This window comes from Mesorhizobium sp. M0894 (genome assembly GCF_040319725.1).
In the GTDB taxonomy this organism is placed as follows: Bacteria; Pseudomonadota; Alphaproteobacteria; order Rhizobiales; family Rhizobiaceae; genus Mesorhizobium.
On record NZ_JAMYOG010000001.1, the window covers coordinates 217,721 to 274,334 of the forward strand.

General features: G+C 60.8%; 54 protein-coding genes and 3 pseudogenes (2 of these 57 cut by a window edge). 33 read left to right on the forward strand and 24 right to left on the reverse strand.

Translation table 11 applies throughout. The features are described from left to right. From NKH91_RS01175 to NKH91_RS01185, 3 genes are all read right to left on the reverse strand, one after another. Window positions 1-732, reverse strand: partial view of an acyl-CoA dehydrogenase family protein gene (locus NKH91_RS01175; protein ID WP_352565037.1) — the 5' portion only. 444 nt of this gene lie to the left of the window's left edge; only the first 732 of its 1,176 coding nucleotides appear in the window; the start codon lies at window positions 730-732; its stop codon lies off the left edge, out of view. A gap of 22 nt (window positions 733-754) precedes the next feature. Continuing rightward, the gene (locus tag NKH91_RS01180; RefSeq protein WP_352845668.1) at window positions 755-2,194 is read right to left on the reverse strand and encodes an NAD(P)-binding domain-containing protein; all 1,440 of its coding nucleotides are present in this window, start codon (window positions 2,192-2,194) and stop codon (window positions 755-757) included. 343 nt (window positions 2,195-2,537) lie between these two features. Beyond that, a complete protein-coding gene (locus tag NKH91_RS01185; RefSeq protein WP_352565033.1) occupies window positions 2,538-3,308 on the reverse strand; it encodes an aspartate/glutamate racemase family protein in 771 nt (256 codons plus the stop codon). Between the two features lie 258 nt (window positions 3,309-3,566). Between NKH91_RS01185 and NKH91_RS01190 the strand changes: the two genes are divergently transcribed. The 12 genes from NKH91_RS01190 to NKH91_RS01245 all read left to right on the forward strand — a co-directional run bounded on the left by NKH91_RS01190 (window position 3,567) and on the right by NKH91_RS01245 (window position 13,595). Further along, a complete protein-coding gene (locus NKH91_RS01190; RefSeq protein ID WP_352845666.1) occupies window positions 3,567-4,730 on the forward strand; it encodes an NAD(P)/FAD-dependent oxidoreductase in 1,164 nt (387 codons plus the stop codon). After that, entirely contained in the window at window positions 4,727-4,996 is a 270-nt protein-coding gene (locus NKH91_RS01195) for a 2Fe-2S iron-sulfur cluster-binding protein (RefSeq protein WP_352565029.1), read from the forward strand. The genes NKH91_RS01190 and NKH91_RS01195 overlap by 4 nt, the downstream gene beginning before the upstream one ends. Next, window positions 4,989-6,302 (forward strand): FAD-dependent oxidoreductase, encoded by a 1,314-nt coding sequence (locus NKH91_RS01200; RefSeq protein WP_352565027.1) that lies wholly within the window; start codon window positions 4,989-4,991, stop codon window positions 6,300-6,302. The genes NKH91_RS01195 and NKH91_RS01200 overlap by 8 nt, the downstream gene beginning before the upstream one ends. A gap of 184 nt (window positions 6,303-6,486) precedes the next feature. Further along, window positions 6,487-6,711 carry an aldehyde dehydrogenase family protein gene (locus NKH91_RS01205; RefSeq protein ID WP_352950950.1) on the forward strand — a complete coding sequence of 75 codons (225 nt, stop codon included), beginning with the start codon at window positions 6,487-6,489 and terminating at the stop codon, window positions 6,709-6,711. Beyond that, complete coding sequence (locus NKH91_RS01210) at window positions 6,648-7,205, forward strand: aldehyde dehydrogenase family protein (protein WP_352845664.1); 558 nt, start codon at window positions 6,648-6,650, stop codon at window positions 7,203-7,205. The genes NKH91_RS01205 and NKH91_RS01210 overlap by 64 nt, the downstream gene beginning before the upstream one ends. Before the next feature lie 30 nt (window positions 7,206-7,235). Further along, window positions 7,236-8,009, forward strand: coding sequence for an aspartate/glutamate racemase family protein (locus tag NKH91_RS01215; RefSeq protein WP_352565024.1), 774 nt, complete (start codon window positions 7,236-7,238; stop codon window positions 8,007-8,009). Continuing rightward, complete coding sequence (locus tag NKH91_RS01220) at window positions 7,996-8,652, forward strand: SDR family oxidoreductase (RefSeq protein ID WP_352884434.1); 657 nt, start codon at window positions 7,996-7,998, stop codon at window positions 8,650-8,652. Before NKH91_RS01215 ends, NKH91_RS01220 begins: the two co-directional genes overlap by 14 nt. A gap of 395 nt (window positions 8,653-9,047) precedes the next feature. After that, window positions 9,048-9,947, forward strand: coding sequence for a transporter substrate-binding domain-containing protein (locus NKH91_RS01225; RefSeq protein ID WP_352845662.1), 900 nt, complete (start codon window positions 9,048-9,050; stop codon window positions 9,945-9,947). A 66-nt stretch (window positions 9,948-10,013) separates the two neighbouring features. Continuing rightward, a complete protein-coding gene (locus tag NKH91_RS01230) occupies window positions 10,014-10,688 on the forward strand; it encodes an amino acid ABC transporter permease (protein ID WP_352565019.1) in 675 nt (224 codons plus the stop codon). Continuing rightward, window positions 10,685-11,347 (forward strand): amino acid ABC transporter permease, encoded by a 663-nt coding sequence (locus tag NKH91_RS01235; RefSeq protein WP_352565017.1) that lies wholly within the window; start codon window positions 10,685-10,687, stop codon window positions 11,345-11,347. Before NKH91_RS01230 ends, NKH91_RS01235 begins: the two co-directional genes overlap by 4 nt. A gap of 87 nt (window positions 11,348-11,434) precedes the next feature. Continuing rightward, window positions 11,435-12,868: an NAD-dependent succinate-semialdehyde dehydrogenase gene (locus NKH91_RS01240; RefSeq protein WP_352565015.1), complete on the forward strand. Its 1,434-nt coding sequence runs from the start codon at window positions 11,435-11,437 to the stop codon at window positions 12,866-12,868. Then, window positions 12,861-13,595 (forward strand): SDR family oxidoreductase, encoded by a 735-nt coding sequence (locus NKH91_RS01245; RefSeq protein ID WP_352565014.1) that lies wholly within the window; start codon window positions 12,861-12,863, stop codon window positions 13,593-13,595. Before NKH91_RS01240 ends, NKH91_RS01245 begins: the two co-directional genes overlap by 8 nt. A gap of 60 nt (window positions 13,596-13,655) precedes the next feature. Here the strand turns inward: NKH91_RS01245 and NKH91_RS01250 are convergent, their stop codons facing one another. Continuing rightward, complete coding sequence (locus tag NKH91_RS01250) at window positions 13,656-14,564, reverse strand: LysR family transcriptional regulator (RefSeq protein WP_352565012.1); 909 nt, start codon at window positions 14,562-14,564, stop codon at window positions 13,656-13,658. A gap of 418 nt (window positions 14,565-14,982) precedes the next feature. Between NKH91_RS01250 and NKH91_RS01255 the strand changes: the two genes are divergently transcribed. The 5 genes from NKH91_RS01255 (at window position 14,983) to NKH91_RS01275 (ending at window position 21,132) form a co-directional block, all read left to right on the forward strand. Next, entirely contained in the window at window positions 14,983-16,707 is a 1,725-nt protein-coding gene (locus NKH91_RS01255; protein ID WP_352565010.1) for a GMC family oxidoreductase, read from the forward strand. 24 nt (window positions 16,708-16,731) lie between these two features. Continuing rightward, entirely contained in the window at window positions 16,732-17,469 is a 738-nt protein-coding gene (locus NKH91_RS01260) for an aspartate/glutamate racemase family protein (protein ID WP_352565008.1), read from the forward strand. A gap of 84 nt (window positions 17,470-17,553) precedes the next feature. Continuing rightward, window positions 17,554-19,296, forward strand: a complete 1,743-nt coding sequence (locus NKH91_RS01265; RefSeq protein WP_352565007.1) for a thiamine pyrophosphate-binding protein — start codon at window positions 17,554-17,556, stop codon at window positions 19,294-19,296. 75 nt (window positions 19,297-19,371) lie between these two features. Continuing rightward, complete coding sequence (locus NKH91_RS01270; protein ID WP_352884431.1) at window positions 19,372-20,331, forward strand: quinone oxidoreductase family protein; 960 nt, start codon at window positions 19,372-19,374, stop codon at window positions 20,329-20,331. Between the two features lie 201 nt (window positions 20,332-20,532). Beyond that, window positions 20,533-21,132: a helix-turn-helix domain-containing protein gene (locus NKH91_RS01275; RefSeq protein WP_352565003.1), complete on the forward strand. Its 600-nt coding sequence runs from the start codon at window positions 20,533-20,535 to the stop codon at window positions 21,130-21,132. Window positions 21,133-21,200: 68 nt separating this feature from the next. On the opposite strand, the gene NKH91_RS01280 is transcribed toward NKH91_RS01275, so the two are convergent. The 4 genes from NKH91_RS01280 to NKH91_RS01295 are packed head-to-tail and all read right to left on the reverse strand — an operon-like array spanning window position 21,201 to window position 25,505. Next, window positions 21,201-22,052 carry an ABC transporter permease gene (locus tag NKH91_RS01280; protein WP_352565002.1) on the reverse strand — a complete coding sequence of 284 codons (852 nt, stop codon included), beginning with the start codon at window positions 22,050-22,052 and terminating at the stop codon, window positions 21,201-21,203. Window positions 22,053-22,060: 8 nt separating this feature from the next. Next, window positions 22,061-23,260, reverse strand: coding sequence for an ABC transporter permease (locus tag NKH91_RS01285; RefSeq protein ID WP_352884429.1), 1,200 nt, complete (start codon window positions 23,258-23,260; stop codon window positions 22,061-22,063). 28 nt (window positions 23,261-23,288) lie between these two features. Beyond that, window positions 23,289-24,371, reverse strand: a complete 1,083-nt coding sequence (locus NKH91_RS01290) for an ABC transporter substrate-binding protein (RefSeq protein WP_352565000.1) — start codon at window positions 24,369-24,371, stop codon at window positions 23,289-23,291. A 39-nt stretch (window positions 24,372-24,410) separates the two neighbouring features. Then, window positions 24,411-25,505 carry an ABC transporter ATP-binding protein gene (locus tag NKH91_RS01295; protein ID WP_352564999.1) on the reverse strand — a complete coding sequence of 365 codons (1,095 nt, stop codon included), beginning with the start codon at window positions 25,503-25,505 and terminating at the stop codon, window positions 24,411-24,413. 237 nt (window positions 25,506-25,742) lie between these two features. On the opposite strand from NKH91_RS01295, the gene NKH91_RS01300 reads away from it, so the two are divergent. Next, window positions 25,743-26,501, forward strand: coding sequence for an aspartate/glutamate racemase family protein (locus tag NKH91_RS01300; RefSeq protein ID WP_352950951.1), 759 nt, complete (start codon window positions 25,743-25,745; stop codon window positions 26,499-26,501). A gap of 27 nt (window positions 26,502-26,528) precedes the next feature. After that, window positions 26,529-27,332 carry a 4-hydroxy-tetrahydrodipicolinate reductase gene (gene dapB, locus NKH91_RS01305; RefSeq protein ID WP_352564995.1) on the forward strand — a complete coding sequence of 268 codons (804 nt, stop codon included), beginning with the start codon at window positions 26,529-26,531 and terminating at the stop codon, window positions 27,330-27,332. Between the two features lie 212 nt (window positions 27,333-27,544). On the opposite strand, the gene NKH91_RS01310 is transcribed toward dapB, so the two are convergent. The 4 genes from NKH91_RS01310 to hglS are packed head-to-tail and all read right to left on the reverse strand — an operon-like array spanning window position 27,545 to window position 33,212. Next, on the reverse strand, window positions 27,545-28,819 hold the full coding sequence (locus NKH91_RS01310) for a pyridoxal phosphate-dependent aminotransferase (protein ID WP_352845650.1): 1,275 nt from the start codon (window positions 28,817-28,819) through the stop codon (window positions 27,545-27,547). A gap of 8 nt (window positions 28,820-28,827) precedes the next feature. Then, the gene (gene amaB, locus NKH91_RS01315) at window positions 28,828-30,360 is read right to left on the reverse strand and encodes an L-piperidine-6-carboxylate dehydrogenase (protein ID WP_352564991.1); all 1,533 of its coding nucleotides are present in this window, start codon (window positions 30,358-30,360) and stop codon (window positions 28,828-28,830) included. A gap of 21 nt (window positions 30,361-30,381) precedes the next feature. Next, complete coding sequence (locus NKH91_RS01320; protein ID WP_352845648.1) at window positions 30,382-31,803, reverse strand: FAD-binding oxidoreductase; 1,422 nt, start codon at window positions 31,801-31,803, stop codon at window positions 30,382-30,384. 8 nt (window positions 31,804-31,811) lie between these two features. Next, entirely contained in the window at window positions 31,812-33,212 is a 1,401-nt protein-coding gene (gene hglS / locus NKH91_RS01325) for a 2-oxoadipate dioxygenase/decarboxylase HglS (protein WP_352845646.1), read from the reverse strand. Between the two features lie 109 nt (window positions 33,213-33,321). Between hglS and NKH91_RS01330 the strand changes: the two genes are divergently transcribed. The 6 genes from NKH91_RS01330 to NKH91_RS01355 all read left to right on the forward strand — a co-directional run bounded on the left by NKH91_RS01330 (window position 33,322) and on the right by NKH91_RS01355 (window position 41,510). Next, the gene (locus NKH91_RS01330; RefSeq protein ID WP_352564986.1) at window positions 33,322-34,260 is read left to right on the forward strand and encodes a LysR family transcriptional regulator; all 939 of its coding nucleotides are present in this window, start codon (window positions 33,322-33,324) and stop codon (window positions 34,258-34,260) included. Window positions 34,261-34,841: 581 nt separating this feature from the next. Continuing rightward, a complete protein-coding gene (locus NKH91_RS01335) occupies window positions 34,842-36,026 on the forward strand; it encodes an ROK family transcriptional regulator (protein ID WP_352564984.1) in 1,185 nt (394 codons plus the stop codon). A 143-nt stretch (window positions 36,027-36,169) separates the two neighbouring features. Next, entirely contained in the window at window positions 36,170-37,447 is a 1,278-nt protein-coding gene (locus tag NKH91_RS01340; RefSeq protein WP_352564982.1) for an ABC transporter substrate-binding protein, read from the forward strand. Window positions 37,448-37,521: 74 nt separating this feature from the next. Beyond that, the gene (locus NKH91_RS01345) at window positions 37,522-38,442 is read left to right on the forward strand and encodes a carbohydrate ABC transporter permease (protein ID WP_352564980.1); all 921 of its coding nucleotides are present in this window, start codon (window positions 37,522-37,524) and stop codon (window positions 38,440-38,442) included. Then, window positions 38,442-39,344, forward strand: a complete 903-nt coding sequence (locus NKH91_RS01350) for a carbohydrate ABC transporter permease (RefSeq protein ID WP_352564978.1) — start codon at window positions 38,442-38,444, stop codon at window positions 39,342-39,344. Before NKH91_RS01345 ends, NKH91_RS01350 begins: the two co-directional genes overlap by 1 nt. Window positions 39,345-39,368: 24 nt before the next feature. Further along, window positions 39,369-41,510 (forward strand): beta-galactosidase, encoded by a 2,142-nt coding sequence (locus tag NKH91_RS01355; protein ID WP_352564976.1) that lies wholly within the window; start codon window positions 39,369-39,371, stop codon window positions 41,508-41,510. A 123-nt stretch (window positions 41,511-41,633) separates the two neighbouring features. Here the strand turns inward: NKH91_RS01355 and NKH91_RS01360 are convergent, their stop codons facing one another. Continuing rightward, window positions 41,634-41,930 carry a substrate-binding domain-containing protein gene (locus NKH91_RS01360; RefSeq protein WP_352950943.1) on the reverse strand — a complete coding sequence of 99 codons (297 nt, stop codon included), beginning with the start codon at window positions 41,928-41,930 and terminating at the stop codon, window positions 41,634-41,636. On the opposite strand from NKH91_RS01360, the pseudogene NKH91_RS01365 reads away from it, so the two are divergent. Continuing rightward, a pseudogene (locus NKH91_RS01365) lies at window positions 41,905-42,006 on the forward strand (carbohydrate ABC transporter permease); the annotation flags it as partial. The gene NKH91_RS01360 and the pseudogene NKH91_RS01365 overlap by 26 nt on opposite strands. 363 nt (window positions 42,007-42,369) lie before the next feature. Here NKH91_RS01365 and NKH91_RS01370 read toward each other — a convergent pair. Then, window positions 42,370-42,888, reverse strand: a complete 519-nt coding sequence (locus NKH91_RS01370) for a hypothetical protein (protein WP_352884425.1) — start codon at window positions 42,886-42,888, stop codon at window positions 42,370-42,372. 1,168 nt (window positions 42,889-44,056) lie between these two features. Between NKH91_RS01370 and NKH91_RS01375 the strand changes: the two genes are divergently transcribed. Beyond that, window positions 44,057-44,407: a TIR domain-containing protein gene (locus NKH91_RS01375; protein WP_352884423.1), complete on the forward strand. Its 351-nt coding sequence runs from the start codon at window positions 44,057-44,059 to the stop codon at window positions 44,405-44,407. A gap of 49 nt (window positions 44,408-44,456) precedes the next feature. Here NKH91_RS01375 and NKH91_RS01380 read toward each other — a convergent pair whose 3' ends face one another. Then, a complete protein-coding gene (locus tag NKH91_RS01380) occupies window positions 44,457-44,726 on the reverse strand; it encodes a hypothetical protein (RefSeq protein ID WP_352884421.1) in 270 nt (89 codons plus the stop codon). Window positions 44,727-44,764: 38 nt separating this feature from the next. Between NKH91_RS01380 and NKH91_RS01385 the strand changes: the two genes are divergently transcribed. Then, window positions 44,765-45,082: a class I SAM-dependent methyltransferase gene (locus tag NKH91_RS01385; protein WP_352884419.1), complete on the forward strand. Its 318-nt coding sequence runs from the start codon at window positions 44,765-44,767 to the stop codon at window positions 45,080-45,082. A gap of 361 nt (window positions 45,083-45,443) precedes the next feature. Here the strand turns inward: NKH91_RS01385 and NKH91_RS01390 are convergent. Both NKH91_RS01390 and NKH91_RS01395 read right to left on the reverse strand, forming a co-directional pair. Further along, window positions 45,444-46,467 (reverse strand): annotated as a pseudogene (locus NKH91_RS01390) (LuxR family transcriptional regulator). A gap of 4 nt (window positions 46,468-46,471) precedes the next feature. Next, on the reverse strand, window positions 46,472-46,654 hold the full coding sequence (locus NKH91_RS01395) for a hypothetical protein (protein WP_352884417.1): 183 nt from the start codon (window positions 46,652-46,654) through the stop codon (window positions 46,472-46,474). Between the two features lie 400 nt (window positions 46,655-47,054). On the opposite strand from NKH91_RS01395, the gene NKH91_RS01400 reads away from it, so the two are divergent. The 4 genes from NKH91_RS01400 (at window position 47,055) to NKH91_RS01415 (ending at window position 52,430) form a co-directional block, all read left to right on the forward strand. Further along, window positions 47,055-47,456, forward strand: a complete 402-nt coding sequence (locus NKH91_RS01400; protein ID WP_352884415.1) for a DUF1194 domain-containing protein — start codon at window positions 47,055-47,057, stop codon at window positions 47,454-47,456. A gap of 341 nt (window positions 47,457-47,797) precedes the next feature. Then, entirely contained in the window at window positions 47,798-48,928 is a 1,131-nt protein-coding gene (locus NKH91_RS01405; RefSeq protein WP_352884526.1) for an efflux RND transporter periplasmic adaptor subunit, read from the forward strand. Beyond that, complete coding sequence (locus tag NKH91_RS01410) at window positions 48,925-52,128, forward strand: efflux RND transporter permease subunit (protein ID WP_352591652.1); 3,204 nt, start codon at window positions 48,925-48,927, stop codon at window positions 52,126-52,128. The genes NKH91_RS01405 and NKH91_RS01410 overlap by 4 nt, the downstream gene beginning before the upstream one ends. A gap of 143 nt (window positions 52,129-52,271) precedes the next feature. After that, window positions 52,272-52,430, forward strand: a complete 159-nt coding sequence (locus NKH91_RS01415) for a hypothetical protein (protein ID WP_352482029.1) — start codon at window positions 52,272-52,274, stop codon at window positions 52,428-52,430. A gap of 45 nt (window positions 52,431-52,475) precedes the next feature. Here the strand turns inward: NKH91_RS01415 and NKH91_RS01420 are convergent, their stop codons facing one another. Next, window positions 52,476-52,745 (reverse strand): hypothetical protein, encoded by a 270-nt coding sequence (locus NKH91_RS01420; protein WP_156948079.1) that lies wholly within the window; start codon window positions 52,743-52,745, stop codon window positions 52,476-52,478. Beyond that, the gene (locus NKH91_RS01425) at window positions 52,718-53,173 is read right to left on the reverse strand and encodes a recombinase zinc ribbon domain-containing protein (protein ID WP_352845642.1); all 456 of its coding nucleotides are present in this window, start codon (window positions 53,171-53,173) and stop codon (window positions 52,718-52,720) included. The genes NKH91_RS01420 and NKH91_RS01425 overlap by 28 nt, the downstream gene beginning before the upstream one ends. Window positions 53,174-53,252: 79 nt before the next feature. On the opposite strand from NKH91_RS01425, the gene NKH91_RS01430 reads away from it, so the two are divergent. Further along, complete coding sequence (locus tag NKH91_RS01430; RefSeq protein ID WP_156948081.1) at window positions 53,253-53,720, forward strand: DUF995 domain-containing protein; 468 nt, start codon at window positions 53,253-53,255, stop codon at window positions 53,718-53,720. A 78-nt stretch (window positions 53,721-53,798) separates the two neighbouring features. Here NKH91_RS01430 and NKH91_RS01435 read toward each other — a convergent pair whose 3' ends face one another. From NKH91_RS01435 to NKH91_RS01450, 5 genes and pseudogenes are all read right to left on the reverse strand, one after another. After that, complete coding sequence (locus NKH91_RS01435) at window positions 53,799-54,092, reverse strand: hypothetical protein (protein WP_352845640.1); 294 nt, start codon at window positions 54,090-54,092, stop codon at window positions 53,799-53,801. Further along, entirely contained in the window at window positions 54,089-54,340 is a 252-nt protein-coding gene (locus NKH91_RS01440; protein WP_352482027.1) for a hypothetical protein, read from the reverse strand. The genes NKH91_RS01435 and NKH91_RS01440 overlap by 4 nt, the downstream gene beginning before the upstream one ends. 49 nt (window positions 54,341-54,389) lie before the next feature. Further along, the gene (locus tag NKH91_RS01445; protein WP_023720306.1) at window positions 54,390-54,575 is read right to left on the reverse strand and encodes a hypothetical protein; all 186 of its coding nucleotides are present in this window, start codon (window positions 54,573-54,575) and stop codon (window positions 54,390-54,392) included. An 826-nt stretch (window positions 54,576-55,401) separates the two neighbouring features. Next, window positions 55,402-55,515 (reverse strand): annotated as a pseudogene (locus tag NKH91_RS32315) (transposase); the annotation flags it as partial. A 168-nt stretch (window positions 55,516-55,683) separates the two neighbouring features. Continuing rightward, window positions 55,684-56,614, reverse strand: partial view of a PQQ-dependent sugar dehydrogenase gene (locus tag NKH91_RS01450; protein WP_023720304.1) — the 3' portion only. It continues 401 nt past the right edge of the window; the window shows 931 of its 1,332 coding nt (coding positions 402-1,332); its start codon lies beyond the right edge, outside the window; it ends in the stop codon at window positions 55,684-55,686.

Consider the following 56,614-nt stretch of genomic DNA (forward strand, 5'->3'; position numbering starts at 1 on the left):
CAGCGCTCCCTGCGCACTACCGACGAACAAATTGAGCAGGACCGCCTGCTGGAAGAGTGACGTCAGCGTCTGGAACGGTGTCAGCGGCACAGCGGGCGTGCCGATCAGTTCGTCGTCGCCGACATGCACGTCCTTGAACGTGACCTTGCCGCTGCCGGTCTGCCGCTGGCCGACGCCATCCCAGTCATCTTCGATGACGATGCCTTCACGATCAGCCGGGATCGCTGCCGCCAGCCGGTCCTGGCCGTCTTCCCAGGCGACCTGGATGTAGTCGGCGATGTGAGAACCGGAGGAGAACGGCCTGAAGCCGCTGAGGATCCAGCCCTTGCCTGTGCGCTTGGCCGTAGACGTCTTCGACATGGCGTTGCCGGAATTGCCCCAGACCCAGTTCTCGCGGGCCGAGCGCGTCAGCAGTTGGTCTTTTTGCGCCTCCGTACCGCGAAACAAAACGCCGTTGAGCGGCAGATGATGATAGCCGTAGAGGTGGGCGAGCGAGCCGTCGGTGCGGGCAAATTCGCGCACGACGCGAAGCACAGACAGCCACGATGCGCCCTTGCCGCCATAGCGCTTGGGAATCTGCGCCGACGGCAGGCCACTTTTCTTCAGCAGGCGGATTTGCTCGACGGGCCGTCCACCGGCCTTGTCGCGCGCCACCGCATCCCGATCGAAGATATCGCGCAGTTCGACCGCCGTGGCGACGAACGGGTCGGAAAGGTCAGGGCTGAAGGTCATCTGCAATACCCATGAAAAGCGTCTATTCCGCCGCGATGGTCTGTGCCGGCCGCCAGACGGCGGAGGCATAGTCCTCTTCGCCGAATTCGGCCGGATGGCTGCCGGTAATGCGGATCTCATGGCTGTCGAGATCAGCGAGAAAGAGATCGCGGCTGATGCGCGCGACAACGGCCGGCACATCGCGCCGGATCGACGGCACGTCGCCGATCGGCAGGCCAAAACTGACGAAGCCGCCTGGATTGAAGACATGGATATTCCTCAGGAAAGGCGCCTCGCCCGGCGCCTTCTCGAGGAATTCGTGGCCGAGGCCGAGATAGGGATGGGCGCCGAAAAATTCATCGGTCTCGCCTTCCGGTGGCACGTACTGGTCGCGCCACAGCCGGATGAAGGCGGCGAAATCGGTAAATTCAGGTTTGCGCGTTGGGTCGGCGAAATAGCCGGTGCCAGCGATGACGAAGTCGAAGGAAAATGTCTCACCCGCGATATCGGTGACGACCTTGCCGCCTTCGACATCCGCATTTGTCCAGGGGGCTCCGAGATGCAGATGGAAATTCTTGTGCTGCACCACCCGTGCCACGGCATCGGGCGGTGGCGTGGAACCGGCATCGCGAAACCGAAGTGCCTGGCGCCAGCGCACCGCATCCGGCAAGCGCGGATAATTGTCATAGGCGCCGGGATAGCCGCGAACGCGGTTGATCGGCACGCTGGCGATGCTGTTGCGGCGGGCGAAGAGACGCACCGATTTCGCGCCGGCCTCAAGGGCGGCTCCGGCCGCATCGAATGCCGAAGCCGCCGATCCGACGACAGCGATCGCCTTGTCCTTGAGGGAGGCGAAGTCGATTGCCGCCGAGCTATGCGCAACGAAGCCAGGAGGCAGGGTGGCGAGCACATCCGGTATCACCGCACCGCCGCTGCCGCCAAAGCCATTGGCCAGGATGATCTTGCGCGCCGTTTCGACCGATGGCCTGCCGCCGGCTTCGAGGTGGAGGCGAAAATGCCCATCAGCCGGCTCGATGCGAAGGAGACGCGTGCCGTAACGAATGCCGATGCCGAGAAAGTCGCGATACCATTTCAGGTAGTTCGCCCAATCCGTCCGTACGATGCGGTCGAAACCGGCATAGGCTTCCGCACCGTGGCGGGCTTCGTACCAGGACTGAAAGCTCAAGCCCGGCAAGCCGAGTTCCGGCCCCGGCAAGCCCTTTGGCGTTCGCAGCCGGTTCATCCGTGCATGAGTAAGCCAGATGCCGGCCTTGCTTTCATCCGGTGCCGCGTCGACGACAGTAACCTTGCCGATGCCGGCACGCCTCAACGCGAAGGCAAAGGTCGCCCCCGTCTGCCCACCGCCAACGATGAAGACATTGTGGTCGACGCCCTCCCGGTCCGGCACCCAGTTTTGCGGATCGGGGCCGATCAGTCGAAGTGTTTCGCGGGCGTCGTGATCTGGATCGGACGGTAAGGCCATTTCGGTCCCGGCTGAGTTTGAGCGTCGTGCCAAACTCCGCCTCGGTCGACAAACAGTCCAGAAATGTCTGCTTTGATTGGCAGGTAGTTTTTTTCACTTGCATTGCGACGCGCTTTCACAGCCGACCGAATGGGCGGTGCCTATGGTCTCCCCGAAACCGGATAGCTGCATTAGCACTCGCGCTCTATTGAATCGCGTTCGATCGCCACAACGTGACCTTGAGCGTCCCAAAACGCACCTGACTTCATCCGCTTAGTCCTGCCTTCCCGGTTCGACAGAACTCGGTGATCAGCGAGCGGCTAAAGGCTTTATTTCCACTCGGCCTTCTCCTCGGACCGCACGATCAACAGCAAACGTACTGCGGCGCAAATTTCCCGTACCGCCTCTGATGGTTTTGCGGGCGAGCAGTGGAGGTGCTACAAAATAGATTTATCAATGTGTTGATGTCGAACACCGGCAAACCGGAAATTCGTGCAATGAAGGAACTGAACGGACACATATTGGTGCATTCGAGGACGATGGTGCCGGCGTCCGGGCACTCCTCCAGAAACGCATGCGTCATCGCCTCCATCTCGGCACGCAACACATCAAAAGCCGACTCCGTCCGGTTGCCGATATAGACGCTCGGAAAAACCGCGTCAGCCTTCATGCCCTGGACATGGACATTGACTTCCGCGGCCGACCATCCGGCGCCGTTGAAGTGATGGTCGTTCATGTGCTGCTCCCTTTCGGTGAAGATGCCGACCTTTCTGGATGGCCCGATCAACCGGCTGACGAGCGGCACCTGGAGGAGGCTCGACGTAAACACGGGAATGCCAACGGCGGCGGTCAATTCCCTCTGAAAGGGTGCAAGGAACCCACAACTTGTCGTAATCGCCCGGACGCCTTCGGCCTCGAGTTCCCGCGCGGCTTCGATGAATGGTTCTATCAGTTCGGGCTGCGGGCGATCTCCCATAATCCTTACCGGCAAGGCTCCCTTCACTGTCTTGAAGCGCACTGGAAACGGATAGGACTCCGCATTGCCGATGTCTCCAACCGGCCTTGGGAAGCGCGTGTCGAGCATCAGGACGCCGATCACCTCGCCGTAGTTGGTGAATCCACCCTTCAGCATCATGTCGGTTTCCTCGAATCCTGAGATTCCACCTCTCGACGCACCCGAAGCAAGAGGCGCTCAATGTCCCAACCCGAGCGGGCATGGATATACAATATTGAGCACCTATCCTGGCCGCTTTTTTATAAGAACGGGTGGCGCCTCGGGCGCCGCGCGGACCTAACAGAAAACAGACAAGCGCAGCATCCTTATTTGGATCGACTTGCCGGTCCAAATCTAAAAAAACACTCATCAATATGAAAGAGACATACGGTCCATAAAATGCCGCCCACCAGCCGATCGCGGAAAATAGTCATTATTGGCGCGGGTATTGTCGGCATTTCCATTGCTTATTTCCTGGCTCGCGAGGGCATTTCCGCGACGATCATCGACGCCGAGGGTCCGTCGGCGGGCGCAACCGGTGCTTCTGATGGCGCTGTCTCGGTTGCCAGCAAGCAACCGGGGCTGATGATGTCTCTGGCCCAGAAGGCGCGGGCTCTCTACGAGCAGATGGCCTCCGAAGGAACCCTGGCCAGGCAGTACAAATCGCGACCGACCTTCCTTATCGGGCGGACGCCTGAAGAGATCGATATTCTGGATGAACATGCACGGGATCTGGAATCCGTCGGCGAGCAGATCACAATCCTGGACAGGTCGCGTCTGCGCTCCCTGGTATCGGGTGTTGGCGAAGGCGCATTCGGCGGTGTCATGGTGTCCAGGGACGGACACGCGCTCGGCTATCAGGTCACCGAACGGCTTCTGGCATTGAGTGGCGCAAAACCCAACCGCAACCTCGCCGTCACGGGCGTTCTACTTTCCGACTCGAGAGCTACCGGCGTGGCGACGGCGGCCGGCAACATCGAGGCGGATGTGGTGATCGTCGCCGCCGGCCTCGGTTCAGCCAGTCTTGCAAGGCTTGGAAATGCGCTCTTTCCCCGAAAGGGGCAGCTCGTCATCACGGACCGAGGGGACCTTGGTCAATCGGCACTTGCCGGTCATCTCATGACGGCCGGCTACATCGCTGCCAAACGTAGCGCCGCCAAACCGGCACCGTCACCCATAGGCCTGGTTATCGATCCGCTCGTCACCGGCCAGTACCTGATCGGCGGCACGCGCGAAGACAACAGGCGCGACCGCGGCACGGATGCGGCAACGATCGCGGCCATACTCAGGGAAGCCGTGGCGCTTTATCCAAGCCTTCGCGCACGGCGCGTCATCCGAACGTTTTCGGGCGTTCGCACGGCATCGCGAGACGGCCTACCGATCATCGGCTTTCACCCTGCGATCCAAAACCTTCTCATCGCCACCGGATTCGAGGGCGACGGAATTTGCCTCGGGCCGATGACCGGAAAGATCATTGCCAATCTTGTACGCGGCCTGCCTGCCGGCACTGACATTTCCGCCCTTGCTCCCGGCAGGTTGCTTGCCCAAGCGAGCGCGGCATGACCCAGACCTTCATGTGGCGCGGAGAACGCATCGCCTACATCAGCGGTGAGACAGTCGCTTCCTCCCTGTTGCGGGCCGGGCACCTCAATCTTGGCCCAGCCTCCGAAACGACGCAGGCGCGCTATTTTTGCGGCATAGGCGCCTGCCAGGGTTGCCTTGTCTCCTGTGAGGGGGCGGCCCCTTTCGAGGCCTGCCTCACCCTTGCCCGCGACGGCATGGTGCTTTTTCCTGTCATCGCCGCTTCGACAGGCGGTCGCCATGACTGATGCGCCGGTGGTTGTGATCGGTGGCGGACCAGCGGGGGTGTCCGCCGCGGTAACCCTTGGCGAACGCGGCCACCGCGTGTTGCTGGTCGAACAACGCGCGGGCCTGGGCGGCGCAATTCACCGCCAGCCGGCCAATCGGGAAATCGGGCACGCGCTTCACCGCCGGCACCACCAACGTGTCTGGAAGAGGCTGACGGCTAGGCTGGCCGCCGTGACCAATCAAGTCACAGTGCGGCATTCGACCGTCTACATCGGCAGCGACGACAGCGGCCTTGTCCTGCTCGAGGATCGCGTTGCCGGCCGGGTGTTTTTCGTCAGGCCGCTTGCCCTGCTTCTCGCTGTCGGGGCGATCGAAACTGTTCACCCCTTCGAAGGATGGGATCTTCCCGGCGTCACTTCGGCCGGCGGCGCTCAGATGATCCTGAAGGAAACGGGATCTTTCATGCAGGGCCGGACCCTTGTTGCAGGCACCGGCCCGCTCCCTTTCGCGGTGTCGGCGCAACTGTCGTCGATCGGTCAGCCGCCTGTTGCCCTGCTCGAACGCGGCGATCCATGGCGATTTCCGCTGGTGGGCTTTCGATTGCTGTGCATGCCCAGGGTTGCGTCCGAGATGCTGGCCTACGGATTGAGGCTCCTGACGAGCCGGGTCGAATACATCACCGGTTCAGCCGTGGAACAAGTGACAAGACAGGTTGGCGGGCTGTCTGTCAGGGTCATCGACGAACGCGGTGCACGCAGCAGCTTCCTGGTCGATAATCTGATCGTCAGTGATGGCCTGCGCGCCAACGATGTCGGCCTTCCGCCAGCCAGGGAAGATGCATCCGGTCCGATCCTGAGGGCCGGAGACTGCCGCGGGGTCCTGGGCGCGGATGCCGCGGTGGCGGACGGCGAATTTGCAGCGCGCAAAGTCGCCGCGCTGCTGGCCGGAGATCCCATGCCGGTCGAAAATAGTAGCGTGATAGGCAAGGCGCGTTACCTGCAGGCCTTGTTGCGGAACCTCACCTCGGAACACTCCCCCGAGCCTACTGAACAAACGATTTTCTGCCGTTGCGAAGGTCGCACGAAAGCGGATCTGGCTTTTCTGGGCGCCGATCGATCGCCTTCCGAAACCCGACTGCTTGGCAGGTTCGGAATGGGAGCATGCCAAGGCCGGTTTTGCGGCGCGAGCGTATCCAATGCGGTCGGAATCGCGCCGGAACGCCTGAGCAGCCGGCCCGAAACCTATCCGCGTTGGCCCATACGCCCGGTGTCATTGGCCGCGCTAAGCCAGCTAGACGAAATTTCGGAAGCGACATCTTGGAAATGAACACGCCTGCAATCAAACAGTCGACAGCATCCATCGCTGTTCACAATCCCTATTCGGGAAATCTGGTGGGGTCGGTGGTTGCGGGCGATGAGCGCTCGATCGTCGAAGTGGTCGAGAACGCGAAGGTCGCCTGGCGGCGTTTCGCCATTCCACGCCCTTCGAGCGCAAGAGCCTGCTGCATGCACTGGCCGATCAGCTCGCTGGTGAAGCCGAGGCTTTTGCCGAAACAATTTCGAACGAGATGGGCAAGACGATCCGCGAGGCCAGGAACGAAGTCCGGCGTGCGCAAAACACGCTGCGGCTCTCCGGCGATGCCGCCGTGACATTGCATGGAGAAATCATACCATGCGCCATCGTCGCCGTCGCCCCCGACAAGCAGCCTACGTCACCCATCAATCGGTCGGCGTAGTCGGGGCAATCACGCCCTTCAACTATCCGCTCAATCTCCTCTGCCACAAGCTGGGGCCAGGCATCGCTGCCGGCGCCATCGTCGCAAAACCGTCGCCCAAGGCGCCGCTCGCGGCCGCCATGCTGGTCGAGGCGGCGAGGTATGCCGGGTTTCCGAGAAATCCATTCACGATCGTGCACGGCGGCGCGCAAGATGCGCTCGCGCTGGCTCGCTCGCCGATCGATTTGTTGAGTTTCACAGGCGGCCCGCAGACCGGCATGGCGCTCCGGAACAACACGCGCATCATCCGCTGTCTGATGGAGCTTGGCGGCAATGATCCGCTGATCGTCATGGCGGAAGCCGATCTGGAGAAGGCAGCCGACACGGCCGTTGAGCATCGCATGCCGCCGCTGTGTTGGAGCTCGTTCGCGAAGGACCGCTCAAACCAGGTTTCATCGCGCAGGAGGATATCGCTGCCTCCTCTCTCTTGCGAAACCGCGTCCTGGATCGGCTAGGAGCCGTGATCCCGAAAAATGGTGGTGAACATGTCGAATGAAACACGGACTGGCTCGTACGGCACGGTCTCCGATCTGGGAGTCGGCGTCTTGATGCTGGACACGCATTTTCGCCGGCGACGCGGCGATGTCGGCAACGCCTTGACCTGGTCCTTTCCGGTGCAGTTCAAGATCGTGCGCGAAGCGCGGCCTGAAAACGTCGTCGAGGGTGGCGCCGAGGGGCTGCTCGAACCCTTCATCGACGCCGCGCGGGAACTCGTGGATCTCGGGGTCAGCGGCATCACCACCAGTTGCGGCTTCCTGGCGGTATTCCAGCAGCAACTGGCGGCAGCCTTGCCGGTGCCGGTCGCAACCAGCAGCCTCCTGCAGATTCCGCTGATCGAGGCGATGCTGCCCAAAGGCAAGCGCGCAGGCATCCTGACTTTTTCAGCAGAATCCTTGGGCGCCCGTCATTTGCGCAGTGTCGGCGCGCGCGAGGACACGCCGATCGGCGGCCTGCCGGCCGACAGCCTGTTTCGATTGTTCTATGGCGATAAGCCTGCGGTTGCGGACTTCGACACGTTCGAAGCCGAAGCGGTGACAGCGGCTCTGAGGCTCGTCGAAAAGCATCCCGACATCGGCGCAATCGTATGCGAATGCACCAATCTGCCACCCCATTCGTCAGCGATCGCGGGTGCCACCGGATTGCCGGTGTTTGACATTGTCGGCTTCATCGAATGGTTCGCCAAAGGCCTCAGACCAACCGCTTTCGTCCAGACAGACGATAGCGGCCCATCCGGAAGACGAAGGCATGCCGGAGAATAGAAAGAAGGTCGTCATCGTCACCGCGGCAAGTTCAGGTCTCGGAGCAGGCACAGCCCGTGACCTTGCGGCCAGGGGTTGGAATGTCGTCCTTTTTGCCCGTTCGGAACGGGTCGAGAGCATGGCTGGCGAAATCGGCGGCTTGGCGGTTCGCGGCGACATTGCGTGTGAGGATGATCTTGCTGCGCTGGTCGGCACAGCTATCGATACTTTCGGCCGGATAGACGATCTTGTCCTCAGTACCGGCAATCCGGCGAAGGGCGGTCTCCACGATCTGACCCGGCGCGACTGGCACGAAGGGCTCTGCCTTGCGTTGCTGCCGCTTGTCAGCCTGACCCGATTGCTCGTTCCTGTCTTCAGCAGGGCTGGTTCAGGGTCAATCGTCACCATTTCGTCCCACGCCGCGACGCAGCCCAACGTGAAGTTCCCGATCTCCGGACCGCTGCGCAGCCGTCTCGAATTTTACAGGATGGCGGCGCGCGAACATGCGCATTTCGGGAATCGCATAAACCCTGTGATGCCCGGTTTCATAGACAACCGTGCCATCAGCGAGGAATGGCTGGCCAGGATTCCGGCAGGCCGCTACAGAACCATCGACGAACTCACGGGGGTCGTCGAATTTCTTCTTTCGGATGCCTCGGCCTAGGTCATAGGCCAGAACATCCTGGTCGACGGCGGCCTCGTCGGCGCGATTTGATTTTACCGTCATGTCGGCGATCTCGCACAGGACCGGCCATGGCCGGCCGACGAGAGCCAAACCGTCATTCCCGTCGTTGAACATCAAATCCTTATCCAGCTTTGCCGAAAAAATGCCGAAATCGGTCCGACCGTCGCCCGTCATGGACCGGCGACACCGTCACGCATTCTGGAAGAACCCGCCAATTCGGAAATCCAAGAAGGCAGATAGGTCCACCATTATATTTTGTATCGTCTAATAACCCAGCCTGCTCGATACTATGCAGGTAAAATAAAATAATTGGGAATTGTCCAAATTATGATCCTCGATACAGAGCAAATAACTCGTAACAATGGGAGAATATAATGGATAAATCGAAACGAGAATTACTTACGCTACTTCCTATCCTTGGCGGCGCGGCGATGATCAGCGCGGCGAATGTTTCTGGATCTGTCGCGCAGGAGCAGCCGGCGGGCGGTGAAAGTACGTGGGGCAAGATCATCAAGAGAGGAAGCATTCGCTTTGGCGCGGCCAATACCGAACCGTGGTACTTCAAGGACGTGAGCGGCAGCACGGAACCCGGCGGGGTTGAATCGAATGGCGTCGTCTGGCGCGGCGTATGCACTGCGCTTGCCAAGATGCTTGCCGACGCGATGGGCGTGAAGCTTGAATTGATCGAGACGACCTGGGGCACCGCGGTGGCCGGCCTGCAGGCAGACCAGTTCGATGTCATGCTGGCGCTTGACGGCACGCCGTTGCGCGCCCTGGCGATCGATTTCATCCCGGCCCAGATGGCCTGGAATCCTTTCAATGTGCTGGTCAGCGACGAATCGAACGTGGCCACATGGGGAGAGATGAACAAGCCCGATTTCGCCATTGCGGTGGTGCTGGGGACATCGATGGACCAGTTCATCTCGAGGCTGCTTCCCAACGCCAATGTCGTGCGTTTCCAGGAAGCGTCGCAAACTTACGCTGCCTTCCAGGCCGGTCGCGTCAACGGCATCACCGGCGCCGGTCCTGAGCTGGACCTGCTGCGCGACAAGCTGAAGACGGGCAAGGTCGTCATTCCCAAGCCGGTCTTCGCAATGCCTTCGGGCGGAGGCGTTCGCTATGACACGGATACCCGCCTGCGCGACTATCTCGCCACGTCGATAACCTATCTCTACCACTCGAGCGATATTCAGAATGCTTACGAAGATTACGTTCGCTATCGTGGAATGGACCCGGCCAAGACCATTCCGCTCATGCGCGAGAAAATGCTCTAGGGAGATAACGCGAAGGGGCGGCTCTACGCCCTTCGCCTTTCATGGCATCCTAAAGACCGAGGCGGCATGAATTACCAGTGGGATTTCGCAGTCATCCTGCGCAGCAACGGAATGCTGATTGGCGGGCTTCTCGGCACGCTCGACCTGACCATCATGACAGTCGTGATTGCAGCTCCGCTCGGTTTCCTCCTGTCTCTTGTGCTGCTTTCGCGACACAGAACTCCTCGCTTTATCGCGCGCTGTTTCGTCGACTTCTTTCGCACGTCGGCCTTGCTCGTGCTTATCATCTGGTTCTATTTCGCCTTCCCGATCGTCACCGGGCTGCGCGTCAACTCATTCCAAGCCGCAGCCCTGGCGCTTGGCCTTCAGAATGCCGCCTATCTTGCCGAGGTATTTCGCGCCGGAATCTCCTCGGTCGCACAAGGCCAATGGGAAGCAGCAAAGGCACTTGGCCTGCATCGGGTCCATGTCTTCTGTCTGGTGATCGCGCCACAGGCGCTTCGCAGCATCGCGCCGGTGCTCTTCAACGTCCTCACCGAGATCATAAAGGGCACCGCTTTGGCAGCAGCGATAGCCTATGGGGAGCTTTCCTTCGAGGCTTCGCGAATAGCATCATCGACCTACCGGCCGCTGGAAACCTATACGATCGTTGCAGCCATCTATTTTGCCCTCATCTTCCTGTTGAGCCAAGTCTTCAGACGCATCGAGATGCGAATGGCTGTCGGCGGGGCGGTGCGATGATCGCTTATCATTGGGACTTCACCACCGTCTGGAACAATGTCGGCTATCTGGGTTCCGGCCTTCTGGGAACGATTGTCCTTGCGGCGATCTGCCTTTTTTTCGGTGCCGGGATCGGTATGGGCCTTGGCGTCGCGTTGACGGCACGCAGCAGGACCCCACGTGTTTTCGCCCAGGTTTTTGTCGAGATATTCCGGGGCACGCCCGCGATGGTACAACTGCTGTGGATTTACTACGCGCTTCCCGTGCTCGTAGGCTTCCAGTTGTCGCCGTTCACCGCGGCCGTCATTGCCTTTTCGCTCTACAGTGCAAGTTACGTTGCCGGAATTTTCAAGGGCGGCATCGAGTCGGTTGGCAGCGGACAGCGCGAGGCTGCCAAATCGCTGGCTTTGACATATTTCCAGGAAATGCGGCTGATCGTGCTGCCGCAGGCTATTCGTCCCATGATCCCGGCGTTTTCCAACCAAGTCATGGAGATGGTGAAGCTGACGACGATCGCTTCGATCATAGCGTATGGCGAGTTGGTTATGCACACCAAGACGATTGCAGACCAGGAATTCCGGCCCATCGAGGCCTATACGACCCTGGCGATCCTGTTTTCCATTCTGCTGATCCCGCTGGCCTACCTGACCCTCTATCTGGAGAAGCGATTTTCTAGATAGCGATTGCCGCCCTGAAGCGAAGTTCCCGACGACCAACGTGCACAAATAGCGCCGCCCGTCAGGCCGGCGTTTCGAAAGGAGGATGCCATGATAAAACTTTACATCAACGGCCAATGGCGCGACGGGCAATCGAGTGGTGAAATCGCGGTGGGCAACCCCGCGACCGGAGAGCCCCTGGAAACGGTCGCGCGCGCAGAAGCCGGCGACATCGACGATGCCATTTCCGCGGCACAGGCGGCATTCGGGGTCTGGCGTTGCGTCAGCGCATATGACCGCTCGGCAATCCTGCGCAAGGCGGCGACGCTTTTGCGCGAACGCGCGCCGGCGATCGCACGTCTCATCACGCTGGAACAGGGCAAGCCAATTGCCGAGGCGCTTGCGGAAGTTTCCGTAACCGCCGATGTCATCGACTGGAGCGCCGAAGAAGGCCGCCGCACCTATGGCCGGATCATTCCGGCGCGGTCGCCTGGCGTGCGGCAACTCGTTTTGCGCGAGCCGGTGGGGATCATTGCGGCCTTCAGCCCGTGGAACTTTCCCGTCAACACCGCAGCCCTCAAAGTCGCCGCGGCGCTGGCCGCGGGATGCACGGTGATCCTGAAGGCCGCCGAAGAAACCCCCAGCGCGCCCGCAGCCCTGGTGAGCACCTTTGCAGAAGCAGGATTGCCGGCTGGTGCGCTCAACCTCGTCTATGGCGTTCCCAGTCAAATATCCGAGCGCCTGATTGCGGACCCGCGCGTGCGCAAACTGTCCTTCACCGGCTCGACCAATGTCGGACGCCGGCTTGCGTCGCTTGCCGGACAGCATTTGAAGCGAATGACCATGGAACTCGGCGGGCATGCGCCGGCGATCGTCTGCGGCGACGCGGACTGGACGCGCGCCGCGGAAATACTGAGCAACAAAAAGTATCGCAATGCCGGGCAGGTCTGCGGGTCGCCGACGCGCATTCTCGTCCATCGCGATGTTCATGAACGCTTCGTGGAACGCTTTGCCGAGCACACCGCTGCCATTCGGATAGGCGACGGCCTGGACCACGAAACGACGATGGGTCCGCTCGCCAACAGCCGTCGCGTCGATGCAATGGAAGCCTTCGTCGCAGACGCCACGTCCAAGGGTGCCAATCTGCACCATGGCGGGAGCCGGATTGGAAACAGCGGCTACTTCTTCGAACCCACCGTCCTGACAAACGTTCCCATCAACGCGTCCCCGATGAACATCGAGCCTTTCGGCCCACTCGCCTTGATTAACGCATTCGACGACATCGACGACGCGATCGAGGAAGCAAATCGTTTGCCATTCGGATTGGCCTCCTATGCCTACACGGCTTCGTCGAAGACGGCCATCGCCTTGAGCGACCGTATCGAAGCCGGGATGGTCTCGATCAATCATCATGGCCTTGGGCTGCCGGAACATCCTTTCGGCGGCATCAAGGAGAGCGGCCATGGCTCGGAAGGGGGCACGGAAGGCGTCGATGCCTACCTGACCACAAAGTTCGTGACCGAAGTCGGTGGGCTTGGTGCTTAGCTCCGGCCGGCTTGCACAGCGTCTGGCATGGGTGACCGGCGCGGGCAGCGGGATCGGCGAGCAGACCGCAATCGCACTGGCTTCGCAAGGCGCCAGAGTGGTTCTGACCGGACGTCGCATAGGCGAACTGGAGCGCGTGGCCGACAAGATTCGGGCAAATGCCGGTGAGGCCTGGATCATTCCTGGCGACCTGGCGGAGGGCCCAACCGTCCGGCGGATCGTTGGGGAAATCACAGCGCTCGGCCGACTGGACATCGTGGTCAACAATGTCGGCGTCAACATCCCGGAGCGAAGCTGGAGAGAACTCCGACCGGACACGGTCGAGTTCATGATCCACACCAACTTGACAATCGGCTTCCAGGTCGCCGCGGCAGCGCTGGATGTGATGCGCGACAGAGGCGGGCTCGGCCTGCTCATCCATATGGCCTCGTGGGCCGGCAGATATGTCGCCGAGCGTAGCGGAGCCGCCTATACAGCCTCAAAGCACGGCCTTGTGGCCATGAGCCGAAGTATCAATCTGGAAGAAAACGGTACCGGCATAAGATCCAGTGTCATTTGCCCGGCCGATGTCGCCACGCAATTTCTGTCGCAACGGCCGATCCCGCCCACCGACGCCGAAATGCAGGGTTTCCTGCAACCGTCCGACCTCGCCGATCTGATCGTCTATATCGCAACCTTGCCGAAGCACGTCCGGATAGACGAGGTCGTGTTGACTTCAGCCGGCTGACGGCGGTCGAAGCGGTTCTCGCTGATTGATCGGTCCCAAACGGTGTCCATCGAGCATGTCTCAGGAAGTGCGCTTCTCGACATCGAAAAAGACCGGAAAATTCCGTGTGCAGAGGGTCCTGAGCAGCGAAATATACTGATTCTTGGCGAGGTATTTTGCTTCGCCGAAATAGACGGGTATTTCCTTCAGCTCTTCCAGAACGACCGACGATACATGAGGTTCGGACCCGTCGACCGTCCATACCGGGAGGATGGCGAAACCCAGTCCCGCCTCGACACAGCGCTTGATGTTCGTGCTGGACGACGTCGATATGGCGACGCGAAGTTCCTCTCCATCCCGGCTTAACAGATCGAGCGCCATGTTGCGCAGCATGTGGCCGGGTTCGAATGCCACATAGGGCCGCCCGCTCGCCCATTCGGAAATGCTTGGTGAATCACGGGGCGACGGCCACGACGAAGGGTAGAGGAGAGAAAGCTTGTATGCACCCAGCGCGTATTGCTTGACTTCATCACCGACAAAGGGCCGCTCGGTCAGGAATGTATCCACCTGCCCGGTCTTCACCAGGTCGACAAGCGCGACATCGCGCTCATAGCAGATGATCTGGACATCGGGATAGACCGCGTTGAATTCGCGTATGATCTGCGGAAACAGATAGTAGAAAATCGCTTGCGGCATGCCGAAGCGAACAATCGGCCGCTCGCCATCGATCAGATGATTGAGCCGGCTCAGCATCGAGTCGAGTTCTGGCGCCAGCAGGTGGTAAAGAATCTTGCCGCGTGCCGTCAGCTCCGTCGCCTTGGCCCCCTGCTCGGAGATGACCAGCCTTTCCCCAAGCAGCTGTTCCAACCTGCGAATGTGGTTGGCGGCGGACTGATAGGAAATGTTCAGCTTTCTGGCGGCGGCCGAATAGGAGCCTTCCTTGGCCACCAGATGAAACGTCTGAACAAGGGTAAGGCTGACATCGCGCATTTCGCGCATTCCTTTGCATCAAAAACTGGCCTTTGCGTAAAAACTGGCCGCGTTGAGAGCGCCAAGATCATGGCGAGCGATTCCTAACCACCGGCATGCCGGCTGTCCAGCAGCCCGCCACGCCCGAAGGGTATTGGATGCTTGTGCCGGAATTGCGCGTTCAGGTCAGCATATCCAAGCAATGCGGGCTGCCTGCGCCAATCGTGCCCGGCCCGGTGCTCATGCGTCGGCAAGTTCCAAGCTTCCCAGTAGGACGCGCGGTCAAATTTGTATTCTTGAGGGTGTGTTTGGCCACTACGTTCGACGATAGAGAGGCAAAGCGTCGGTCGTTCGTGAGACGAACCATTCCTTTGTTCTCCCGAACAGTCGACCATGAGGTCCGACCCTGAGCCTCCGACACGCAACGCCGAAAGATCGAATGAAATACAGATACATCATCATCGGCGGCGGTTCCGCGGGGTGCGTCCTGGCCAACCGCCTGTCGCATTCCGGCAAGGAAACAGTTTGCCTGATCGAAGCAGGTCCGGACACGCCCCCGGAAAAAATGCCTCAGTCGATCTATGGCGATTCCTTCCTGCCGGACTACTTCAAGCCCAATCGCTATTGGACCGATCTGATCGCTTATGCCGACCCGATCGGCAACCGGTCGCCGCGCGAAGTCGAAGCGGAGATGAAGCCGCGCCGCTACGAGCAGGCGCGCGTCATGGGTGGCGGCTCGACGGTCAACGGCCAGGTTGCCATTCGTGGCCTGCCTTCAGATTACGACGAATGGGAACGGCTTGGCGCGCAAGGATGGTCGTATGCGGACTGCCTGCCCTTTTTCCAGAAGCTCGAAAACGACGTCGACTATCCCGACGCATCGACTTCCCGTCCTGGCCCCATTCCGATCCGGAGAACGTTTCCCAAGCATTGGAGCAGGTTCGCGCTTTCGATGCGCGATGCGGTAGGCGCCAAAGGCATACCCTATGTCGACGATTGTCATCAAAACCCCATCGACAGCTGCTTTCCATTCACGCGCAACAACCTCTATGACCATCGGGTGTCGTCGGCCTCGGGCTATCTCGACGAAGCGACAAGGGCGCGCAAGAATCTGACGATCCTGAGCGATTGCTTCGTCAAGTCGATCGAATTCGACGGCAAGGTCGCGCGCGGCGTTCAAGTTCGGCGAGCCGCCAACGTGGTCGAAAGTCTCGAGGCAGAAGAAATCATCATCTCGGCAGGTGCGCTTCATTCGCCGGCGATCCTGATGCGATCAGGCATCGGCCCCGCAGACCATCTGGCCGAGATGGGAATTCCTGTGCGTGCGAACAGGCCAGGCGTGGGACAAAATCTGCAGGACCATCCACTGATCGGTTTTGCGGTCCATCTGAAGCCACCCGGGATGATGCAGGACTACGTCAAAAGCAATCTGCTGATGCATATGCGGTGGAGTTCCGGGCATGACGGTTGCCCGCCGACCGACATGAAACTGACCGTTTCCGGTCGCTTTGCCTGGAGCGAGCTGGGCAAGCGGCTTGCCATGGTGAATTTTGGGCCCAACAAGGCCTTCTCCCGCGGGATGGTGAAGTTACGAAGCGCAAGTCCGGACGAGCATCCGTTCATTGCCTTCAACTATCTATCCGATCAGCGCGATTTGCAGCGGATGAAGGCAACCGCGATCTGGCTAAGCAAAATCCTGATGAGCCAGCCGGTGAGCACAGTGGTGCACAGTTTCTGGCCCGGCATCTACGCCGACTCCATACGCAACCTGGCCGCCAAGACCTGGGTGAACGGAGCCAAGACGCGACTTGCGGCGTCTTTCCTCGACCATGGCGGTATTGCGCGTAGCTTCATCCTCGGAAAAGCCGTGGACAAGCGTTTCCCGCTTGATCGCGTGCTCACCGACGAAACCGTGCTGGAAGCATGGCTCCGGGCGGGAGTGCAGGGCGATTGGCATGCCTGCGGCACGTGCCGGATGGGCAACGAGCGCGACGCTGGCGCGGTCGTCGACGCGTCGGGGAAGGTCTACGGTGTCCAAGGGCTTCGGGTCATCGACGCATCCGTCATGCCTTCGGTTCCGTGCGCCACCACGAATCTGACCACGATGATGATCGCCGAGAAGATGGCGCATCAGACCCTGACAGCGGACAAAGTGGCCGTTTGAAATATCCGATGGAGAGCCAAGCCAATGCCGATATACAAGGGCCGGCGCGGAGCTGTCAGCTACGGCCACGACATCGGAGTTCTGATGATCGATTGCTTCAATCCGTTCATTCCCGGCGATGTCGGAAACGCCTGTACGTACGACTATCCGGTTCTTTACCACGAGGTCCCGGATGTGACGATCAAACGCCTTCTCGATGAAGGCGATCTGTCCTTGACGCCGAACGTCATCGAGGCCGCTCGCCATCTCGAGAGGCAGGGGGTCAGGGCCATTACCAGCGATTGCGGTTACATGCTGCACTTCCAGGATGTCGTCGCCGACGCAGTCAAAATACCGGTCATGCTTTCAAGCCTGCTGCAATTGCCCTTCATCGCATCCACTCTTGGCCGCCAGCAGTCCATCGGCATTATCTGCGCCAACTCTGTCCGGCTGTCCGAGGACATGCTGGAGAAGGCTTTCCCTTACCGGAACCGACAGCTGTTCGTCGCCGGCATGGAGGGCAAAGCGGGCTTTCGTGGCGGGATTCTGGAAGAGAACGGCATCATCGACAGCGAAGCGGTGGAGCAGGAACTCGTCGAAGTCGGGCGCGATCTCTTGCGTGACAATCCGGCCATCGGCGCGATTCTTCTCGAATGCTCGAACCTGCCGCCTTATGCCCAGGCGCTTCAGCGGGCAGTGGGCCTGCCGGTCTTCGACTTCATCACGATGATAGACCAGATGCGCGGAGCCTGCTTTCGACGAAGCTTCTCTGGCTCTTACTGAAGACACGATCAACCACGCTCGGCGGATGGCCTCGGTCGGTGAATTCGAGCCTCCTCGATTCAATTCCTGGAAGGATTACCTGAAATGAACGGTGCAGATGCATTGGTGACGATGCTCCACGACTATGGCGTGGATGTCATATTCGGCGTGCCCGGCGACACCAATGTCGCTCTCTACCAGGCACTCAAACACACCAAGGACGCGCCGTTGCATGTGGTGTGCCGGGACGAGCGCTCTGCTGTTTTCATGGCGGATTGTTATGCCCGCCTGTCGGGCAAGCCAGGCGTGGCCGAGGTTCCTAGCGGAGCAGGCGCGATGTACGGGCTGCCTGGCATCGCCGAAGCCAACAAATCGTCCGTGCCTGTCATCCTGCTGGTCAACGACATCCCCCAGGCCGGCGTGGGGCGCGGTACGCTGACGGAGTTGCCAATCGAAGCAATGTTCCGTCCGATCTCGAAACATGCCGAAACCCTCAACCGTGTCGAGAAACTGCCGGAAACCATCCGCCGAGCCTTCCGCATAGCCACGGGTGGCCGCCCGGGCGCGGTCGTTCTGGCATTGCCTGAAAACCTGCTTTACGAAGATCTGCCGGCGACGCCTCAGATGTTGCGAATCGAGCCACAATGCCGTGCAGCGCCCGCGTTCCGGGTGCGGCCGGAAGAAGAAAAGATCCATGGTGCCGTCAAAGCGCTGCTGTCGGCCAAGCGCCCGCTGATCGTAGCTGGTGGCGGAGCCAACCGATCCGGTGCGGGAGAAAGCATCGTCAGGCTGGCCCAGCATCTGGATATTCCCGTCGCGACGACGATCACGGGCCAAGGGGTGATTAACGACGACCATCGGCTCGCGGTCGGCATCATCGGCGACAATGGCTTTCATCCTCATGCCATCTGGGCGCTCGGCCAGGCTGATCTCGTTGTCTATGTCGGCTGCCGGATGGGGTCCGTCGCGACCATGAACTGGAAATGGCCACCGGCCAACAATGGCGCGAAGATCATCCAGGTCGATCTCGATCCCGAAACCCTCGCCAACACCTACGACGTCGATTTCCCGTTGATGGGAGATGCCGCGGCATCGATCGATTGCTTCATCGCCGAGACGAAGTCGCAGGGTACGCGCTCCCGTGAATGGGTCGACAAGATCAACCTTCGCCGGACCGAGTTCTGGCAAACCGCCCAAATCGACCTGCAGAACGATCAGACGCCGATCCGGCCCGAACGCATCATGGACGCGATCAACCGGCATTTGCCGGCAAAATCCCATGTCGTATCGGACGCCGGCACGCCGACGCCCTACTCCACCCGCTTCCTGAAGCTGACAAATCCGGGATCGAAGCTGATCATTCCTCGCTTTTTCGGGGGGCTCGGCTATGCCATTCCCGCAGTTGTCGGCGCCCATTTCGCGGCTCCCGAAATGCGTCCCGTCGCGCTTTTTGGTGACGGCTCGCTAGGCATGTCCGCAGGAGAGCTGGAAACGCTGGCGCGCCTGCGGATTCCGGCCGTGCTCATCCACTTCAACAATGGATGTTTCGGATGGATAAAGGCGCTTCAACGCGTCATGCACAATGGCCCAGACAATGACGGAACGTTCGGCGTGGAATTCGGTCGCTATGACATGAGCAAGCTGGCCGCCGTGTACGGCATCCGCAATTTCCGGGTGGATACGGCAGAAGAACTCGAAAGCGCATTGCACGAGGCGTTTGCGCTGGACGAACCCTGCTTCATCGATATCGCGGTGGAGTCCATCGCCGACCGACTTCCACCGGTCTATTCCTGGCTGACGAAGGTCGGCGTGAACCCGGAAATTGTCGGCGTCCAAGCCAGCTTTTAGCCAACGATCGGCGGATCGCCTCTCGGCAAGGCGAAACTGATCCTGCGACAATCTTCCAATCTGAGGAGTTCGATATTGCACGCTCTCGCCTTCGAGACTTTCGGCACGCCCGACGTGCTCAGCTACCGCGAACTGCCCGATCCGATTGTCGGGCCAAAAGACGTCCAGATCGCACTCTGCGCCGCGGGATTGAACTTCGCCGACATCTATCGCCGCCAAGGCAATTACGTTCTCCACGGCCCTCCCCCGTATATACTGGGGTACGAGGGGGCCGGCGAAGTCGTTGCGGTCGGCGATCAGGTCGAGGCCCTCCATGTCGGCGATCGCATCGCGTTCGCCGACGTGCCATTCGCGAATGCGACACGCGTCAACGTGCCCGAGGAGCACGCGATCCGGTTGCCGGACGCTATCACCTTCGAAACCGCGGCGGCGATGCTGTTGCAGGGATTGACCGCCCAGTATCTGGTGAATGAGACGGCGCCTGTCGCAAACGGGCAGACGGTACTGGTTCACGCCGCCGCCGGAGGCGTCGGCCTGGCCCTGACGCAACTCGCCAAGGCACGAGGCGCGACGGTTATTGCGCTGGCTTCCTCCGCGGAGAAGCGCTGCCTCGCGCTCGAATACGGCGCGGATCGCGCCTTCGGTCATGAGAACTGGCAACGGGACGTTCGAACACTCGCTCCAAGCGGTGTCGATGTCATCTTTGATTCCATTGGATCCACCCTATCCGATAGTCTCGCAATCGCCCGGACGCGGGGCGTTGTGGTGATCTATGGCATGGCAGGCGGCAATCCCAATCCGATTGACCCAAGACGACTGATGGAGCGCTCACTGACACTCAAGGGCGGCGATCTGTGGAATTACCTGACCTCTTCTGCTGAACGAGCCGAGCGGGCGGCCGGTCTGTTCCGCGCCATCGAAAGTGGTGCACTGCGTCTTCCTCCGATCCATCGCTTCCGGATGTCGGATGGGGCGGAGGCGCACCGTCTGCTGGAAGGACGAGGCGTGATCGGAAAGATCCTTTATTACATCTAGATCTCGTCACGCGCTCGCGGCGATGGTTCGCCGCCGGCTCGCCTTGTTGGGTATGAAACCTGAAGCACACGGGAAGAGTCTTTCAACCTTACTTATTGCTCCAGCCGCCGTCACGATTTCCTATAAAGGAATCTTCCATTAAGATGGATTCCCGTATGTCGACAGCAGAGCAGAAACGACATGACCTCCAAAAAGAGCGAATTGGACCGCATCACCGGATCGGCTACGCGTACCGCCGATCCGGCAGTCGGAGATCTCGGGGTGCGGGTGAAGGCGCTGCGGCTGGCCAAGCGATGGACCCTCGAGGAGGCTAGCGCGAGGACAGGGCTGTCGCGATCATCGATCTCCAAGATCGAACGGGAAGAAATGTCACCGACCTTCGATGCGCTGCAAAAATTGGCGCGCGGCTTTCAGATCAAGCTTGGCCAGCTCATCGGCGAAAGTAACGGCGGTGCTCCAACCGGCAGCCGCCATGTCATCCGACACAACGACGGCAAAATGCATGCCATGACGCATTACCTTTTGCGCCTTCTGACGGGCGAGCTTAAGAAGAGCAACCTCAACGTGATTGAACTCGAGTTCAAGGCCACCGACTTTTCCGAGTTCCCCGACTGGGAACGCCACGACACCGAGGACTTCATGTATGTGCTTGCCGGCCAGGTCGAATTTCACTCCGAGCTTTACGCACCCGTGATTCTCGGCGTAGGCGATTCCATCCAATACGACGCCCGCATGGGACATGCCTTTGTGCGGGCGGGAAACGAGGCGGCCAAGGCGCTGTGGATTTCATTGCCCGTCTGAGGCGTGTTAAGATTCATGCCGTTGTCTAAGGCGGGCCGCTTTTGAGCGACAAGCCTTGCACAACAATCCTATTCTTCGCGCGCGCGCAGGTTGCGGTCGCTCCAGTCGCGCAGCAGGTTGGTCGCAACAAGCACTAGGGTTGAAAAAACAATCAGAACCGTGGCCATCGCCAGGATCGCCGGGCTGATCTGTTCGCGCAGGCCCGACCACATCTCCCGCGGAATTGTATAGTGATCCGGGTTCGGAGCGATGAACAGGACGATGGCAATTTCGTCGAATGAAGCCAGGAACGCAAACAGCGCGCCGGACAGAACCCCGGGCAGGATGATTGGGAGCACAATTTTGAGGAAAGCCTGCAAGGGCGCCGCGCCAAGCGTCAATGCAGCCCTGTAGAGTGTGCGATCGAACGAGGCCAACGACGCTGTCACGGTGATCACCACGAAGGGCGTGCCGACCACGACGTGCGCCAAAATGATGCCGCCATAGGTATCGACCAGCCCGACCGACGAGTAGAAGAAATACGTGCCCGCGGCAGTGATGATCATTGGCACGACAAGCGGAGAGACGATGAGGGCAGTGAGCGCCGAGCGCGCTGGCATCCTCGGATCCGTCAGTCCGAATGCAGCGGCCGTTCCCAGGACCGTCGAGATCAGCGTTGCAGCAACGCCTATGCCGACGGAATTGACGATCGATCGCCCCCAGCGCGGACTGGAAAGGAGTTCCTCGTACCAGCGCAGGGAAAAGCCCTCCGGCCTCAGCGCCAGCATATCCGACGAGAAAGTGAGATAGGGTTGGGCGTTGAAGCTCAGCGGCACAACGACGAGTATCGGCAGTATCAGAAACAACAGAACCAGCCCACACGCGATGAAGAAAGCGGCCCTGCCTGGAACCCTGCCCCAATCGGTTCGCCGAGCGATCATGTTGGAACTCAATTCATGGCTAGTTTGCCCAAGCCAATCAAGCGATTGTAAAGGGCAAAGAGGATGGTGACGCCGACAAGGAGAAACAGCGACAGCGCCGCCGCCAACCCCCAGTTGAGCGAGGTCTGCATGTGATAGGCGATCAGGTTGGAAATCAGCGTGCCGCTCGCTCCGCCAACGAGAGCGGGCGTGATATAGTAGCCGGCAGTCAGGATGAAGACGAGCAATGAGCCAGCTGCCAATCCACTGTAAGTCAGCGGCAGATAGACCCGAAGGAATCCCTGCACCGGCGAGGCACCCAGCGTCGAGGCGGCCCGCAAGAGCGATGGCGGAATGGATTTCATTGTCGAATAAAGTGGAAGCACCATGTAGGGCAGCAGTACGTAAACCGCCACGATCACCGTTCCGAAAAGATTGAATATCAGGTCCGGGCGATGCGCCGGATCGACGAGCCCCAGATTGATGAGCGCGGAGTTCACGACGCCATTGGTTTGCAGCAGCACGATCCAGGCCGCACATCGGACCAGGATGGACGTCCAGAACGGCAGCAGCACCAGTATCATCAGCATGTTGCTGATGCGGGTCGCGGCACTGGCAAGCAGATATGCCAGGGGATAGGCGAGCAGCGCTGATATGGTGGTCACGAGGACCGCCAGCACAAGCGTGCGTTTGAACATTTCGAGATGGACGCGCTGGCTGGCGGGCACGGAAATCGCTTCGCCCTTGGCATCGAACTGATAGTCGGCCGCCGCCATGAGCTGGACCGCGTTGGGCACTGAACCAAGTCGCTCCAGAACGCTCCATGGTTCCAGCGTGCCCCATTTCGGGTTATCCGCGATCATCGCCTCCTTATAAGGTGGCGAAAAGAACGCGCTTCTCTTTGCCGTTTTGAGGAACAGACCGCGCAGGCCCGCGGCCTCGTAATTGAGGCGATTTGCGAGCGGCCCTGTCTTCCCATCCTTGTCCAACTCCTGGAGTTCGCGCGCCAAAACGTCGAAGACCGCCGCATCGGGGATCGCTTTGTGATCCCAGTCCGCGAGGGCCGCGATGGTCTTTGGAACGGCTCTGGCAACAAGCGGATCGTCGACGCTCAGCGTCACCAGCTTGAGAATTGGGAAGACGAACATCACAAGAAGAAAGAGAACCAGGGGAGCCACAAGCAGCACGGGTGGCAACGAGCGGCGCATGCGTTTCATGTTGATGTTCAAGTCCAGCCCCCGGGTCCCGATCTCTCCACTACTTGGCCAGCCAGGTCTGGAATCGCTCGTTGAGTTCGTCCTGATGATCGGCCCAGAATTCGAAGTCATCATTGAGCGCATTCACCAGGTGCCCCGCCGCCGTCGGCAGGTTAGGCGCCATTTCGATGCCGGTCGTCGCATGCTTCCCCACAAGCGCCATCGATGATTTGCGCAGCGGCCCGTATGATATCCAGGACGCCTGATCGGCAAGCGCTTTCGTCCCTGTCGCGAAGGCGACAAATTCCATCGCTTTTTCCTTGCGGGGTGTTCCCTTCACGACACCGAAGAGCTGCATGCTCAGGATCTGGCCATCCCAAACGATGGTGAACGGCCGCTTTTCTATTACCTGGGCGTCAAAGATGCGGCCGCTCGAGGCGGCAGTCATGACAACCTGGCCGTCGTTCAGCATCTGCGGAGCTTGCGCGTTGGCGTCCCACCACACAATGTCGTTCTTGATTGTCGAGAGCTTCGCGAAGGCGCGCTCCACGCCTTCTTCCGTACCCAGCACCTCATAGACCTTATTGGACGGCACACCGTCGGCCATCAGCGCCATTTCGAGCGTGGTTCTGGGACTCTTGCGAAACCCGCGCTTGCCCGGAAATTTCTTGACGTCGAAGAAATCCGCGACGCTGGCCGGTTTCTCGCCTGGGAATGCGTTGTCATTGAAAGCGTAGATGCTGCTCCAGATCACCGAGCCGACCGCGCATGGCTGCAAGCTGCCCGGCAGAAAATCCGCTTCGGCGCCGGTGCCGTCCGGTGCTGCCGGGAGTTTCGCGATGTCGACTTTCTCGAAAAGCCCCTCGTCGCACCCCCGCACGGCGTCCGGCAATTCGAGATCGACGACGTCCCAGCTTATATTGCCGGACTGGACCTGGGCCTTGATCTCGGCCAAGCCCCCGAGATAGTCCGCTGAAACGATCCGCATTCCGGTCAATTTCTCAAACGGCTTGTGATAGGCCTCGACCTGGCTTTTTGTGTAGGCTCCGCCCCAGGAGACGACCGTGAGCGAGTCCTGCGCGAAAGCGCCTGTCGCGGACCCGAAGGCCAGCACCACGGATGCGGCCAACTTCAATCTTTTCATTTTCTCATCCCCTTTGAGTTTAAAATTCAGGTTTGATTTTCAATCGGTCAAAGCGTGACAGTCCGCGGCCGACCAACTGATCCGTGCCTGCTTTCCCTTTTTCAAATTCCCCATGGAAGCGCAGTTCTGGACTTTCAGCTTGAGCGTGACGTCTCCAAATGAAGCCTCGAGCAGGAGTTGATCTCCCAGATAGACGACCTCGTTCACCGTCGCGATGTAGTTGTTGTTCCCGGCATCGCTCGGGCCGTTCACTTCTATCCGCTCGGGGCGGATGGAAATTTGCACATCCTGACCGACGCCGACGTGGCCGTAGTGCCGTGCCCTCAAGGTCTGGCCGCAGCTTGCAACGCGGCAGGTGTCGCCATCGACGGAAACCACCCTGGCGGCCAGAAGGTTGTTGGCGCCCACAAATCCGGCGACGAACCTGTTCGCTGGATGCTCGTAAATCTGCCTTGGCGGCGCTATTTGTTGAACCTTGCCTTGGCTCAGGACCGCGACACGGGTCGACATGGTCAGCGCCTCGTCCTGGTCGTGCGTGACATAGACCACTGACAGACCAAGCCGCTCATGCAGATGCTTGAGTTCGAACTGCATCTCCTCGCGCAAAGTCCGATCGAGCGCGCCCAGCGGTTCGTCCATCAGGATCAGTTCGGGCTCGAATATCAGTGCACGCGCGACCGCGACGCGTTGCTGCTGGCCTCCCGAAAGCTGACTCGGATTGCGCTGGGCGACACCATCGAGCCGGACCATCTGCAAGGCACGCTTGACGCGTTCGTCGATTTCGGCGCGCGGCAGTTTTCTGATCTTCAGCGGAAAGGCGAGATTTTCGCCGACCGAGAGATGAGGAAACAGAGCATAGTTTTGAAAAACCATGCCTATGTTGCGCCGATGCGGCGGCAAACGGCTGATCGGACGATCCTTGAGGAATATCTCGCCGCCGGTAGGCGTCTCGAAACCCGCGAGCATCATCAGGCACGTGGTTTTGCCGGATCCAGAGGGTCCAAGCAAGGTCAGGAACTCGCCCTCGAAGACAGACAGATCCACGCCGCGCACTACATCGAATTTGCCGTACGCCTTTCGGACGCCGACAAACTGCAGCAGTGGCTTGGATTGCTCGGTTTTCAGTGACGTCACCCTTTCGTACCTCTTGTCTCCTTTTCAATGAGTATTCTACTTTAATGGAATCTGTCAACTTTATTGGATTCAAATTTTTGCCGCCGCGGCAGGCCGCCGCCGGACGAACGGATGAAAACGGCGCTTCTCGACCGACTACCGAATTCTCGTAAAGTTGACAAATTCTATTATAGTAGATATCGCATTCGGATGATCAATCGTTGCGAATATGCGTGCAGCATAGGCTCAAAGGGAGAGATGCCAGTGAATCGAACCAGTCGAACTACACCCGCCACCCGCGCTGGCCAGCGGCCGCGGCCTGTTCACGGGGCGCGCATCGGCATCATGGTGCTCGACACTGAGTTCGAGCGCATTCCGGGCGACATCGGCAACGCCGCTTCTTTCGATTTTCCGGTCCAGTACAAGGTCGTCAGAGGCGCTAGCGCCGACAAGGTAATCGCCGGCGGCGGCGAAGGCCTGCTTGAGCCTTTCCTTGAGGCGGCGGATGAACTGGTCGCGTCCGGCGTGGATGCCATTGGCACGAGCTGTGGCTTCCTGTCGGTCTTTCAAAAGGAACTGGCGGCCCGCTGTCCGGTTCCGATCGCGACGTCGAGCATCATGCAGGTGCCGTTTGTGCAATCGATGCTGCCCGCCGGGAAGCGCGTCGGCATTGTGACCTATGATGCGCAGTCCCTGACCGACAGCCATTTCCTGGCAATCGGCGTGGATCCCGCCACCCCTAAGGCCGGGCTTCCTGAAAACTCGGAATTCCGCCGCGCGGTTGGCGGCGGCTGGAGACAGCTCAATGAAGCTGTGCTGCTTGAAGAAACGCTTGATGTGGGCAAAAAACTGCTCGGACAACACCCCGATGTCGGTGCGATCGTCATCGAGTGCGGAAACATGCCGCCCTATTCGGCGGAACTGGCGCGGCACCTCGGCGTGCCGGTCTATGATGTGGTGACGCTGGTGAACTGGCTCCATTCCGGTCTGCGCCCGCAGCGCTTCCCCCGGTACTGATCGTGTGCACACGTTGAGGAACCTTCAATGGCATTGAGGATCGTGCTGGCCGGAGCCAGCGGCTGGGTTGGCCAGGAACTCGCTCTGGAGATATCCAGACATCCGGACTTCGCGCTGGTTGCCGCCGTGGCGCGCCGGGACTCCGGGCGCAAGCTCAACGAAGTGGTTGCCGGATTCGATGGCGATCTGTTCATCGTTGGGACGCTCGAAGAAGCCCTGGCCACACCCTCGGAGGTGCTGATCGACTACACCAGGCCGGAAGTCGTCAAGAAGCATACACTCGCGGCACTGGCAGCGGGTCATCACGTCGTGATTGGAACCTCGGGCCTGAACACCGATGACTACGCGGAAATCGATTCAGCCGCGCAATCCGCCCGACGTGGTGTCGTGGCCGCGGGCAATTTCTCGGTTACAGCGACGCTCCTGCGCCGCTTCGCTCTCGAAGCCGCTCGATTTCTGCCCGAGGTGGAGGTGGTCGAGTGGGGATCGGCGGGCAAGCACGACGTACCTTCAGGCACCGGGATGGAACTTGCCGATCATCTTGCACAAGTCCGAACCGGCGCGGCGCTCTTGGGACGACCCGAATATACCGGGCGACCCGAAGCGAGGGGCGCAGCGATCGGCAGGCAAGCGCCGGTACAGGTTCATTCCGTGCGTCTGCCTTCCTATACGTCGTCGACGGAAGTGATGTTTGGCGCTGATGGCGAACGGCTTTCCATCCGGCAGGATGCGGGCAGTTCCGCAATGCCCTATGTGGCGGGCACCTTGCTTGCCGCGCAGCGTGTTGTTTCCATCATAGGCCTTCGGCGTGGATTGGACTCGGTCATGTGACCGATCGCATTCGACCGGAGAAATCAGTGACGGTCGCGGCACTGCTGCGCTCGGTCAGCCGATAGTGCCGAAATCGCCGATCCGTTCTCGGAGCCCTGCGTCCATTTGCGGTCTCGAGCTTGCGGCTCCCCGACTCGACGCATTGTGTCGATCCGCCATCGAATGGAGCTACCGGGCGCGCCAGTGCACCAACCGCGTTCGATCGTTGGCTCTCAAAGAGGTGCTTCTGCTGGCGTTCGAAGCGTTGCACCTGATTGCAGCAGTTTTCCGCAGAAATCCTTGATCCTTCGCAAGGCTTCAATCAGGTCGGTTTCGGCTGTGGCGTATGAGATGCGGAAATAGGGAGACAGGCCGAACGCTGATCCTGGCACGACGGCGACGTGCGCGTCGCCGAGCAGGAAAGCGCAAAAATCCGCGTCGCTGCGGATGATCTTGCCGCCAGGCGTCGACCGGCCGATAAGCCCGGCACAGGACGCAAACGTGTAGAACGCCCCCTCGGGAACCCGGCAATCGATGCCGTCGATGGCATTGAGCGCTCCCACGACGACATCGCGGCGGCGTTTGAAACTATCTGTTCGATCCTTCAGTAGCACCTGCGGCCCCTTGAGCGCTTCCACCGCGGCTACCTGGCTGATCGACGATGGACAGGATGTCGACTGGCTCTGCACGACTGCCATCGCCTTGATCAAGTCGCGCGGCCCGCCTGCATAGCCAATGCGCCAGCCGGTCATGGCGTAAGCCTTGGACACGCCGTTGACGGTCAGCGTGCGGTCTTTCAGCCTCGGTTCGATCGCCGCCGGCGTGACGAAACGAAAGTCGCCATAGACAATGTGTTCATACATGTCGTCGACCATGAGCCAGACGTGCCGATGACCCAGAAGGACGTCGAGCAGTGGCCGATAGTGCTGCTCGCTGTAGGCAGCGCCCGATGGATTGGACGGCGAGTTCAGAAGCACCCAGCGGGTTTTGGGCGTGATCGCCTTCTCGAGTTGATCGGCAGTCAGGAGAAAGCCGGCGGCGGCATCGCATTCGATCAGAACCGGCTTGCCTTGCGCGATCGCGACGATGTCGGAATAGGTAGTCCAGTAAGGCGTCGGAATGATGACCTCGTCGCCGGGATTCAGCGTCGCCATCATTGCGTTGAAGAGGATCTGCTTGGCGCCAGCCGCGACAGTGATCTCGTCCAGATCGAAGGTGAGCGCGTTCTCGTGCTTGAATTTCTCGCGGATTGCCGACTTCAGCTCCGGCGTGCCGTCGAGCGCGGTGTATTTCGTATCGCCGCGCAGCATAGCTGCGGTCGCCGCCCGTTTGCCATGGTCGGGCGTATCGAAATCCGGCTCGCCGGCGCCGAGGATGATGATCGGCAGCCCTTCGCGTTTCATCGCCTGGGCGCGGGCTCCGATCTTCAGGATTTCCGAGACGCCTATCGAAGCGATGCGGGCTGCCGGCGCGAATTTTGCGTCGGCGGCGTTGCGGATATCGGTCATGGTGTTTCTCACTCGATGTCGAACGAGACGCCCTGGGCGAGCGGCAGCGCCTGATAGTTCACCGTGTTAGTGGCGCGCCGCATATAGGCCTTCCAAGCATCGGAGCCGCTCTCGCGGCCGCCGCCGGTCTCCTTTTCGCCGCCGAAGGCGCCGCCGATCTCCGCGCCCGAGGTGCCGATGTTGACATTGGCAATGCCGCAGTCAGACCCGTCGACGCCGAGGAAGCGCTCGGATTCCTGCAGGTCGCGTGTGAAGATCGACGACGACAGGCCGGCGCCGACCGCATTGTGCTCGTCGAGCACGGCGTCGAAGTCCGAATATTTCATCACATAGAGGATCGGCGCGAAGGTCTCTTCCGTCACCGGAGAAACCTGCTTCGGCATTTCGACCAATGCCGGGTGTACGTAATAGGCGTCGGGATGGCCGTTCTCGACCCGCGCTCCGCCGGTCAGCTTGCCGCCGTGAACGGTGGCTTCCTTCAGCGCCTTCTGCATCGCATCGAACGCCGCCTTGTCGATCAGCGGCCCGACCAGCGAGGATGTCTCCAGCGGGTTGCCGACGGAAACACTCTCATAGGCCTTCTTCAGCCGCGGCAGCAGCGCGTCATAGACGCTGTCATGCACAAACAGCCGCCGCAGCGTCGTGCAGCGCTGTCCCGCGGTGCCCATGGCGCCGAAGGCGATGGCGCGCAGCGCCATGTCGAGATCGGCGGTCGGGCAGACGATGCCGGCATTGTTGCCGCCGAGCTCCAGCACGGCGCGGGCAAAGCGCTTGGCCAGCCTTGGGCCGACATCCCGGCCCATGCGGGTCGAGCCGGTGGCCGAGACCAGTGCCACCTTCGGATGGTCGACCAGGATCTCACCGACGGCGCGGTCGCCGATCAGCACCGGCGCCAGGCCTGCCGGCGCGTCAGCGCCGAAGCGCTTGACCGCACGCGCAAAAATCGCTTCGCAGGCGAGCGCTGTCAGCGGTGTCTTCTCTGACGGCTTCCACACCACGGCATCGCCGCAGACCAGCGCCAGCGCTGCATTCCACGACCACACCGCGACCGGGAAGTTGAAGGCCGAGATGACGCCAACGACGCCGAGCGGATGCCACGTCTCCATCATGCGATGTCCCGGACGTTCGGTGGCGATGGTCAGGCCGTAGAGCTGACGCGAAAGGCCGACGGCGAAATCGCAGATGTCGATCATTTCCTGGACTTCGCCGAGACCTTCGGACGGGATCTTGCCGACCTCGATCGATACCAGCCGGCCAAGCTCGGCCTTGTGGGCGCGCAATTCCTCGCCGAGCAGCCGCACCAGTTCCCCGCGCCGGGGACCCGGCACCATCCGCCAGGCCTGGAATGCCGTGTGCGCGGCATCGATGGTCCTGGCAGCATCGGCCGGCGAGATTGTCTTCAGCGCTGCGATCTGCTCGCCCGTCACCGGGCTGCGCACGATGAGGTCGCCGCCCGTAAGCGCGCCCTTGGCAACACCCAGTTTCGCCAGAAGCTCAGTCGTTTCCTTCGCTATATCGATCGATTTGACTGCAACGTTCATCCGGCAAACTCCTGTTTTGACTTATCCGAAACACACCGAACCAAGGCGCCCTGGCGACGTCAGTTGCTTCAGGCCAGCGGCAAGGTCCTTGTGCTTTTTCTGCGTATAGAGATCGTAGTAGGCTTGGTTCTTGCGGCCGACGCCGTGCTCGGCGCTGAAGCTGCCGCCGAAACGATCGACCGCGATCGAATAGACCCAATCGCGCAATCGCCGTTCGAAGGCGATGTCGACTGGACCAGCCCGCGCCTCGTCGACGACCAGATTGAAATGCACGCCGCCGTCGCCGATATGGCCGAAGTCGAAGATTACGACATCGGCAAAATGGCTGGGCAGTTCGAGCTTCATCCAGTCGCAGAACGCCAGTACGTCGGTCCTGCGGAACGACAGATCGAAAGCGACCAGCCGGCCGGCACGCTTGACGCCTTCCGACAGGGCGTGACGCAGTGTCCACATCTCACGAGCGGGACCGACAAAGGCATTGGCGAGCGGCGCGCCCTCCGCTTCCCAGACTTCGGCCAGCACCGTTTCCAGGACGGCATCGAGCGGCTGCTCATCATCACGCGGAAGCCAACTGCGGGAAACTTCGGCCAGAATGACATAGTTGGGAACATCGCCATTCTGGAATGGATTGCGCAGCGACGGAACATGGGCAAGCGTTGCGGCGATCGCATTCCCCGACATGCCCTCGAAAGCCGACAGATACGATCCGAGGCGCTCTTCCATCGCCCGCAGCAGGGACATGACGGCAGTTCCGGTTCGCGGCACCAGATAGGCTGTCGAAACTTGCCTCGGCAGACGCTCCAGGTTGAGCACGCATTCGGTGACGATGCCGAACGCGCCGGCTGTTCCGATGAAAAGCTGCTTCCAGTCGACGCCAGTATTGTTCTTGCGCAGCCCCGACAGCAGGTCGACAACGGTGCCAGCCTCGTCCGCCAGGACGATCTTCACGCCCAGTGTATTGCGGCGGACGTCGCCATATTTCAGAAACCGCGAGCCGCCGGTGTTGGTTGCCAGCATGCCCCCCACCCGCGGATCGGCGCCGAGGTCGATCGGAAAGAAGAGGCTGCCGGACTCGAGCCGCCCGTTGATGTCCGACAGTCTGGTTCCAGCGTCGACGTGGATCGAGCGGTTGTCGATATCGAGATCGAAAATCGGCGTCATCCGGTCGAGGCTGAGCACGACCTGCGCTCCACTGGTATCCGGCGTCGAGCCCGAGACCAGGCCGGTGTTGCCGGACTGCGGGATGAGCGCGATATGCTCGCGAACGCAATAGGCGACGCAAGCGGATACCTCCGCCGTGCCGCGAGGGCGCAGCACCAATGCGGCGCTGCCCCGGTCATAGCGCGCGCCATTCTCATAGGCGGCCAGGCTGGCGGAATCCTGGACAAGCCCGTCCGCGCCGAGGATTTCGACCAAAGCTGTCTTGTGCCGCTCGTCGATCATGCCGATGTTTACTCCGCTGCCTGAACGCCGCGCAGAGCGCGTCGGCACTCGTCGATCGAAGCCTGCTCGATCGTCGCATAGTGTTCGAATTCATCGAGGACGCCGGCGCCGAGGGCAGCCTCGAAGCGCTTCTGGTTGGGACTGGCGACGAAATCCTGACCCGCTTCATCGCCCAGATTGGACTGGAAAATGCCGGCCGCGCTGACGGGCAGGAAATCCTCATAGACGATCGGGTCGAAACGGACAAAGCCATCCGCCACCAGCTGATCGACACCTTCTGCACGGACGCTGCCGACCCGACGCCCTCGCTCGGTAAGCGAATAGGTGAAATAGCCAAGGCCGGCAGTGCGGATGCCGTCCCACGTGTCGGGAAACGACTGGAATGTCCGCGACAACGCCTCGACATAGTCAGCGGCATTTGACCCGTCGGCAGCCGGCCTGATCATTTTGCGCGTGGCGTCCAGCAGGTTGTCGTAGAGCGCCCTGCCCTCGGGAGTCAGCGCCACGCCGCGCTGCTCGATCTCGCCGAAACGCGCCGTGTGCGAGCCAGCCGTCCAGCCGCCGCTGCCCGACTTGAATGAGACCGGTTCGTCCAGTGCCTTGAACGATGTCTGCCTGAGCAGGATCGGGCACTGGCGAGTGGGTGGACCCTCGACGATCGCCTTGGGCTCGATGCCGCGCGACGGCATGCCCGTCTGCACTGCGTCGATGTCGAGCGTGCGCGGCGTCAGGTGGTTGATATGCGGTCCCTTGAAGGAGACCACGTCGGCGACCAGCCGATGCTGCTGGTGCAGCCTGTGGTACATCTCGATGCTGACGCAGGCCTGATCGTGCCAGCGGAAGGTCTTGAGAATTTCGGCGACAAACCGATCCGCATCGGCTAGATCCAGCCCGCCCCGCGTCTCGGCCCTTTCGGTGAGTTCGACGGCGCGGTCCGTGAAAATCCGACGAGCGGCAAGAATGGCCTCCGCCTCGACCCGCAGAGCCTCGTCGCCGATCAGGTCGACCCTGAGCAACGAGGTGAAGACGCGAAAAGGATTGCGGCTGAGCGCTTCGGCACCAACCGGACGAAACGCCGTCGCATGGACAGGCACCCCGGCCGTGCTGAGGTCATAGTAACCGACCGGATGCATGCCCATCACCGCGAACACGCGCCGCATCGTCGAGAGTTCGGCCGGCGTTCCCAAGCGGATCGCGCCGTGCCGCTCTTGCGAGATGCGGTCGAGCGAATCCGTCGCCTCGAGCCGCTGGCGCAGCATTGGCGTGCCATCCAGCACTTCGGCATTCACCTCGGCGACCAGTTCCATCAGCGTGCCGTAGGCGGGAACCTCGGCCCGGTACATGGCTGACATCGCCGCAGAAAAAGCAGAACGAATGTCATCGGATGCAACGAAAGCAGCGTTTTGCACGGCGCGGTCTCGCTTTTGAGAAAATATGAGATCATTCTCGAAAAGAGTGATATTGGATTTCATCTCGCGTGGATTGCGACGATTTCGACTAGGTTGATGCGAGATACGCATGATATTGAGCAGAAAGTTGATGCCAGACTTGGTTGCAATTCAGGCGTTCGAATGCGCGGCAAGACACGCGAGCTTCACGCGCGCCGGCCGGGAGCTCAACCTGACCCAGAGCGCCGTCAGCCGTCAGGTCAAGGATCTGGAAGTCTATCTCGGCGCGCTGCTGTTCGAACGCATCCGGCAGCGCGTGGTGCTTTCCGAGGATGGGCGGCGCTTCCTGCCGGAAGCGCGGAAGCTGCTGCGGCAAGCCGAGGAGACGATGCTGCGCGCAATGTCGTCCGCCGACGCCAGATCGAGCCTGAGCATCGCCACCTTGCCGACATTCGGCAGCCGCTGGCTCAGTCCGCGCTTGCCTGAATTCCTGCGCCAGAACCCGGGCGTGATCCTCAATGTCGGCGCGCGCTCGGCACCGTTTGATTTCGACGAAGAGAATTTCGAACTCGCCATCCACTACGGACAGCCGGTTTGGGCGCGCGCCACATGCACCTATATCTGCAGCGAGTCGATCCTGCCGGTGGCCGGCGGTGCCCTGCTGGCATCGGGACCCAAGCTGACGCCGGCCGATCTTCTCAACGAGCCCTTGCTGCATCTGGCAACGCGCCCGAGGCTCTGGTCGCAATGGCTGGAGTGGGCCGGGCTGCCCGGCGAGACCGCCTACAGGGGGCACCGCTTCGATCAATTCTCAATGATCATCGAAGCGGCGGTTGCCGGCATGGGTTATGCGCTGCTTCCACGTTACCTAATCGAGCAGGAATTAAAATCCGACGAACTTCAGGTCGTTCTCGATCTGCCTATGGAAACGGAAAATTGCTACTATGCCGTACTGCCGGAGGCGAGAACGCCGTCCCCTACAACTCAGCATTTCGTCTCGTGGCTGATAAATCAGGTTACCGAGGTTGACCGGACACTGCCGTTCGATGAGCCCATGCAGTCTTCCTAGTACCAGCTAGCTGCCGAAATCAGGCTCGCTGATCCGAGGAGCCGTTCCGAAGTGTCATAGCGAAGCAGTGACCATCGCCGCCGATCGGCGGCCGGGCTGTCGTAAACCGAGCCGCATCCTCCGGGGGCGTTATGGGGGGAAGGAAATGCGCCCTTCCCTGCCCCACAATGCGACGCCGATTTCACGCCCCTGCCTGCGATTGCGACGACTGAAATTGGGGCCGTTAACGGCCTGGCAGCTTTCAGGATGACTGGCAAGAAAGCCGACCGTTGCGTCCAGCGTAGTGCGGACCGCTTTGCGCCAAAAGCGGTCATTGATGTTGGTTCCGCGCCAAAGGCGGACGAGCTCGTAACCGATTGAAGCAACCGGAGTCAGTTATTGCACGAGTAAGCGCAGTGACTCCGGAGGGCTTGGGCGCCCGCCACGGATCGCCGTAATCATCGAACGGGCTGCCGCGGTAGCTTTCACTGCGGAGCGACAACTGACGTTCGGCGTCATCAGAAAAAGGCGGACTCTGGCACGGTTCTGGTCTATGCCGACGCTCGTTGCCGGTCCGCCGGCCTTTTGCAACTGGTCCATGAATGAAGCGCCAGCCCACGACGTCGAGCCTGTTACGCCGACTCAATCGTTCGGCCGTGGTGGATTTGATCCGCACCGAAGGAGTGATTTCGCCATCGAGCCTCGCCGAGCGGCTGAACATCAGCCTGCCGACGGTGATGCGGGTGATCGAGGATCTGATTGCCGAGGATTTGGTGGCGTATGACGGGTTTGACGAGGCCAATGTCCGGGGCCGGCCGCGGGCGCGCATCAAGTTCCGCGGTGCGGCGCATGCGATCATTGGCATCGAGGCCGGCAAGGGCGAGTTCTACGGCGCCGTGGCCAATCTCGAAGGCGTCGTGCAGACAGAAATGCACGAGACCGCCGACGATGATAGCGAGCGCAATTTCGAGAAGCTGGTCGGCCTGATCCGCCGGCTGATGGCGGCCTCCCGCCCGCGCGGCCAGACCATTCGCGGCATCGGCATTGGCCTGCCCTCGATCGTCAGGCAGCCGGAGGGCGAAGTGGTGCTGACACTCGGGCTCGGCTGGCGCGACATGCCGTTGCGGGCGCGGCTCAGCGAACATTTTCAGATGCCCATCGTCGTCGAGAACGGGCGCAACCTCGCCGCCGTGGGCGAATGGGGATTCGGGGCCGGGCGTGGCGCCGACAGCGTCGTGAGCCTCTCGATCGGGCCCGGTGCCGGCGCGGGCGTCGTGATCGACGGCAAGCTCTATGGCGGGCACTCGCATGCGGCAGGCGAGCTCGGCTGGTATCTCGATGACCCCCTCCTCACCGGGCGGCCGTTCGAACATCTGGGCGACAAGCAATCGCTGCGCTTTTTCGGCATCCCCGAACAGGCGACCAAGATGCTCGAAGAGGCCAACACCCAGTATGCGGCGGGAAAGCTCACCCTGGGCGCCGTCACCGACCGGCAGGCGGACAAAATCGCGCCGGTTGTCACCGAGTTGCTCGACTATGCGACGATGGCGGTGGGCAGTGTTGCTGCCTTCATGAACCCCGAAATCATCGTACTGGCGGGCCGGGTCGTCGGCGGCGGTGATCTGGTGCTCGATGTGCTGCGGCACCGCCTCAAGGGCAATGTGTATGACCCGCCGCGCCTCGTGATGGGCGCGCTGGGCCACCGCGATATCGTCCTGGGCGCGGTGCGCCTGGTGCTCGATGCGACGACCCTCAACCCTGCCGACAGCCTCGTGATGGCCGACTAAGATCAATCGATCGCGATTGACAGCGACTGAATCTCGGCATTAAGTTTCTAACTGAAAGAAAAACCGCGCCCTGCGTCGTGTGGGAGCGTATCTTTCGTGGGAGGACTTCAATGACGAAGATTTTCAATCCGCTTGGGCGGACAATGCAGCGTCGTGACTTCTTGAAAGTCGCGGGTGCAAGCGTCGCGGTTGCAGCCCTGCCGGCGGCAGCTCGCGGTGCCGAGCCCGTCAAGGTGGTGCTGTGGTCGTGGGTGCCGGATCTCCAGCTTCAGGTCGACCTGTTCAACGCCGCGCATCCGGGCATCAAGGTCGAACTCGTGAATGCCGGCCAGGGGAACCCCGAATATCAGGCGGTCCGTGCGGGTCTGCAGGCGGGCAGCGGTCTGCCCGACGTCGTCCAGATCGAATACCAGCTGATCGAGACCTTCCGCCAGGTCGACGCCTTCGCCGACATCGGCCAGTACGCCAATGCCCATAAGGGCGAGTTCCCCGCAGGCCTATGGGCGCAGGTCGCCAAGGGCGATGTGGTCAACGGCATGCCGCAGGATTTCGGTCCGATGGCGATGCTCTATCACAAGGACATCTTCGATAAGCATGGGATCACGCCGCCCACCACCTGGGCCGAGTTTGCCGATGCGGGCAAGAAGATCCATGCGGCCGATCCGAATGTGTTTATCACCGACGCGCCGTTCGGAGCCAATGCCGACTGGGCCTTGGGTCTGTTGTGGCCGATGGGCTGGAAGCCGGTCAGCCGCGATGGCGACAAGCTCGCGATCAACATCAACGACAAGATTGCCAAGGACTTCGCCGCCTATTGGCAGGACCTTATTGACGCGGGTGTCATCGAGACCAAGCCGGGCTTCAACAATGAGTGGTACACCGGCCTCGATTCGGGCCGCTATGCCACGTGGCTCGCTGCCGGCTGGGGTCCGCTGTTCCTGACCTCGGTTGCCAAGACCAGCGTGGGCAAGTGGCGTGCCGCCGATCTGCCCCAGTGGGACGCGAGCAAGTTCGCGACCGGCGCTTGGGGTGGCTCAGCGCTAGCCGTGATGAAAACGACCCAGCATCTGCCCGAGGCCGCCGAAGCCGCGATCTGGCTGAACATTAATCCCGAAGCCACAAAGCTCTACACCACCAAGCAAAACTTCTTCCCCTGTACCAACGCGTTGCTGTCGAGCCCTGAATGGGCGGGCAACAAGCCGGAGTTCTTCGGCGGCCAGGAAGTGAACAAAGTGTTCGCCAAATCGGCGGCCGCAGTCAGCAACTTTGAGTGGAGCCCGTTCCAGGACTTCCTCTACCAGTCGATGGCCGATGAATTCGGCGCCTCGATCGGCGGCAAGGGCACGCTGTCGGATGCGTTCGACCGCATCCAGGACGCCGTGGTCGCCTACGCGAAGGAACAAGGCTTCACCGTAGACTGATTTCTCCCGGGCAATGGCCGGGCGCGCTTGACCGGCGCCCGATCTCTTCATCTTGCCGGACGGGGACCATGGCAATGTCGAATTCGCCAGCCGCCGCGACGCGCCCAGCGCGATCGGGCGGTTTTACGTCACGAAAGGTCGCGCCCTATCTGTTCCTGGCGCCCTTCGTGCTGCTGTTTATCGCCTTCATCGTCGCGCCGTTGGTCTATGCGTTCTACATGAGCCTCTACCGCGACACGCTGGTGGGCGGGCGGCAATTCGCGGGTGCAGCCAGCTACATCAAGGTCACGGGCGACGCCAAATTCTGGGGCGGCGTGTGGAACCTCGTTCTGTTCGGCATCGTGCAGGTGCCGATCATGCTGAGCCTGGCGCTGTTGTTCGCCATCGTGCTCGATCGTGGCCAGGTCTATGCCAAGGGCGTCTTCCGGCTCGGCTTCTTCCTCCCCTACGCCGTGCCGAGCGTGATCGCGACGATCATCTGGGGTTATCTCTACGGCCCCACCTTCGGCCCGTTCACGCAGATGGCCAAGGCGTTCAACCTGCCGCCACCGAACTTCCTGTCGCCGGGCGCGATGATCTTCTCATTGGCCAATATCGTGACGTGGGAATATGTTGGCTACAATATGGTGATCTACTACGCCGCGCTGAAGGCGATCCCGTCGGACCTCGCCGAGGCCGCGCGGATGGATGGCGCCTCGCCCTGGCAATTTGCGCGGCTGATCCAGCTGCCGCTGCTGTGGCCGGCGATCCTGCTCACCATCATCTTTTCGATCAACGGCACACTGCAGCTGTTCAATGAGCCGTATTTGATGCGCTCGCTCGCCGGTAACACTATCAATTCGAGCTACACGCCGAACCTCTATGCCTATTCGCTGGCGACTCAGAACCAGCAGTATGGCTATGCGGCCGCCGTCTCGTTCGTGCTTGGCATCGTAATCGCCGGTGCCTCCTACATCTTCACCCTGATCACCAACCGCCGTCGGCCGGAGCAATGATGACTACGACCACCGACATCGCCACTTTCGACGCTACCAGGCGCCGGCCCGGCGAACGGCGGCGCTCGCGGATCATCCTCACGCTGCTGCTGTCACTGTTCCTCGTCTACAGCTTCGTGCCGCTGGTCTATCTGGTCCTATCGGCAACGAAGACGAATGGCGACCTGTTCACCACGTTCGGCTTCGGCTTGGGCACCGAGTTCAACCTCTGGCAGAATCTGAGCGATCTGTTCAGCCGCGACAATGGCATCTTCTCGCGCTGGATGTTCAACAGCGTGCTCTATTCGACCGCCGCCGGGCTCGGTGCCGCGATCTTTGCTACCGCGGCAGGCTATGCGTTCGCCAAGTTCAAATTCGTCGGCCGCAATCTGCTGTTTGCGCTGGTCTTGGGCGCTGTGATGATCCCGCAGACGGCCCTCGTCGTGCCGATCTTCCTGCTGCTGGCGCTTTCGGGTCTCAGCGACAATCCGCTGGGCGTGATCCTGCCCTCGATGATCTCGCCGATCGGCGTCTATCTGATGCGCGTCTATATCGACCAGGGCGTCGACGACGAACTGCTCGATGCAGCGCGGCTCGATGGCGCCGGCGAGTTCGTGATCTTCCGCGCCATCGTGCTGCGGCTGGTGGCGCCGGGCATGGTGACCGTGGCGCTGCTCTCGTTCGTCGGGACCTGGAACAATTACTTCCTGCCGCTCATCGTGCTGCGCTCGCAGGAGTATCAGCCGATCACGGTGGGCCTTGCGACCTGGTATCAGCTCGCGCAGCAGGGCGGTGGCGGCGGACAGGTGCTGTTCTCGATCATCATCACCGGCGCGCTGGTCAGCATCATCCCGGTCATCGTGGTGTTCCTGCTGCTGCAGCGGTTCTGGCAGGGCGGCCTCACCGCCGGCTCCATCAAATAGACTATCGCCTGGAGTTTTCCGACTATGACGACTGCCTCGAAATCCGCGCCGCTCTCTGTCTGGCGGCCGATCGCAACCGACACTTTCCTCGTCGGTACCCCGCATTACCCGGAGCATGTCGATGAGAGCTATTGGCAGCGCGACGCCGACCGCATGGCAGCCGCGGGCTTCAACGCGGTGCGACTTGCGGAATTCGCCTGGCATATTATCGAGCCGCATGAGGGGACGTTCGACTTCGATTTGTTCGACCGCGCCATAGATGCGCTGGGCAAGGCTGGCATCAAGACCATCATGTGCACGCCGACGGCGACGCCGCCGCGCTGGCTGACGGCGCGTTATCCCGAAGTGTTGCGCGTCGATGCCAATGGCCGCGCCATGAGCCATGGCTCGCGCCAGCACGCCAATCTTGCGAGCGGAGTGTTCCGCGAGCATTCGAAGCGCATCACCAAAGCGATGGCCGAGCATTATCGCGGCAATTCGCACATCATCGGCTGGCAGACGGACAATGAGCTCAATACCTCTGGATCTCTGTCCTACGGTCCGGTGACTCTGGCCGAGTTCCAGGCCTTCCTCAAGGACAAGTACAAGACCATCGCCGCACTCAACGGTGCGTGGGGCGGGCATTTCTGGGCGACCGCCTACGACGATTTCGATCAAGTGGTGCTGCCCCTCGACTATGCCCCTGCCCCGGTCGGGCCGACCCATGTGGTCGACTATCACCGCTTCCTCGCCTTCGTCACGGCGCGGTTCCAGCACGATCAGGTGCTGATCCTGCGCGCCACCAATCCAGACTGGTTCGTCTTCCACAATCTGGGGCGGATCGACGACATCGACTTCCGTGGCGAGTTCTCGACCGATCTCGATTTTCTCGGCTTCGACATCTACCCGCATCTCTATGACGAGATGCAGCGGGTCGGCGGCGTCGGCGAGGTGCAGGCGCTGCATCTCGACATCTGCCGCGGCTTCACCGGCAACTTCATCGTGCCCGAGCAGCAATCGGGCTTCGGTGCGCAGCCGAACATCTCGACGCTGACGCCCGAACCCGGCGAGATGCGCCGCATGGCCTATACGTCAGTGGCGCGCGGCGCCGATGGCGTGATGTTCTTCCGCTGGCGGCCGGCGCATTTCGGCGCCGAGATCTATTGGATGGGCATCATAGATCACGATGACATCCCGCGGCGGCGCTATGACGAGGCCAAGCAGTTTGCGGGTGAGGTCACGGCGCTCAAGGACAAGATCCTCGGCACGCATGTGCGCATGGATTTGGGCATCGCCGGATCAGATTTCGACAATCAGGAGATGCACCGCTCCTACCCCATCGGCATGCCGAGCCCGCAGGACGATGCGACGCTGCTGCACCGCTATTGCTACCGCCACAACATCGCCTGCGGCTTCATCCATCCCGAGGATGATCTCAGCAAGCTCAAGGCGCTCTACGTGCCGCATTGGCTGAAATGGACCGATGCGTGGACGGCGCGGATCGAGGCCTTCGCCAAGGCGGGTGGAACGGTAATCCTGGGCGGCCGCACCGGATCACGCGACGTTAACAACCACGTCATCCGCGACACCTCGCCGGGCAAGACGCTCTCGGCGCTGGCCGGGATCACGGTCGAGGAGTTCGGGTTGCTGACGCCGATCGGCGGGAACGGCCTGTTCGAGCATGGCGGCCGCTTCGGCGCCAACACGGTGCGCAAGAAGCTGCCGGCGACGTCGGCGAGCCGCCAATACGAGCTCAAGATCGGGAATGCCCAGGTGACGGCGGCGCATCTTTATGAGTTGCTTAACGTCGCGCCCGGCACGGAGGTTATCGGCAGCTGGGCCAGCCGCTTCGCCGACGGCCAAGCCGCGATGACTTCGCGCAAAGTTGGCAAGGGCAATGTGATCTACCTCGGCACGTACCTCAGCGATGCTCTGGTCGAGGTGCTGGCCGATCAAGTGCTGGCGCCCGCCGGTATCGTGCCACTTATCGCCGACATGCAGGCCGGCGTCGAGGCGACGATCCGCGAAAGCAAGGACCGCCGCCTGCTGTTCATCCTCAATACGATGGGCGAGCTGGCAAGCATCGGCAATGTCCCCGCGGGCAAGGATTTGCTCGGCGATGGCAAAGTACGCGGCGGTAAGCTGTCGCTCCCGGCTTATGGCTGCAGCATCATCGAACTCGACTAGGGATGTTGTCGCGAGGCTTTGGGAAACGCTCAATATCTTCTGTCCCAGTGATCTTAGATTGGGCAGCAATCTCCACTCTAAACATCTTTGTGCTGCCACGTGCCACGACTTTCGGTGCGACCGTCACGAACACGCTTTTCGTACGTCCCTCGATCCTTTCGATGAGAAGCCGTGCCGCGTTTGCGCAAAGTTCGGCCCCGACTGATCGAAACTTGTCATGAAGGCGATACTGAGATCGCAAAAGGCTGTATTGTCGTGACCCATTATTGCCACGTCGCCTGGCACATGCAGACCCAGCTCCCTGGCAACGCTCAAAACCTCGAAAGCGACGAAATCCGTCGAACAAAAGACCGCTTCGGGGCGTGTCGTTTGTCGAAATAGTCGAAGCGCTTGTTTCATGAACATCCTTCTGATCACCATCCCGCCGCTGATCGTCTACCTGTTCTTCAACCGGCAGATCGTCGCGGGCATGACGGCTGGCGCTGTAAAGGGGTAAGGAAGTTATGGACCCGTGTCCGCTTTGGGCCAAACCGGACATCATGTCGTCCAAGCCGAACGGCTGCTTTGAGGAAACGGCGAATTTGATCTCAACAGCCGACATTAGGCGCAAAGCTGCCGTTCGGGTTGTGGATAGCTTTCGGGTCAGACTCTCCCGTTCCCTACGGGTCTTTGCAGCACCGAGACAGGCTCATCACGCCCGACACTGTAGACAATATCGCATGGTCTCTGAGGGGGGGAAAGGCGGTAGCGCTCTCCCGCTACCATAAATATCTGGAATAGCTGGATAATTCAAACCCGCCAGATGGCGGGTTTTTCATTTTCGTTGCCGGGGTAACGCTCGGGGTAACGGCAATGGGAACTAGTCGAGATCACGCGCGCCGATGTCCTGCACTCGCTCAAACAGCACATTGTAAAGTTCCGGCCGAAAGCCAGGTGTAGATTGGGCTTTGTGAAACTTGACTATTAGGTATGGGTTCCAAAGCTGGACGTAATGCAGGCTTCCCGACACCCCCGGCTTCGTCATCAGAAACTGCAGCTCTTCCAATTTCCGAACGCGCTCCTTCCACGTCGATACTGCTCGCTCTCCTGAGAAGCCGGACGCATAAGCGGTCTCGACCTGCTTGCTGAGCGTCACAAATCCCTCGTCATTGCTCCGACACCAGAGCTCCAGGTAGGTAGTCGAAACTGGCTTACCCTTGCCCGACAGACCGTCCATGATCGCGCCCAGCAAAGGCATGGTTCGGGGAATAGTGGTGAAGCCCTTCGCAGTTTTACGCGACCAAGTGTGCGCTTGACTGATCGGGCCGAAGACTTCTTTCCGAAGCTCAGCCTGCTTCATCTCAATCGTTTTTTTGACACCGAGTTTAGGTACGTTCATTTTAGCCTTCCAAGATAAGTGGCTGCGGGTTTGGACCCCGCAGCCGTCTGTGTCGCTCTCTGACTCGGGGGTGGAGGCCGAGCTGATCGAACAACACTAACATAGAGAAATTTTCCAATAATTACAATGACTTAGTTGCTGTCTGACCGACGGTCTATCGGCGTATGTAGGCAGTTCAACGATGACAGTTCGCACGTATGGTGTCAACTCGAATGCACACTTACGTTGCGCTTAATTTTTTATGTGAGCGAAATCAGAAACTTACTGAAAATTTCCTATGCTCTACGGTTATCCAGTTATCCAAATGTGCTCCACTGTGCTCCCGGTGCGCCATATGGGAGTGAGAGGGAACCCCGTAAGCATTTTTACCAGGATCGAAAACTAGGGCCGTAGGCGTGCGACGAGCTCGTCCCAGCCCTTCGGCTACACCGGGTCGTCCGCGCGCGTCCTGCACAGACATAGGCGGCTTAGATGGTGATCTTTGAACTCGGGTCGAGTACTGTTCCGACGAAGACTCAGGAGGCTAACTGATTGGCTGGAAGCAAATACTCGCGACGAACGGTTCTAGCCGCTTCGAGCATTCTCAAATCCCTTGGCCACTCGGGATTTCAACAGATGCTCCTCGAATTCGGCCTCTCCGACAAGAATGCTGGCAGCGGATCGGGCCTACAGGAACGCGCAAACTCGCTTGCCAGTCGCTATCGAAAACCCCACTGACAACACCGCCGAAGAGCAAAATCTCTGGGACGCGATTGTAGAGCGGGCGGTTGAAGAGAATAAACGCTTCGTGCTGCCTGGTGACATCCCGAACGTTACATCTTCCGAGCGGGTGAAGTTCGAGGAGGCTCTCAAAAAGACGCAGAAGCTCATCATAAAGATGCGATCGAAAAAGTCGCCAATGCCTTGTCGCAGTCAACGTCACCTCCCAATGCCATGCCACGGCCAAACTGGCAGCGGCCGACGAAGCCTCCGCCAACGAAGCCTCCGCGTGCCTGGCTGCCATCTCCCTTTCCGTCGGATGGCTTTGTCCAAGCTGAGAGTTTAACGCCTGCACCAAAGCCTGCCATAGCAGCTCCACAACGAAAGGTATTCGTCGTCCACGGTCACGACGAGGCGGCAAAAGAGACCGTCGCCCGCTTTCTGGAAAGGATCGGTTTCGACCCCCATTTTGCACGAGCAGGCCAATCGCGGGCGAACGATCATCGAGAAATTTGAAGCCAACAGCAAAGTGGGTTTTGCCGTCCTTCTACTAACGCCCGACGACGCTATTGGCGGGACAGCCGGACATCCTCCGAAGCATCGCGCGCGTCAAAACGTAATTCTCGAATGGGGGTTCTTCATAGGCCAATTGGGTCGTGAGCGGGTTTGCGCGTTGAAACGAGGCGATGTTGAACTTCCCTCGGACACAGTCGGGATCGTCTGGGAACCGTTTGACGACGATGGCGCTTGGAAACCGAAGCTGGCGAAGGAACTAGAGGTTGCGGGCTTCGACATCGACTGGGCTCGCGTCAACTACTAGCCAGTGTCCCTCGCGCGCGGGCGCCCCCCCTTGGTATGAGTGTGGCGAATTATTCGACCGGCGTGCCTAGCGCCTTCGCGAAAGCGGCGTTGGCTTCAGTCATCGCCTTGGCATCCTCAAAGGCGCGGCCTTCCGCCTCGGTGTCTCTCATCCGTTCGGCTTCGCGGGCGAAAGTGTCGACCGCAATGCTGAGGTGCGTCTCGGCAATTTTGAGGTCTTCAAGCTCCGCATCGAGCTCGGGCGAAGTCTTCGAAATGATCAGATTTTCGTAGAGCCGGATGCTCGCCTCGCAGGCTTTCTCAAGAGAAGGCAGGATCACCGGCACTTCGCGTCGTCAACAGCGCCTTTGAAGATGCTGTGCTTGCGAGTTCATCATTTGACCTCGGGACAAGTGCAACCGCGTTTCACTGGGTCGACGAAGCAGACGCACTGCAGAGGGTCGTTGATGCCCTTCGAGTAGGTGGGTGGTGGGCGCCATTCTGGAACATTTTTGGCGACCCTGACCGCGACGATCCATTCCACGAAGCAACGAAGGTCCTTCTCTCTAATGGTCCGGTGAACCCGTCAAACAGCGGCTCATCCAATCTTGAGTTCGGTGCTGATAAGGTCGCGCGATTGGCCGCTTTAGAAGCGACGCAAGCGTTTGACATGATCGACGTTCAGGCAAGCACCTAGCAGATAGAACTCGATCCAGATCGGACGATGCAGCTCTATTCGAGCTACTCCAACGTAACGCTCCGTCCTGATCGAGAGCGCGTGATTGCCGAGATCGGGCGCATTGCGCAAGACGAATTTGGCGGGTGTGTTACTCGAAACATGACGACCATCCTCTATGTGGCCCGCCGAGCGGTTTGATCGTCAGCTTAGATGGCCGCTTCTTGGCGCGAAGCGGACCGTTCAGAAGGGCTGCTCCTGGCCCAAAAAGCAGACTCATGCCGGCAGTGCACTCAAGTTCTCACGCTTACGATGAGGGTTCACTTCCCTTCACCCGCCTGGGGGGCGAGCGGCATGAGCAGGGCATTGGGGCGGGGCGGGGCTACTTGTTCGGCGCCTCAGCGCTAAGCAGTGAACGAACCAATGCGGCCTGGCTGCGCACTCCTGTCTTGTCGAAGATCCGCTGCAGCTGGGTCCGCAGGGTGTTGACGCTGACTGCGAGCAGATCGGCGGCGGCCGCTAGATCGTGACCATCGACAATCAGGCGGGCAAGCCTGACCTGGGCCGGCGAGAGTCCGTAGACTTCCTGCGCTCCAGTGATCCGGCGCGCGATCGTCGCGGCATCGTCGAATGACACCAGTACCTTGCCGTCCTCAAGCAGAACCCAGCAATGCAGCGGCACCCCCACCGCGTTCCTCACCAAGCGCCACTGCCCAGGCCTGTTTCGGCGATATGTTCAGGGGTCTCTGGCTCTGCAACTCGCGGAACGCCAGGCGCACCGCGTCGCGAAGTTCCAGATCACGCTCGTGTCGCCGGGCACGCAAGCGACCGGCGGCGTTGACCAGGCCCGGGTGGCCCGCTATCCGCTCGCGTGCCGGCCGGTTCGTCCAGAGTATTCGGGCGTCTGCGTCGACCTCGATCAGCGGGCTATTCGCTTCCTCGACGCTGCTCTCCATCATCACCATGCAACCGATCTTCCAGTCGCCGCCGATCCGGTGAAGAATCCGGAGCTGACGTTTGCGGTCTTCGCCCGTATCACTGCCGATCTGGTCGAAAGTCATCCAGGCCACGTTTCCGTCGACGACGATGTTGACCTTCTCCCAGCGCACGCGCTCTTCGAAGGCGTGCTTGTCGGGGAACCGCTCCACGATCTTCTTGAGCCGGGCGGCGATAACGTCCCAGCCTTCGTCGACCCGAACGCCGAGTGAGGCAAAGGCCTCCATTCGCCGGGTCTGCGGCGACTGCACCCAGTGGCTCGCCAATGCCTCGAAATCCCGCTGCAGCCAGGCTTCGGTCTCGGCGCGGATCACCGCCACGACTGCGGCCTTATCGGCCTCGCTATTGTCCATCACCCGCTCTCCGGCAACGTCGCGTGGCAGCATATCACGGCCAATCTCTCGCGGCATGGCCTCAGCTCGGAGGCATGCCTACAAGGATCAGCAAGGCGCAGACGGCGATTGACCCGAGCAGCCCGGGGCCCAATCGCGGCAAGGCGACCTGATCCGAGTAGTAGCGGTCTTCAGACTTGGCATCCTTCAGCGCGGGACGGGCCCCTGAATGAAGGTTCGCTGCGACGAGACTGTAAATGTCCATGACTGCCTCCGGTGCTGGCGCTTACATCGCTGGCACCCTGGCACGGACGAGCGTGCCGTTTTGTCATGCGCGCGGACCACAGAGCCCCGGTGTGGAGGGAGGCACAAACGCAATGGCAACAAGGGTTGCCTGCTCACCGGATGACCATGGCGCTATTGCTTGAGGGCGCTTCCGATAGCCAAGGTTCGCTTTTGGCGCTTTGCTGACGGGCAATTGGGGCCGGAAGCGGACGGGACCAACTAGCCAGAAGGTGCCATTCCGCTGGCGCCCCATCTTGGCCACAACGACATTACTTGCCATTGCCTGAAAACAACTGCGGTGCCGCGTTGGCCGCCTTGCGCCAGCACCTGCCTCTTGACGCTTCCGGCCGTGATACGCTCCTACCAATCGGTCATCATGCGTGTGGCCGAAGGCGGGTGACGAGCGTGGCGAGTTCCGCTTGACGGTATGTGTTGGTTTTGGCGAATACCTGTTTGAGCTGGGTGCGCGCGGTTTCGCGGCTGACGCCGAGTACAATTGCCGCCGCAGCATCCTCCCGTTTGACCAACTGGATGGACGCGCCGAGATGATGTCCTTCATTCCATGCTTCGCTGGTCGAAGAAAACCCGAACGGGTGCTAGTCGCTCTGGCGGTGAGCCTGACAACGTCGCTGTCGGCCACGGCGGAGCAGGTTTCCTCGGTGGATCTCGAACTGGTTCTTTGTGTCGATGTATCGTCTTCAATGAGCGAGATAGAACAACGGCTGCGGCGGGAGGGATATGTCAACGCACTGCTCGATGCCGCAGTGTTGCAGTCCATTTGAATCCGGCCGGCGTGGTAATGCCCATATCGGTCTCCTTCGACCAATATGAATCATAAGCCGTCCATCAAAGGAATCCTGAGTCCCTTAATTCGCGACTGACTTTAGCCCGGTGGCGGGGCAGCCACAGGGTGGACATTTCAGCCCACATGGAAAATGATCATGTTGCCATGCACAACACTGCAGTGCTCTGATCTCGACGAGAAGCCTGAGCGTAGAAGCGGATCAACCGACCTCCGGTCCAGCGAGCGAGGACGCAAATGGACATCCAAGAGAATGGGCAATTGCATCGCGACGCGGGCGGGCGACCCCATCGATCGGCCGGCTGGCTTGCCCGCGCCGCCATGTCGGCGGCATTCCTGCTCGGCATGGCTTTCAGCAGCACGGCGTTTGCGCAGGACCAGCCGCTTCCCGTGGTGACGGCGGCCAAGCCGGTGGTCCGTGAAATCGTCGAAGACGACGAGTTTGTCGGGCGCTTCGAAGCCGTCGACCAGGTCGCCATCCGTTCGCGCGTCAGCGGCTATCTGGACAAGGTCAGCTTCCAGGACGGCGCACTGGTCAACAAGGGCGACCTGCTCTTCACCATCGACCAGCGACCCTACCAGGCGGCTTATGATGCCGCCAAGTCGCAAGTGGACGTCGCCAAGAGTCTGCTCGAATTCTCCAAGATGCAGCTGGATCGCGCCGACGAACTCGCCAAGACCGGCAATATCTCAACCGCGACGGTCGACGACCGCCGGCGGGAATACCTTTCGGCGCAGGCGCAGATGCAGGGCGCGACGGCTGCGCTGACGACGGCCAGCCTGAACATGGAATTCACCGAGATCAAGGCGCCCTTGTCCGGCCGCATCGACCGCCGGCTGGTGTCGGTCGGCAACCTCGTGCAGCCGGATTCCACCTTGCTGACGACCATCGTTACGCGCGATCCGATCGACTTCTATTTCGACGTCGATGAGCGCCTGTATTTCAGCTACGCCCGCGACGCGAAGGAGCGTGGCGGCAGCATGCAGGAAGGCGCCGGCGGGCTCGAGGTGGTGGTTCGCGTCGCCGACCGCGCGGAGGCGGTATTCAAAGGCAAGCTCGATTTTGCCGAGAACCGGATCGACAACGCGACCGGCACCATGCGGGTGCGTGCAAGTTTTCCCAACGCCGACGGCATTCTCCAGCCAGGCATGTTTGGGCGCATCAACGTGCCGGGGTCGCTGCCGCATAGCGGCGTGCTGGTGCCCGACAAGGCGATCGGCGCCGATCAGGATCGCCGCATCGTGTTCCTGGTGGATGAGGCCGGGATGGTGTCGGCCAAGCCTGTGCGCACCGGCCCGCTTCTCGACGGCTACCGGGTGATCCGCGCGGGCCTGACCGGCGACGAGACGATCATCGTCAACGGGCTGATGCACGCCAGGCCCGGCACCAAGGTGAAGGTCGAGATGGTGACGTTGCCGCCCAAGGCCGAGACCGCCGAGTTGCAGCAATGAGGTTCGCACATTTCTTCGTCGACCGTCCGATCTTCGCATCGGTCGTTTCGATCGTCCTGCTGATCCTCGGCGGGATTGCTTATACCCAGCTGCCCGTCGCGCAATATCCCGAGATCGCGCCGCCGACCATCGTCGTTCGCGCGCAGTATCCGGGCGCCGACGCCGAGACGGTCGCAGCGACGGTGGCAACGCCGATCGAGCAGGAGATCAACGGCGTCGAGGGCATGCTCTACATGTCGTCCTATTCGTCGGGCGACGGGGCGATGGCGCTGACCATCACCTTCAAGCTGGGCACCGATCTCGACCAGGCGCAGGTGCTGGTGCAGAACCGCGTGTCGGTCGCCGAGCCGCGCCTGCCCGAAGAAGTCCGCCGCCTCGGCATCACCACCACCAAGACCTCGCCCGACCTGATGATGGTCGTGCACATGCTGTCGCCCGACAATACCTACGACCAGCTCTACGTCTCGAACTACGCCCGCTCGCGGGTGCGCGACATACTGCTCAGACTCGACGGCGTCGGCGACCTCATCATCTTCGGCGAACGCGAATATTCGCTGCGCATCTGGCTCGATCCGGAAAAACTGTCCGCCCTGGGGATGACCTCGGGCGATGTGGTGCAGGCGCTGCGCGACCAGAACGTCCAGGTGTCGGGTGGCTCGATCGGCGCGCCGCCGACCAGCACCGGCACGGCGTTCCAGTACACGGTCACCACGCAAGGCCGCTTCAACGACGCACGCGACTTCCGATACGTGATCGTCAAATCGACCGACGACGGCCGCCTGATCTCGCTGCAGGACGTGGCGCGCATCGAGCTCGGCGCCAAGGATTACGTCACCAACTCCTATCTCAACGGCAAACCGGCCGTGGCGCTCGCCATCTTCCAGCGGCCGAGCACCAATGCGCTCGCCGCAGCCGCGGAGATCCAGGACAAGATGAAGGAGCTTTCCCGCGACTTCCCGAAGGGGTTGAGCTACGACATCGTCTACAATCCGACCGAGTTCGTCGCCGAGTCGATCCAGGAGGTCTACAAGACAATCCTCGAGGCGATGCTGCTGGTCATCATCGTCATCATCGTCTTCCTGCAATCGTGGCGCATGGCGATCGTGCCGATCGTGGCGATCCCCGTGTCGCTGATCGGCACGCTGGCGGTGCTTTACGCCGCCGGCTTCTCGCTCAACATGCTGACGCTGTTCGGCCTCGTTCTGGCGATCGGCATCGTCGTCGACGATGCGATCGTCGTGGTCGAGAACGTCGAGCGCAATATCGCCAGAGGGCTGGCGCCCAATCCGGCGTCGCACCTGACCATGGACGAAGTCGGAACGGCGGTCATCGCGATCTCGCTGGTGCTGATAGCCGTGTTCGTACCGACAGCCTTCATCCCCGGCATTTCTGGGCAGTTCTACCTGCAGTTTGCGATCACCATCGCGGTGTCGACGGCGATCTCGGCATTCAATTCGCTGACGCTTTCGCCGGCGCTGGCGGCACTGCTGTTCAAGCCGCATCACGCTGCGGCGGCGCCGCCGCGCTTTTTCCTGGCGCGGTTCGGACGGGCGCTCGCCGACGGCTTCAATCGCGGCTTCGACAGGGTCGCCCACTGGTATTCGAGCATCATCCGCGTGCTAGTCGGGTCGTGGATAACGATCGCCGCCATGCTGACCGTTTTCGCGGCCCTCATCTACGCCACGGTCTACATGGTGCAGGCGGTGCCGCGCGGTTTCATTCCGTCGCTCGACCAGGGCTATGCGATCGTCGTCGTCCAGTTGCCGGACGGCGCCTCGCTGTCGAGGACCGATGCGGTCATCCAGCAGGCGTCGCAGATCATCCAGAAAACGCCAGGCGTCGACTACGCAGTCGCCTTCGCCGGCTTCTCCGGCGCGACCTTCACCAACGCCAGCAACGCGGGCGTGATCTTCGCCAGGTTCAAGCCGTTTGACGAGCGACTGAAAGCCGGCCAGTCGGCGACCCAGGTCATCGGCAATCTGTTCGGCAGCCTGCAAAGCATCAAGGAAGCCTTCATTATCGCACTGCCGCCGCCGCCGATCCGCGGCGTCGGCAATGCCGGCGGCTTCAAGCTGCAGATCCAGGAGCGCAACAGCGCCGACATGCGGCAGATCCTGGCGCTTGCCAACGAAATCGCCGGCATGGCCAACAAGACGCCGGGGCTGACGGGCGTGTTCACCACGTTCTCCGCGTCGAGCCCGCAATTCTTCCTGGCGATCGATCGCGACAAGGCGCGCATCCTGAACGTGCCGATCCCCAACATCTTCGAGACGCTGTCGATCAATTTGGGCACCGCCTACGTCAACGACTTCAACGCTTTCGGGCGCGTCTACCAGGTGCGGGCGCAGGCCGACCAGGCGTTCCGCCTCGATCGCGCCGACATCTTGAAACTGAAGGTGCGCTCGGCGACCGGCGCGCTGGTTCCGCTCGGCACGTTGATCGAGATCCGCGACGTCACCGGCCCGGCGCTGGTCCAGCGCTACAACATGTACGTCTCGGTGCCGCTGCAGGGCAACGCCGCGCCCGGCGTTTCCACGGGCGACGCGCTGGCATTGATGGAAGGGATCACGGCAAAGACGCTGCCGGCCGGTACCTCCTATGAATGGACCGAGCTCGCCTATCAGGAGCGCAACACCGGCAATGCCGCTGTCTATATCTTCGGACTGTCGGTGCTGTTCGTGTTCCTGGCGCTGGCGGCGCAATATGAAAGCTGGGTGCTGCCGTTCGCCATTGTGCTGGTGGTGCCGCTCGGCGTGCTCGCGGCGTTGCTCGGCGTGTCTTTCCGAGGGCTGGACAACAACATCCTCGTGCAGATCGGCCTCATCGTGCTGATAGGGCTTGCCGCCAAGAACGCGATCCTGATCGTCGAATTCGCGCGCCAGGCGCAGGAACGCGGCCTGTCGGCCGCCGAGGCTGCCGTCGAAGCCTGCCGGCTCAGGCTGCGGCCGATCCTGATGACCGCTTTCTCGTTCATCCTCGGCGTCGTGCCGCTGATGATCGCAACGGGCCCGGGCGCAGAAATGCGCCAGTCGCTGGGCACCGCGGTGTTCTCCGGCATGCTCGGCGTCACCTTCGTCGGCCTGTTCCTGACGCCGGTGTTCTACGTCACGCTCAGGTCGCTGTTTTCACGGCGCAAGCCCCGTGCCGAGGCCGAGCCTTCGGGGCCGGCAGAGGCGCCATCGGAGACGGCCGCCGAGTAGGGTTACGAATTCGCCGCGTCGGGCGCGGCTTATCACTCCAGAAAATCGGCGGCGCGGTAACGGCCACGATCTGCGCGACAACCGCGACCTCCGGAGTCCTCGCTTGCGATGTCTGCTTTCAGGACGCGGCGAAGCTGATCTCTATGACCGAAATCAGGCGCGAAGCTGCCTTTCAACACCGGACCAAAGCGCTGGATTTTGATTCGTTTAAGATATCTGGCACGACCGAAGAGATTAGACTGCTGACCCCCGAATTTGATTCCCAGCAGACGGCTCTACTCAACCGCAGCAACGAAGCCTGAACTGGTAAATTATAGGGTCTGGGGAAAGGCGGTAGCGCTCTCCCGCTACCATCGCTCCCCCCGAACGGAGACGAGGTGGCCAAGGCCTTGGTCGACCATGTTTGACAGGTATCCATCAATCAGGATCGACGGCTGCTCGCCTGCCTTCGGCGGGTAGACTGTCACGGTCGACACGACGTCGCGGACGATCTTCTTGGCTTCTTCCGAGACGAAGCCATTCTCTCCGATCGCGGCGGCGAGCGCTTCCAGATCGCGGATGTAGCGGGCGACAAGCGCCGGCTTCAGCGTCACGACCTTCGGCGGCTGCGGCAGCACGGCGAGCTCGGCCTCGAGGTGCTAGCCCCTCCTCGCGTAGCACTGGCAAGCGCTGCTCGGCTTCGGCTTCCGAAATCATGCCTTTGACATAGGCGTTCAGCACGCGGTCGTATTCGCGCCTGGCGGCGTCGAGCCGCTGGGCGGCCTTTTCGCGAGGCGCCCTGCCCCGAATAGAGCTTTTGATGCTCGTCATTGTAGGCGGCGACATAGTGGTCGATCAGCGCCTTGTCGTTCAACCTGGCGCGCAACCCGTCGATGACCGTCGCTTCGATATGATCGAGCGCATAGGGCCTGACATTGGTGCATGAGCGCGATTCCTTGGCGCGCGTGCACATGATGCGCGTCAGGCGACCCATCCTGTCCTTGACCGACATGCCCGACCCGCAGGCGCCGCAGCGCAGCGGGGTGTGCCAGCGCAAGTGCCTCACGTCGGCGATTTCCTGCCTCGATTCTCCTCTGAGGAAATGCTAAATTAGTCATTGCTTGGGCAAAGAGAGGGAGGTCTTTATGCGTGCATTTGCAATTTTTCTGTTAGGCGGCGCTTTGACTAGTTTTGTGTGTGCGTCCGCATGGGCCGGCAAGCTGCCGAAGGACGCGGTCGAATTAACCGCAGCCGAGGTCAAGGCGATATATTCAGGCAAGACCGGTATTTATGACGTCTCTAGCATTTACTATGCATCTGACGGCACAACCAAAGGAATCTTTGGCAAACCTAAGGTAACGGCAACTTTTAAGGGCACTTGGAGCGTAAGTGGTAATGAGATGTGCGCCAAGAATAAGCCAAAGGGTGATCCAAAAATCTACAGGGACTGCAACAAATTTTGGCGTTCTGGAAAAAGGATATATGACCTTTGGTCTGTCCACTATGATGGATCAAAGCCGGATCTAAAGAGCGGGTATGTTACCACTACCGTTAAGAAGCTTAAGGACGGAGATTTAGTGGCGAAAAAATACGCTGCTGCAGGCGGGGAGTGACAAAAGCGACAGGAACACGCAAGGAAAAAGCCCGCCACCGTGAGGCGGCGGGCTTAGCAGTTCCGTCTGGGTGCCGGTTCAGTGGCGCCCAGCGGGCCCTTCAAGGAACTCCATGAAGTTTTCCACCGCTCTGTCCGCTGGCGTTGACCGGGAGTTGCAAGCACTGAGAATGGCGGCGGCGATTTTCAGCATATCGGTGCGACTTCCAACAATCTTTGACACCACGGCATTTTCTGTGCCGCCGTCATAAGTCGAGCGCTGCAGGACATGCAGCGTCAGGCTGAGATTGTCGCCCATAAATTGGAGTGGGCCGGCACCAGTGACGAACGTGTCAGAGACGCAGAACGGTTCGACGGTCGGGACGGCGCTCATGATGCCGCCTTTCTGGCCTTGGCGTCGGCCATCGCGTTGTCGATACACGCTCCAGCCGCTTCGTTCAGACGTTCGGCGAGGTCGCGGGCGATCATGGCCAGCGCGCTTATTTGGTCCGCCAAAGCGACCCTCTTCCCGTCGCGCTCGAACTCCTGTTCCATGGTCTGGCCATAGAGCACTTCGAGCAAGTGGTGCAGGTTCCCAGTATCGAATTGCAGGTCGTCGAGGTCATCTGAAGGCGCGGTCATGACGCGGCGCCCCCGAGGGTTTCGTAGTAGGCGTTCTTAACCTTCCGCGTCATCTGCTCTGCAATGGTGGCAATGAAGAAAAGGCGCTCCCCCTCGCTTGGGTCAGAACGAAATTCCCGTCAGGTACTGTGGAAAAGACCTCCAGCATGGTCAGCAAGACGTCGGCCACGTTGTCCGCGTCACAGATCAGCGGCTCCAGATCGGCGAAGGTCATCTTCTCCTTGGCGGCGCTCATTTTGGGCAGAATCTGAACTTGGAGTTGGCCAGCAGTTCTGTAGCCGAAAGTGGAGTTGCGGCTCCGTGGCTCGGAAGGTCAGAGCCAGACCTTCAAGCGCCCCGCGAGCATCGGCATGAACTATGCCCCGAACCGGACTTATCCCAAAAGTCCGAAATGCCTGCTCTCGAGCCAAATCTGGCGATCCGCTTCCTGGCACAAGTGTGCGGCTGTCGACCCGTTGCGTCATTCGATCCTGTACGCAACGCCGGATCAAAGCGCTCTCCTCTGCAGTTGTTGTTTGGGATCCCGGGCTCGTGCCTTGTTGCCGAAACGGATTCCGGCGTAGGGCGAGGCCCCCGCAAAGCCGACGTTGACGTCGCGGCAGACGTTCGTCGTCTGCGGGTCAGACTTTTCGTTTCGGGAACTGCGCGATTGCGCCAACTTCGGACGTTCAGCTTCCCTACTGCTACGGCAGGTGTAATCCTGGTTAGAAGCCTCAGCGCACCGTTCACGTCGAGAGGTGAGCGCATCAGCCTAGCGACTGGACCCTTGGCTAGGAACTCTCCGTCGTTCACATGTCGAGACCAGAGAAAGACGATGAACTCCGCAGACTAAATCGCAGACTAATTTCTCTCTCTAGTCTGCGATGTCCTTCTAAGTCATTGAAATGTTGGCGCGCCCGGAGAGATTCGAACTCCTGACCCCAGATTCGTAGTTTGCAGCTACGCCGCATGCCGGCGAAAATGGAAGACGCGTCTTCGATAGTGGGTATTGCGATGTAGCGGTCTCCCGCTACCAAATTCAGATATTTGTCCAGCCCGGAGACATGGGTAACAGTTTGTACCTAAGACATGGGTGACAATCTCGTGCCGAACGGATTGCCGATGGTCTGCAACGTCCTCTGTTCCAGGTCGAGATATCCCAGATCGTAGTGCATGAAGCTGACGAGCCAAATGCCTCCGGCCAAAAGCCAAAAGTGTTACCCATGTGTCCGGGACAAAATGTCACCTATGTCTCGGGTCGCTCAGCCTGCCATATGCATCGAGATCGTAGCCGAATGCAGCCATATCGGGCGTGGCGCTGTAGCCGAAGGCTGGTGAGGTCGGAATCAGAAAGGCACCTGCGCTCAACGGCCATTCGCCCGGCGGACCCGCCAGATGACGTTACCGACGTCGTCGGCGACGAGCAGTGCGCCAGTCTGATCGATAGCAACGCCGACCGGACGGCCCATCGCCTCGCCATTACGCCCGATGAAGCCAGTGAGCACATCTTTCGGAGGACCGCTCGGTTTGCCGCCATGGAACGGCACGAAGATCACCTTGTAGCCGCTGTGCACGCTTCTATTCCACGAGCCGTGCTGGCCGACGAAGGCGCCGTTGCCGTAGGTCGGACCGAGCCGGGCGCCTTTGGAGAAGGTCAGTCCCAGCGAGGCGGTATGAGAGCCCAGGGCGTAATCGGGCTTGACCGCCGTCGCCACGAGATCGGGGCGCTGCGGCTTAGCGCGTTCGTCGACGTTCTGTCCGTAGTAGCTGTAGGGCCAGCCGTAGAAAGCGCCGTCACGAACCGAGGTCATGTAATCCGGCACGAGATCGTCGCCGATCTCGTCACGCTCGTTCACGGCAACCCAAAGCTCGCCAGTTTCAGGATTCCAGGAGAGCCCGTTCGGGTTGCGCAGGCCCGAGGCGAAGACCCGCGTGCGGCGGGTCGACCGATCCACTTCAAGGACAGTGGCGCGGTTCTTCTCCGCGGCTATGCCGTTTTCTCCAACGTTGCTGTTGGAACCAACGGTGACATAGAGCTTGCGTCCATCCGGACTTGCGATCACGTCCTTGGTCCAATGATGGTTGAGGTCCCCGGCCGGCAAGTCGATGATCTTTTCCGGCGACGTGCTGACTCGGGTCTGGCCATTGGAGTAGAGGAAAGCGACGAGCGCGTCGGTGTTCGCGACAAAGAGCTTGCCTTTGGACAGCGTCATGCCGAAGGGCGAATTGAGGCCTTCCGCGAACGTCGTGCCCACATCCGCAATGCCGTCGCCATCGGTGTCGCGCAGCAGCGTG

What these genes read in the sequence shown, in the direction of transcription:
- NKH91_RS01180 (WP_352845668.1), bottom strand. Translation starts at nt 2,194, where the DNA reads ATGGCCTTACCGTCCGATCCAGATCACGACGCCCGCGAAACACTTCGA.
- NKH91_RS01185 (WP_352565033.1), bottom strand. Translation starts at nt 3,308, where the DNA reads ATGATGCTGAAGGGTGGATTCACCAACTACGGCGAGGTGATCGGCGTC.
- NKH91_RS01190 (WP_352845666.1), top strand. Translation starts at nt 3,567, where the DNA reads ATGCCGCCCACCAGCCGATCGCGGAAAATAGTCATTATTGGCGCGGGT.
- NKH91_RS01195 (WP_352565029.1), top strand. Translation starts at nt 4,727, where the DNA reads ATGACCCAGACCTTCATGTGGCGCGGAGAACGCATCGCCTACATCAGC.
- NKH91_RS01200 (WP_352565027.1), top strand. Translation starts at nt 4,989, where the DNA reads ATGACTGATGCGCCGGTGGTTGTGATCGGTGGCGGACCAGCGGGGGTG.
- NKH91_RS01210 (WP_352845664.1), top strand. Translation starts at nt 6,648, where the DNA reads ATGCGCCATCGTCGCCGTCGCCCCCGACAAGCAGCCTACGTCACCCAT.
- NKH91_RS01215 (WP_352565024.1), top strand. Translation starts at nt 7,236, where the DNA reads ATGTCGAATGAAACACGGACTGGCTCGTACGGCACGGTCTCCGATCTG.
- NKH91_RS01220 (WP_352884434.1), top strand. Translation starts at nt 7,996, where the DNA reads ATGCCGGAGAATAGAAAGAAGGTCGTCATCGTCACCGCGGCAAGTTCA.
- NKH91_RS01225 (WP_352845662.1), top strand. Translation starts at nt 9,048, where the DNA reads ATGGATAAATCGAAACGAGAATTACTTACGCTACTTCCTATCCTTGGC.
- NKH91_RS01230 (WP_352565019.1), top strand. Translation starts at nt 10,014, where the DNA reads ATGAATTACCAGTGGGATTTCGCAGTCATCCTGCGCAGCAACGGAATG.
- NKH91_RS01235 (WP_352565017.1), top strand. Translation starts at nt 10,685, where the DNA reads ATGATCGCTTATCATTGGGACTTCACCACCGTCTGGAACAATGTCGGC.
- NKH91_RS01240 (WP_352565015.1), top strand. Translation starts at nt 11,435, where the DNA reads ATGATAAAACTTTACATCAACGGCCAATGGCGCGACGGGCAATCGAGT.
- NKH91_RS01250 (WP_352565012.1), bottom strand. Translation starts at nt 14,564, where the DNA reads ATGCGCGATGTCAGCCTTACCCTTGTTCAGACGTTTCATCTGGTGGCC.
- NKH91_RS01255 (WP_352565010.1), top strand. Translation starts at nt 14,983, where the DNA reads ATGAAATACAGATACATCATCATCGGCGGCGGTTCCGCGGGGTGCGTC.
- NKH91_RS01260 (WP_352565008.1), top strand. Translation starts at nt 16,732, where the DNA reads ATGCCGATATACAAGGGCCGGCGCGGAGCTGTCAGCTACGGCCACGAC.
- NKH91_RS01265 (WP_352565007.1), top strand. Translation starts at nt 17,554, where the DNA reads ATGAACGGTGCAGATGCATTGGTGACGATGCTCCACGACTATGGCGTG.
- NKH91_RS01280 (WP_352565002.1), bottom strand. Translation starts at nt 22,052, where the DNA reads ATGATCGCTCGGCGAACCGATTGGGGCAGGGTTCCAGGCAGGGCCGCT.
- NKH91_RS01290 (WP_352565000.1), bottom strand. Translation starts at nt 24,371, where the DNA reads ATGAAAAGATTGAAGTTGGCCGCATCCGTGGTGCTGGCCTTCGGGTCC.
- NKH91_RS01300 (WP_352950951.1), top strand. Translation starts at nt 25,743, where the DNA reads ATGCCAGTGAATCGAACCAGTCGAACTACACCCGCCACCCGCGCTGGC.
- dapB (WP_352564995.1), top strand. Translation starts at nt 26,529, where the DNA reads ATGGCATTGAGGATCGTGCTGGCCGGAGCCAGCGGCTGGGTTGGCCAG.
- NKH91_RS01310 (WP_352845650.1), bottom strand. Translation starts at nt 28,819, where the DNA reads ATGACCGATATCCGCAACGCCGCCGACGCAAAATTCGCGCCGGCAGCC.
- amaB (WP_352564991.1), bottom strand. Translation starts at nt 30,360, where the DNA reads ATGAACGTTGCAGTCAAATCGATCGATATAGCGAAGGAAACGACTGAG.
- NKH91_RS01320 (WP_352845648.1), bottom strand. Translation starts at nt 31,803, where the DNA reads ATGATCGACGAGCGGCACAAGACAGCTTTGGTCGAAATCCTCGGCGCG.
- NKH91_RS01330 (WP_352564986.1), top strand. Translation starts at nt 33,322, where the DNA reads ATGATATTGAGCAGAAAGTTGATGCCAGACTTGGTTGCAATTCAGGCG.
- NKH91_RS01335 (WP_352564984.1), top strand. Translation starts at nt 34,842, where the DNA reads ATGAAGCGCCAGCCCACGACGTCGAGCCTGTTACGCCGACTCAATCGT.
- NKH91_RS01340 (WP_352564982.1), top strand. Translation starts at nt 36,170, where the DNA reads ATGCAGCGTCGTGACTTCTTGAAAGTCGCGGGTGCAAGCGTCGCGGTT.
- NKH91_RS01345 (WP_352564980.1), top strand. Translation starts at nt 37,522, where the DNA reads ATGTCGAATTCGCCAGCCGCCGCGACGCGCCCAGCGCGATCGGGCGGT.
- NKH91_RS01350 (WP_352564978.1), top strand. Translation starts at nt 38,442, where the DNA reads ATGACTACGACCACCGACATCGCCACTTTCGACGCTACCAGGCGCCGG.
- NKH91_RS01355 (WP_352564976.1), top strand. Translation starts at nt 39,369, where the DNA reads ATGACGACTGCCTCGAAATCCGCGCCGCTCTCTGTCTGGCGGCCGATC.
- NKH91_RS01360 (WP_352950943.1), bottom strand. Translation starts at nt 41,930, where the DNA reads ATGGTGATCAGAAGGATGTTCATGAAACAAGCGCTTCGACTATTTCGA.
- NKH91_RS01370 (WP_352884425.1), bottom strand. Translation starts at nt 42,888, where the DNA reads ATGAACGTACCTAAACTCGGTGTCAAAAAAACGATTGAGATGAAGCAG.
- NKH91_RS01395 (WP_352884417.1), bottom strand. Translation starts at nt 46,654, where the DNA reads ATGGACATTTACAGTCTCGTCGCAGCGAACCTTCATTCAGGGGCCCGT.
- NKH91_RS01405 (WP_352884526.1), top strand. Translation starts at nt 47,798, where the DNA reads ATGTCGGCGGCATTCCTGCTCGGCATGGCTTTCAGCAGCACGGCGTTT.
- NKH91_RS01410 (WP_352591652.1), top strand. Translation starts at nt 48,925, where the DNA reads ATGAGGTTCGCACATTTCTTCGTCGACCGTCCGATCTTCGCATCGGTC.
- NKH91_RS01415 (WP_352482029.1), top strand. Translation starts at nt 52,272, where the DNA reads ATGACCGAAATCAGGCGCGAAGCTGCCTTTCAACACCGGACCAAAGCG.
- NKH91_RS01430 (WP_156948081.1), top strand. Translation starts at nt 53,253, where the DNA reads ATGCGTGCATTTGCAATTTTTCTGTTAGGCGGCGCTTTGACTAGTTTT.
- NKH91_RS01435 (WP_352845640.1), bottom strand. Translation starts at nt 54,092, where the DNA reads ATGAGCGCCGTCCCGACCGTCGAACCGTTCTGCGTCTCTGACACGTTC.
- NKH91_RS01440 (WP_352482027.1), bottom strand. Translation starts at nt 54,340, where the DNA reads ATGACCGCGCCTTCAGATGACCTCGACGACCTGCAATTCGATACTGGG.
- NKH91_RS01445 (WP_023720306.1), bottom strand. Translation starts at nt 54,575, where the DNA reads ATGAGCGCCGCCAAGGAGAAGATGACCTTCGCCGATCTGGAGCCGCTG.